This is a genomic window from Paenarthrobacter sp. JL.01a (genome assembly GCF_025452095.1).
Classification (GTDB): domain Bacteria; phylum Actinomycetota; class Actinomycetes; order Actinomycetales; family Micrococcaceae; genus Arthrobacter.
In genome coordinates this window covers 448,224-505,679 of sequence record NZ_CP104877.1, presented here as the reverse complement: position 1 = coordinate 505,679, position 57,456 = coordinate 448,224, and the positions used below count along the sequence as shown (strand labels likewise).

Genomic DNA, 57,456 nt, shown 5'->3' with positions numbered 1-57,456 from the left:
AGGTGAGGAAGTTGCGGCGCGAGGTCTTCTTGAGCCGGGCAGCGTAAGGCAGGATCCTGGCCCATGAGGCCGGATCCTGTTCCTTGTCCGGTTCCGGAAGGACGGGTGCCGGAGGGTTTTGATCCACCTCCGGCGGCGCCGTGAGCTTCCCTACTTGAACGTCCACGCAGCAAGCATAGGCTTCAACCCGGGCACCTCACATCCCCGCAGTTTGTGTACAGCTAATGCCCTTAAGATGCGCTCTTGAGGGCATTAGCTGTACAAAAACTCCCTAGTCGAGGCCGAGCTCGTCCTTGCCGAAAGCGAAGAGGTAGGGAACGCCGGTTTCGGCTTCGATCTTCTCTTTGGCTCCGGTGTCGCGGTCCACGATCACGGCGACGGCCACCACGTTGCCGCCCGCCTTCCGGACACCTTCGACGGCGGTCAGTGCGGACCCGCCCGTGGTGGACGTGTCTTCGAGGACCACTACGTTACGACCTTCAACCGAGGGGCCTTCCACCTGGCGGCCCATGCCGTAGGACTTCTGGGCCTTGCGGACAACGAAGGCATCCACGGCACGGCCAGCGTCGGCAGCAGCGTGCATCACAGCGGTACCGACGGGGTCGGCACCCATGGTGAGTCCGCCCGCGCACTCAACCCGGACACCGGCGTCGTCGATCATTGCCAACATGACCTGGCCCACCAGCTTGGAGGCCTCGTGGTGCAAGGTGATGCGGCGGAGATCGATGTAGTAGTCAGCTTCCTTGCCGCTGGAGAGGATCACCTTGCCGCGGACCACCGCCAGCTCTTTGATGAGTTCAAGAAGGCGGGCACGGGCAACTGAGGTGTCAGGCGAGGAAGTCATGGCTCCTAGTTTAGTGTGCCGGGATTGGTGTTCAGGAGTTCAGTGTGCAGGCGCCGCCGTAGTGGCCCGGATGACCAGGCGCGGATCCACGATCTGGTCCTGGGATCCGGCCTCTCCTTCCAGTTGTTGCAGCATCTCCTCCATGCATTTGCGCCCGAGTTCTTCGAAGTCCTGTTTGATGGTCGTCAGCGGCGGCATGAAGAAACCGGCTTCCGGCTGGTCGTCGTATCCCACCACGCTGATGTCGCCGGGCACGTGGCGTCCGGCTTCCTGGACCGCGCGGAGAACCCCGACGGCCATCTGGTCGTTTGCCACGAAGACGGCGGTCACGTCGTCGTGCTGGAGAAGCTCCAGACCGGCCCGGTAACCGGAGGCAGCATCCCAGGCGCCTTGGAGCAGAACGCCCGCGTCAAGCCCGGCCGTCTCCAGGGCCTCGCGCCAGCCTTCGATGCGTTCCGCGGCGTCGATCCAGTGCGTTGGGCCGGAGATATGCGCGATGCTGTGATGTCCCAGTCCTATCAGGTGCTCCACAGCCAGCCGCGCGCCCAATCGCTGGTTGAGCGATGCCCCCTTCAACGGGTTGCCCGCACCGGCGCCCACCGCCACGATGGGCACCGGAACTGAGACATCGCGCAAGGCTGCGAGGACATCGGGATGCGGGACCAGGATGACAATGCCATCCACTGATTGGCTGCTGAAATGCGCCATGGCGTCGTTGATGCTTTCGCTGGTCACTTCGCGCAGGCTCGCGATACTGACGAAATACCCTGCTTCCCTGCCCGCCTGCTCAACCCCAAGGAGTGTATTGGCCGGCCCGAACTGCCCTGTTTCGCAGGCCAGGACACCTATGGTGCGGGATCGCCGCGTCACCAGGCTTCGCGCGGCCGTGTTCCGGCGATACCCGAGCCGGGCTATCGCGGCCTCCACCCGTTCCCTGGTGTTGTGGCTGACGTTCGGGTGGTCGTTCAGGACTCTCGAAACCGTTTGGTGAGAGACGCCTGCCATCCTGGCGACATCCCCCATGACCGGCGGGCGTGGTGCAGAATCGGGCGCGGCCCCGGGCAAAACCCGGGGCCGCGCTGGGAGCGACTGATCGCCGCGTGGCATCGGAGGCTACTTCGCGTCTACGCCCACAGGCTCCGCTTTTGAAGCGGGGGCCGCTTCGGTAGCTGGAGGCGTGGTCTTCCACTTGAAGCGGCGTCCCATGCCGGATCCTCCGCCGGCACCGGTCCGGTTCTTGTTGAAGATGTCGAAGCCGACGGCCAACAGGAGCACCAGGCCCTTGATGAGCTGCTGGTAGTCAGTGCCGAGGCCGAGGATGGACATACCGTTGTTCAGGACACCCATGATCAGGCCACCGATCATGGCTCCCGCCACCGTACCGATACCGCCCTGGACAGCCGCGCCACCGATGAACGCTGCGGCAATCGAGTCCAGCTCGAACCCGGTACCACCGGCCGGCTGCGCCGAGTTCAGGCGTGCGGTGAACACCAGGCCGGCCAGTGCTGCGAGGACACCCATGTTCACGAAGAGCCGGAAAGTAACCTTCTTGGTCTTGATGCCGGACAGTTCGGCGGCGTGGAGGTTGCCACCGATGGCGTAGGTGTGGCGGCCAAAGATGCTGTTGTTCATCAAGGCCGAATACAGAATCACCAGGACTGCGAGCACGATCAGGACAATCGGGGTTCCGCGGTAGCTGGCCAGCAGGAAGGTGATGATGAGCATCAGGACGGCGATGAAACCGTTCTTGACGGCGAACCAGGCCATCGGCTCGTTCTCGAGGTTGAACTTGCGGCGGACCCGGCGTTCCTTCAGGGCCTGGAAAAGGATGGCTGCAGTGCCGCCAACACCCAGGATCACCGTCAGCCATTCAAGGACGGATGTGCCACCGGAGATGTCCGGAAGGAAGCCGCCGCCCAGGGCACGAAGTTCGTTCGGGAACGGGGTGATCTGCTGGTTCTTGAGGGTGATCAACGTCAAACCGCGGAAGATCAGCATGCCGGCCAGGGTGACGATGAAGGCGGGAATGCCCACGTAGGCGATCCAATAACCCTGCCATGCACCCACCAGGGCACCAACCAGGAGGCACGCCGGGATGGCGAGCCACCAGGCCCAACCCCAGTGCACGATCATGACACCTGCCACAGCGCCAATGAAGCCTGCGATGGAGCCCACGGAAAGGTCGATGTGGCCGGCGATGATGACCATCACCATGCCAATGGCGAGGATCAGGATGTAGCTGTTCTGGACCACCAGGTTGGTGACATTCTGCGGCTCAAGGAGGATACCGTCGGTGAGGACCTGGAAAAGGATGACGATCAGGATCAGGGCGACGAAGATGCCAACCTGGCGGAGGCGGCTTGTGAGGAAGCCAAAGGATTCTCGTAGGGCGGACATGGTGGCTATTCCTTCTCTTGAGTCATGTAGTGCATGAGGGTTTCCTGGGTTGCCTCGGCGATGGGGACTTCGCCGGTGATGCGGCCCGCGGAAAGAGTGTAGATCCTGTCGCAGATGCCCAGGAGCTCCGGCAATTCGGAGGAGATCACGATGACCGCCTTCCCGGATGCCGCCAGCTCGGCGATGATCGTGTAGATCTCGAACTTGGCGCCGACATCGATTCCGCGAGTGGGTTCGTCCAGGATCAGGACGTCGGGATCGGAGAACATCCACTTGCTGAGCACCACTTTTTGCTGGTTTCCACCGGACAGCTTGCCAGTGATGGCAGCAACCGAGGGAGCTTTGATGTTCATGCTCTTCCGGTAGTGGTTGGCTACCGTGGTTTCCTGGTTCCCGTCCACCCAGCCGCGCTTGGCCAACTTGCCCAGGGCGGCCATGGAGATGTTCCGCTTGATGTCCTCGATCAGGTTCAGGCCGTAGTGCTTCCGGTCCTCGGTGGCGTAGGCGATGCCGTGGTCGATCGCGTCGGAAACCGTGGAGGTGTTGATCTCCTTGCCGTACTTGTAGACCTTGCCGGAGACAGCACGCCCATAGGTCCTTCCGAAAACACTCATGGCCAGCTCGGTCCGGCCGGCGCCCATGAGTCCGGCCAGGCCGACGACCTCGCCCTTGTGGACCTTCAGGTTGGCATTGCTGACCACGGTCCGGGAGTGGTCCTGCGGGTGCTGGACCGTCCAGTCCTCGATGCGCAGCACTTCTTCGCCGATGTTGGGGGTCCGGTCCGGGTAGAGGCTTTCAAGGTCGCGGCCCACCATGCCGCGGATGATGCGTTCCTGCGTGATCTGGCCCTGGTCCAGGCGCAGTGTCTCGATGGACTTGCCATCGCGGATGATGGTGACGGCGTCGGCCACTTTGCGGATCTCGTTGAGCTTGTGGCTGATGATGATGCTGGTAACACCCTGGCCCTTCAGGTGCAGGATGAGGTCCAGCAGGTGGTCCGAGTCCTCGTCGTTCAGAGCTGCGGTGGGCTCATCCAGGATGAGCAGCTTGACCTCTTTGGACAGCGCTTTGGCGATCTCCACCAGCTGCTGCTTGCCAACGCTGATGTGTTGGATGGGCGTTACGGGATTCTCGCTCAGACCGACGCGGGCCAGCAGTTTGGCGGCTTCGAGGTTGGTCTTGCGCCAGTCCACCCAGCCGTTCCTGGCTTGCTCGTTGCCCAGGTAGATGTTTTCGGCGATCGACAGGTACGGGCTCAGGGCCAGTTCCTGGTGGATGATCACGATGCCGCGCTTCTCGCTGTCCGTGATGCTCGAAAATTCGCAGGGCTCATTCTCGAACAGGATGTCGCCGTCGAAGGTGTTGTGCGCGTAGACGCCCGACAACACCTTCATGAGGGTGGATTTCCCGGCGCCGTTCTCACCGCAAATGGCGTGAACCTCACCTCGGTTGACGTCCAGGGTGACGTCCTGAAGGGCTTTTACACCGGGGAAAGTCTTGGTGATTCCTCGCATTTGAAGAATGGGTACGTTCATCGTCAATTCCCGCTGACTGGTTGAAAACTTGGCCGGGCCGAGGACTCGACAGGCTCTGGGGATGCTGTGGCCCCGCCGTACTGCGCTGCAGGTAAGTGCACGGCGCAGCCCAGGACGGTGGGGCCACAGGTGGGAAGGTGGTTACTTGACGTCGGCTTCCTTGTAGTAGCCCGAGTCGATGAGTTCCTTCTTGTAGTTGTCCTTGGTGATGATGACGGACTTCAGCAAGTAGGCCGGAACAACCTTGACCTTGTTGTTGTAGGTCTTGGTGTCGTTGGTTTCAGGCTCGTTGCCCTTGAGCACTGCGTCTACCATTTTCACGGCCTGGGCGCCGAGCTGGCGGGTGTCCTTGAAGATGGTGGAGTACTGCTCGCCGGCGATGATGGACTTGACGGAACCCTTTTCGGCGTCCTGGCCGGTGACGACGGGGAGCTTGCCGGTGGAGTAACCGCCGGTGCTGGTCAGCGCGGAAATGATGCCGATGGACAGGCCGTCATACGGGGACAGCACGCCGTCGAGCTTGGTGCCGGAGCTGTAAGCGGAGGTGAGGATGTCTTCCATGCGCTTTTGGGCTACGGGAGCCTGCCAGCGGAGGATGGCTGCCTGCTCGAACTTGGTCTGGCCACTGGGGACCTTCAAGGTGCCCGCATCCATGTACGGCTTGAGGGTGTCCATGGCGCCGGTCCAGAAGAAGTTGGCGTTGTTGTCATCGGGGCTGCCCGCGAAAAGCTCGACGTTGAAGGGGCCCTTGCCGTCAACCTTCTTGCCGCTGGCGTCAATCAGTCCCAGGCCCGTCAGCAGTGAGGTAGCCTGCTGGACGCCAACGGTGTAGTTGTCGAACGTGGTGTAGTAGTCCACGTTCGGGGTGCCGTTGATGAGGCGGTCGTAGGCGATGACCTTGACGTTCTGTTCCTTGGCCTTGGCCAGGACATCCGTCAGCGTGGTGCCGTCAATGGCCGCGATGATGAGTGCCTTCGCACCCTTGGTCAGCATGTTTTCGATCTGGGAAACCTGCGTGGGGATGTCATCGTTGGCGAACTGCAGGTCTGTCTTGTAGCCAAGATCCTTCAAGGACTTCTCAACGTTGGCACCATCGGCGATCCATCGCTCCGACGTCTGCGTCGGCATCGAAATGCCTACCAGTGAATCACTGGGTTTGGCGCTGCTGGAGGACTCCGCCGCGCCTCCCCGGCTGCCGCAGCCGGTGGCTCCGACGGTCAAGGTAAGGACAACCGCTACGGCGCCCAGGAGTTTTTTCAATCTCACGATGCTCTCCTTCCGCGGCAGCAGTGCCGCGAACTCTGATGCAGCCGGAGCATCTGCGCGTCCGGCACGGTGAAGCTGGATATGGCCTGCGTGCTGGGGGCTGTACAGGCCATCGAAAAGGTATTGCGAATGCCATTGTGAACGCTAACAATGCAACGGGTCAAGTGCTGCACATCACAAAATGATTGCAGCTCATTGCTCCGGCCTAAGTACTTGATTTACAACGTTGTTAGCGTTCACAATGGCCCGCTGCGGTACCCGGCCACAGAAAAGCCCGGCATCGCCGTGAAGGCGATGCCGGGCTTCCACGCCGTAGGCCTGGAGGGAGCATCAGCTCTTGATGATAAAGGCACTGAGGGCGCCCACGAGCCCGAGTGACCCAGCAATTCCAAGGGCAATCTGCGTTCCGCTTCCATGGGGTTGAGACGTAATAAGAGCCGCCGCTGCCGCCGCGCCGACGGTTGCCCCAATCTGTCGCGTCGCATTCATGATGCCGCCGACAGAACCTGCTGCCGAAGACGAAATATGGCTGACAGCAAACGCCACCAACGCAGGCAGAGTCCACGACATCCCAAATCCGCACGCCAGCATAGCGACGGCCATGATCAGAGGCTGGTTGGTATTCATGATGCTGATCACCAATAGAAGCGTTCCAATCGTCAAGGCCATCATCCCCAAACGAATGGGAAAGCCGGGACCACGCTTGACGATGATCCGGCCTGTTATCAAGGGATTGAAGGCCATAACTATCGTCAACGGCAGCAATGCCACCCCCGCAGTAGTTGCAGATTGGTCCAAAGTCAGAGGGATGACGAAGAGAATAGTCGTGAGCGCGTAGTTGGCAAAAGCTCCCCAAGCAAAAGTCATCCACGCTACCCGGTTCCCGCGCAGCGCTTCTGGAACAATCGGCGCGTAGCTTCGCTTGTTTCTCCATACAGTCAAACCCAGAAGTAGCAATGAAACGGCACCAGCTATGGCCGCGTTGAGTCCGTGCAGAAGACCAGCCTCAGTGATCGTGTACGTTCCCACTGCCAGAAACAGCGCGAGCAGAAGGTGGGGAACCGGATCAAGTCCTCTTTCCTGCCGGGCATTCGACAGATTGGGACCGATGGTCATGGCCAAGACAACGACGGCGAGTGGAGCGTTGATAACAAAAACGGACCGCCAGCCAAAATTTTGGACCAGGAGGCCACCCAGGACAGGTCCTGTCGCCATAGCAGCGCCGCTTACGGCGGCCCAAATACTCAATGCCTGGGCGCGCCTTCTGGTGTCTTGGTGCAGTCGGGCAATAAGCGCCATGGACGAAGGAATGACTGCCGCGGCCGAGAATCCCAGAAGAGCCCGCAGGGCAACAACTGTCTCGATATTGGGGCTGAGTGCACATGCCAGGGACACGACGCCAAAGGCAAGCGTTCCCGACCTGAAGAGTCTCGCCGGTCCAAACCGGTCAGCTACAGAACCGGCCAATACCAAACTGGCGGCCAGCGCGATGGTGTAGCTCGTATTGGCCCAGCCCACGCCCACCACATTTGATCGCAACGAGTCGATCATGTCGGGTGCGGCCACAGCAAGGACGGTAATGTCCAGGAGGACCATGAAGTAGGCCAATGAGATGCCGAGAAGCGGAGCTGAAACAAGCCGTTGTTTTGCAATCGGCTGCTTGGTGGACACGGTCATGAATCTCCTCTTTTTAGTTCTGGTCTCTACTTCGATGTCGTGACGCGCATCACGCGGAGAAGTAATTCGCGGACTACGCGGGCCTACGTTTTGACGGGTGCAGACAACTCGCGCATGCTGAGACCACACGCCGGAGGTCTTCGACCGATCAACCGCTACCGCACAGTGCTCAAGGCATGCATGCGTCGATGATTGAACCTTCCGATATGAAAGGATCCTGAGATATTGGAATTTCGCCAGGTTCGTACTTTCAATGCAGCGGCCTATCATCGCAGCATCAAGGCCGCAGCCGCCGAACTTCACTTCGCTCAATCGACGGTCAGCGAACAAATCAGCGCCCTCGAAAAGACACTGGGCGTTCAGTTGTTTACCCGCAATCGACATGGATTGACGCTTACCGAGGCCGGTACACAATTGTTCCAACACTCTCAAAACCTCATTCTGTGGGTCGACGAAATTGAGCAAATCGTTACTGGCAAGCAGCCTGCTAAAACGCTCCAAATTGGATCGCTTGAAGCGCTAAGCGCCAACCTCCTGCCGTCTGTTCTTCGCGAGTTTCAGGAGAGGCATCCTGGGACCCGTATCGAGGTCAGAAACGGCAACCGCGGACAGCTCTATGGATTAGTGAGATCGGGCAGGCTGGATGCAAGCATCACCTTCGGTCGGCCACCCGAGAGATTTGACCTGCAGACCAAAGTCATCGCGGAGGACACACTCGTGGTCATCGTCCCCACGAGCCATCCCCTGGCCGACGCCGAAGGCGTGTCGCTGGAAACCCTGCAAAGTGAGCAGTTCATCGTTACGGAGCAGGGTTGCGGATTTCGAGAAATGTACGATGACCATTTGGGGCACCTTGCCGACACGCCTCAGCCAGGAATGGTCGTACAGAACATTGGCACGCTGGCCAGCTGCGTAAGCGAAGGACTCGGTTGCGCCCTGTTGCCCGAGATTGCGATTCGCAGCCTGGTTGCCGCCGATCAGGTCAAATCCGTCAAGGTACTCGATAGAGACTTCAGCTGCACCATCAACCTCAGCTGGCGGCATTCTTCGAAACCACAAGGACCTGACTCGCTGGACCCCTACGTTCGGGACCTTGCCACCCTTCTGCATCGCTTCATAAACAGGACCGCCCATGGCGTCCTTTCAAGGAGAAGTTGAATAAGTACATGTTGATTTCTTAAACAGCTTCAACTGGAAATCGATAATTGGGAAGAAATTTACCATCGGAACAAACGATGCATAATTCGGGAAAAGCGAAGCAAGACTACCTACAGCGAAGTTCCATGCAGGAATTCGGAGGGACGTGGCACAGAGCGACACCCAGCAATCGCACGCGCAGAAAAGCCCGGCACCGCCGTCGTGGCAGTGCCGGGCTTTCGGCCCCTAGGCCTGGAGCAGGGACCCCGCCAAGGATGCCTGCACGTCGCTGACGATGACCTCCACCGGAGAGGTAATGTCCGCGGCAGTTCCGGCTTCGTCCTCCTGCAGGGGTTCGAGGGTGGCCAGTTGGGAATCGAGCAAGGTAGCCGGCATGAAGTGCCCCGGCCGGGAGTTCATGCGCTCGTTGAGAACCTCCCGAGGGCCGTGCAGATGCACGAACACCACGGACGGGTCACCGCTGCGGATGATGTCCCGGTAAGCGCGTTTGAGCGCGCTGCACGCGATCACCAGGGAAGCGTCCGACGCCGGAAAGCGCCTGCCGATTTCGGCCAGCCATGGTGCCCGGTCGCCGTCGTTAAGCGGAGTGCCGGCGGCCATCTTGTCGATGTTCGACTGCGGGTGCAGCGCATCGCCGTCAAGAAATTCGGCGCCGAGCCGTTCGGCGAGAGCGGCGCCGACCGTGCTCTTGCCACAGCCGGCCACCCCCATGACCACGATGTGATGCGTTTTACCAGTCATGGACAGTGCCATCCACAAGCCGGTTGTAGGGCAGGTAGGCCTGCTGGTACGGGTAGGCCGCGGCAGCTTCCTCGTTGAATTCGACGCTGAGGCCCGGGTTGTCGCCCGGGTGCAGGTAGCCGTCGGTGAAGGTCATGGACTGCTCGAAGACCTCGTTGGTCTTGTCCGAGTGCTGCATGTACTCCTGGATGCCGTAGTTGTGGATCGCCAGGCCGACGTGCAGCTGGGCGGCGAAGCCCACCGGGGAGATGTCCGTGGGTCCGTGGAAGCCCGACTTGATCTGGTATTGCGCGGCGAAGTCCATGACCTTCTTCAACGGCGAGATGCCGCCGAAGTGCGTGGAGGCTGCACGGACGTAGTCGATCAGCTGTTCCTTGATGAGGGTCTGGAAATCGAACACGGTGTTGAAGATTTCACCGATGGCCAGAGGGGTGGTGGTGTGCTGGCGGACCAGACGCAGTCCCTCCTGGTTCTCGGCCGGCGTGCAGTCCTCGAGCCAGAAGAGGTCGTACGGCTCCAGGGCCTTGCCCAGCTTGGCGGCCTGGATGGGCGTCATGCGGTGGTGGCCGTCGTGCAGCAGCGGGATCTCGGGGCCGAACTCGTTGCGCACGGCTTCGAACACTGTGGGCAGGTGGCGGAGGTAGGCGCGGGTGTCCCAGTCCTCCTCGAGGGGGAACGCGCCACGGCCGGCGGGTTCGTAGTCGTACCGCTCCCCCGAGGCCTGGGCCTGCGCGGCAACACCGTACACCGCCTTGATGCCGGGAATCGCGGTTTGGATACGGATGGACTTGTAGCCCAGCTCCAGGTGCTCGCGTACCGAGTCAAAGAGGGACGGAATGTCAGAACCGGATGCGTGTCCGTAAGCGCGCAGCCCGTTCCTGGAAGCTCCACCCAGCAACTGGTACACCGGCAGCCCGGCGACCTTGCCCTTGATGTCCCACAACGCCATGTCGACGGCGGCAATCGCCGCCATCGTGACCGGACCACGGCGCCAGTAGGAGCTGCGGTAGAGGAACTGCCACGTGTCCTCAATCCGGTGCGGGTCCTTGCCGATCAGCAGCTGCGCCACGTGCTCCTTCAGGTAGGCGGCCACAGCCAGTTCCCGGCCATTGAGCGTAGCGTCGCCGATGCCCGTCACACCGTCTTCGGTGGTGATGCGGAGCGTGACGAAGTTGCGGGTAGGGCTGGTCACGAAGACTTCAGCGGCAATGATTTTCATGGGTGTGGCTTTCCTTCCAAGGGTTCAGGCGTGGGTGCTGGCAGCGGCAATGCCGTCCTGCTGCCGGTGAAGGTGGGTAACCAGGGCATTGTCCCCGGCAAGGTCAGGGCTGATAAGGGCCAGGAGAGCAGCGGTGCGGTGTTCGCCGTCGTGCGTTTTTGCGGTCCGGATGTCCTCGGCCAGAGGGTCCTGGAAGTCGTCCGTGGCGGACATATACGCAATCCAGGCTGCGATCATGCGGGCGGCGCCGTCTCCGGGACGGCCATCGGCGCGCTCAGCGGCCAGCACGGGCAGGGCGCGCATGCGCAGCTTGGTGGTTCCGTCCATGGCAATCTGGGTCAAATGGTGGGCAATCCGCGAATTGCCGAACCGATCCAGCAGGGCTTGCCGGTATCCCGGAATGTCCAGGCCTTCGTCCGGCAGGTGCCGGGCAGCCTCATCCCAAAAGGTCTCGACGGCGGACCGGCAGACGTCGTCGGACAGGGCTTCCGCCACGGTCGAGTGGCCCCTGACCAAGCCCGCGTACGCGAGGATCGAGTGCGCTCCGTTGAGCAGCCAGAGTTTGCGGTTCTCGTAGGGCTCGATGTCGTCCACGAAAACCGCGCCGGCATCTTCCCAGCGCGGACGCCCGCCCGGGAAGTCACCGCTGAGGACCCAGTTGCTGAAGGGCTCAGCCACGACGGCGGCATCGTCCCGGTAGCCGCACTGTTCGGCTACTTCCATCAGGTCGTCAGGCGTGGTCCGCGGCGTGATCCGGTCCACCGAGGTGCCAACGAAGCTCACCTGTGCACTGATCCATTCAGCCAGGGCCGGCTCCACCGCTTCGGCGATGGCCAGCACAGCCTTGCGGGCAACTGCGCCGTTGTCTGCCAGGTTGTCGCAACTGACGACGGCGATCGGACCGGCACCGGCGTCCTTGCGGGCGGCCAGCGCCGTGACCAAACGGGCCAGCGGGGTGTGCCCGCCCGTCGCCGCATAAGCGGCTTCCGTGATGGTCAGCGTGACGACCGCCGTCGCGGGTGCTGCCACGAGCTCGGCGAGCCGCTCGACGTTGGCACCATCCACCGCTTCCACAATGCTGCCGACGACTTCAAACGTATCTCCCGCGCCGGACCTCTCCACTACCGTGAACACCCCGTCCTGTTCGGCCAGGACCTCCGCGGCGTCGGGCCGGCGTCCGGTGAACGCCGCAATACCCCAGTCGGCCGCGTCTCCGGCATGCTGGGTGTACCAGGCCTGGTGGGAGCGGTGGAAAGCCCCGAGGCCCAAATGCACCATCCGGACAGGGGGCGCGGCCTGCCCCGGAAACGCGGCGGCCCGGGTGAGCCGGGGCCGTCCCTGGCCGGCACTCATAGCTTGAAAACCCTTCGCGGGGAAGAATCGACGACGTCGACAATCAGCTCATGCGCGCGGTCCTCGCTGATGCGGTGCTCGGCAACAAGCCGCGCCAGGAACGAGGCTTCGATCCTGCGGGAAGCATCGTGCCGGGCCGGGATGGAGCAGAAGGCCCGCGTGTCATCGATGAACCCGGAAGAACGGGAGAAGCCAGCGGTTTCCGTGACGGCCGAGCGGAAGCGCAGCATGGCGTCCGGCGCGTCCAGGAACCACCACGGGGCCCCGATGTAGACCGAGGGATAGAAACCCGCGAGCGGTGCGAGTTCACGGGAAAAGACAGTCTCGTCCAGGGTGAAGAGCACCAGGTGGAAGTCCTTGGCCGTGCCGAAGTCCTGCAGCAACGGCCGGACGGCCTCGGTGTAGTTGACGGCGAACGGAATGTCGTGGCCCGTGTCTGCTCCGAAGGCTTCGAAGGTGGGCTGGTGGTGGTTGCGGTAGGAGCCCGGATGGATGGTCATCACCAGGCCGTCTTCCACCGACATCCGGGCCATCTGGTACATCATGTGGGCCTCGAACGCGTCCCGGTCCTGGGCGTTTGCCTGTCCCGAAACTGCCTTCTCGAACAAGGCCGCGGCGTCGGCCTCGTCCAGCTTGAGGGTCGCGGGGGTCCTCACGCCGTGGTCCGCGGACACCGCCCCGTGGTCCACGAAGTAGCGGCGGCGGTTTTCCAGGGCGGTGAGGTACCCGCGGTAGCCCGTGCCGCCGTCGGACGCTTCTGCGGTGAGCCGCTCTACGTTGGCTTGCCACGCCGGGTGGGCGATGTTGATGTACGCGTCCGGGCGGAAGGTGGGCAGTACGCGGCCGTGGAATGACGGGTCGGCAGCGAGCGCCCGGTGGCTGTCCAGGCTGTCCAGGGGATCGTCGGTGGTGGCAAGGACCTCGATGTTGAAATCCTTGAACAGCTCACGGGGGCGGAAACCGGGTTCCGCGAGCTTCGCCGAAATAGCGTCGAAGCTCGCGTCAGCAGTTTCTGCCGACAACTCACCCTGCCACCCAAACACCGACTCGAACTGGGTCCGCAGCCAGTACCCGGACGCGGTGCCGTCGAACAACGGCCAGGCCTCGCAGAAGGACCGCCAGATGTTGCGCGCCCCTGCCTGGGGCTGGAGCTTGTCCAGCGGAACTCCGGAAGCGTGGATCAGCCTGGTGACGTAGTGGTCGGGGGTGACCAGCAAGGCGGCCGGATCCGGGAAGGGCGTGTTCTGCTCTATGACGGCCGCGTCCACATGGCCGTGCGGGGAAATGATGGGCAGGTCCTGGACCCGCTCCAACAAGGCACGCGCGATGCTGCGCGTCCCCGGATCCGCCGGGAGCAGGCGGTCGGGGTGGGTAGCAAGGGATTCGGACATGGATCAGCCTTTCGGGATGGAACCGGCGGAGAGATCGGCGCTGGCAGGAACCGTCAGTCCTGCCAGCTCGGCCACCCGGCGCAAGTACTGAAGGTTGCCTGCTGTACGCTCGGCCAACGGAAGGTCGGTGGAGAAGTCCTCCACGGTCACCCAGTCGTCGTAACCGACCTCGGCGAGCGCCTTGAAGTACGCCAGGACGCTCCCCTGGCCTTCAGCCAGCGGTGCCCACTCGTTGACCCACGCTGCGGCTCCGGACTCGTCCCGCTCCCCCGTCAGGACCCAGCGCGCATTCTTCACGTGGACGTGCGCCAGATATGGTCCCAGGAGTTCGAGGGCGGGCAGCGGAGACTCCCAGCCTTCGATCAACAGGTTGCCGAGGTCGTGGATGACGCCCACGTGCTGGGGATCCAGGCCCTCCAGAAGGCGGCGGGCAGCTGAGGCCGATGAGGTGACCGTCCCGTGGTGCAGCTCAACGAGTGCCTTGACTCCATGGTGGGCCGCTCGGGAGGCAACCCATTCGTAGTGTTCGCGGGTGGCAGCAAACAATTCGGGGTAGGACAGTCCGCTGGGTTCCCCGCCTCCCATGGTGGAGTTGCCCAACGGCAGGACGTTGACCCTGACCTGGCGGGCACCCAAGGCGGCGGTCGCAGCCAGGACGCGCTCGACGTCGTCGTGGTTGTCGCAGCGGGCGTACCCGCCAAGGCCTGAGTATTCCAAGCCGGCGTCGGCTGTGAGCCGGGCAATCCCAGGCAGTGAATCCTCAAGACCGGTCATCGGCCAGGTTGCCTTGTTTCCCGCCCAAAAGCCGGGCTCCGGCGATTCGGCCTGGTCGGTGACGCGCCATTCGATGCCGTGCCAACCCTGTGCGGCAAGCTCAGTGGCGGCTTCCTGCGGCGTCCAGTCGGGCGTCGAGGCCGTGAAGACCGAGAATTTCATGCGGAGACCTCCTCAAAGTTGCCGTTGCCGGTGCGCACCTCAACGTCGTTGTACTTGCCCGCAACCACGTCGGCTATGAGCACGGGGCTGCCAAGCGTGGCCGAAACGTACAGGGCCCGCACGGTCGCCAACGCCCGCACGGCGTCCTCGATGGTGACGCCTGCAGGCCGGCCGCTGCGGATGGCGTCCACGACGTCCCGGTATTGGCGGATGTGGCCGGCGGGATAGACGGTGGGGTCCAGGTTGGATTGCGGCGCCGGTTCAGCGAACTTGGCCAGTTCCTCCTCAGCCTGGTTGCTGGCACCGGGCATGCCCATCGGTCCGCTCTGCGTCTCTTCCTCGGAGGCTGCAGCGTGGAAGAACTGGAGGTTGTCACTGTCGATTACTGCTGAGCCCTTGCTTCCCATGACCTGCAGCCTGACGCTGAGCCCGGGATAGGCGGCGGTGGTGGCGTGGAGGACTGCCAGGGCACCTGATTCGAACGTCACGGTGGCCACGGCGGTGTCCTCCACCTCGACTCCTGTATGTGCCAGGAGGGCGGTCTTGGCACTGATTTCCACCGGGGTGCCAAGGAACCACAGAAGAAGGTCTACGGTGTGGACGCCTTGGTTCATCACCGCCCCGCCACCGTCCATGGCCCAGGTGCCGCGCCACGCTCCGGAGTCGTAGTAGCCCTGGCTGCGGTACCAGCTCACCGAGGCGATCGCCGAGGTCAGCTTGCCAAAGCGCCCGGCGCGCCGGGCCTCGTCCACCACAATGGACGCAGGATCGAAGCGGTGCTGGCTGATGACACTGGCCACCAGGCCCTTCGCTTCTGCCGCTTTGGCTGCCGCCATGATCTCGTCCGTGCGGTTCAGGTTCACGTCCAGCGGCTTTTCGATCACCACGTGCTTGCCCGCGTTGAGTACCTCCAGGGCCTGCTCGATGTGCAGTCCGCTGGGGGTGGCAATGACGACAAGGTCGACGTCGGCACCTGCGAACGCTTCTTCCAGGCTCCGGAAGGTGGCCGGCCGGGCGGCGCCCTGGGCTTCGATGTGCTGGGCCAGGGCATCTGCGGCTTCGGTGATCTCATCCACCAGCGCCGTGACCTGCAGGTCCTCGATCTCGGCAACAGAGGCCGCATGGGTGCGTCCGATGGTGCCGCATCCGGCGATGGCGACGTTGATGATGGGCTTGGACGTTTCGGTGCTCACTTGGTTTCCACTCCTGCTTCGTTTACGACTTTGGCAAAGGCACGGGCTGCCATCCCGAATGCGGTCGGCCCGGAGAATCCTCCCAGGCCATGGGCGCCCGCCAGATGCGGTTCAAGGCTTGCGAAGCCCACGAAACCGTCGGCTTTGAGCGCCTCAACCGTGCGGAGCAGATCGCCGTCGCCCTCACCGGCAGGAACCACGACGCCGTCGGCGAACCGAGCGTCCTTGACCTGCAGGTATTCGAGGTGGGGACGGAGTTTTGCGTAGCCCTCGTCGAAGGGCTTCACGCCCACCTGGACGAAGTTGGCCGGATCCCAGGCGACTTTCAGAGCCGGCGAGTTCACGGACTCGATGATGTCCAGCACGCGGTCGGGAGTGTCTCCGAAAATGTCCTTTTCGTTCTCGTGGAGCAGCACTACGCCGGACTGTTCGGCAACCTCGGCCAGGGCACGCATGCGCTCAATCACGTCGTCCCGGATACTGTCCACTGCCACGCCTTCGCCGTAGTAGAAGGAGAAGATGCGGATGTAACGGGCACCAAGGACCTGGGCGGCGTTGGCAGCCCTGCGGAGGCGCTCAACCTCGTGTTCCACCGGCAGCGTGACATCCACTTTGCCAATGGGCGAGGCGATGGCTGAAACGCCCATGTCCGCCGCGTCCAGCAGCTTCTTCAGTTCCGTCAGCTGCTCGGAGGTCAGGTCAACGATGTTGGTTCCCCAGGCACTGCGGACTTCGATGTGGTTCGCCCCCAGGGCCTGGAGGACTGCGATCTGCAGGACCGGGTCGTCGTCGATCTCGTCTCCGAAGCCCGAAAGCGTCCACTGGACTGTTGCTGGACCGGTCATTGCTACTTAACTCCTCCGGCGGTGAGACCGCCCACTAGGTAACGTTGGAAAATCAGGTAGAGAATCACGACGGGCGCCGCGCAAACCAGCGAAGCCGCCATCATCTGGCCGTACAGGGGAATTGCCCCACCTTCCTGCGAGGCTCCGAAGATCTGCAAGGCTACGGCTGCGGTCTGGCTCTCCGGCCGGGTCATCACCGAAGCAAAGAGGACATCGTTCCAGCCCAGGAGGAAAGCGAAAATGCCCGAGACCACGATGCCTGGCCAGCTGAGCGGAAGGATGATCCGGACCAGGACGCCCACGTTGCTGGCGCCGTCGATCCTTGCCGCCTCTTCCAGCTCACGCGGGAGGCCACGCAGATAGGTGACCATGACCCAGGTGGAGAAGGGCATCGCGAAGGTCAGGTAGGTGACGAAGAGACCCCACTGCGTTCCGATCACCTGGACGCCGAGGTAGCTGGCGGCCGAAGAGAAGAGCACGAACACCGGAAGGACCATCAGGGTACCCGGCACGGACTGCAGCGCCAGGAGCCCGCGAAGGATGGTCAGCCGCCCGCGGAATTGGTAGCGGACCAGGACGTAGGCGATGGATATGGACATGGCTGCCGACACCACGGCGGTGGCACCCGCTACCAAGACGCTGTTTGCAAGGCCCTTCGCCAGGCCAACGCTGGACCAGATTTTGGTGTAGTTCTCCAGCGAGAAGCTGGAGGGCCAAAACTCGCCGTTGGCCACGCCGATGTCGGAATTCACCGAGGCCAGAAAAATGTAGGCAACCGGGATCAGGACGATGGCGCTCAGGACCGTCAAGATGATGGCCAGCATCGGGCCCGGGAGGAGCCGCGTGACCTCGTGCTGCCGCTTTGAGCCGGGCCGGAACGTGGTTCCCGACGGGTCTGGGCGGGACGTGCCGCGGACCGAGGTGGTTGATGCGCTCACTTCTTGCCTCCCGGCGTATCGGCGTCGTCCAGCTTGACGGCGCGAAGGTAGATGAACAGCGGAATGGCGATCAACACCAGGGACACGAAGGCCATGGCGGCGCTGAGGCCGAAGCGGAAGCTCTGAAAGCTGGTGACGTAGGTGAGGATCGGAAGCACTTCGACGTCGGACGGGGCCGGAACGCCGAACAGCACGAACGGGAGGGTGAAGTTGTTGATGTGGTGAAGCATGCCGATCAGGAAAGCCAGCGACAACGGACCCTTGAGGTACGGGAAGATGACGTAGCGAAGCTTGTTCCACCACAGTGCCCCGTCCAGGGCCGAGGCCTCATGGACTTCGTGGTCCACCGACTGCAGGCCCGAAAGTGCCAGCAGGTAGATGAACGGCCAGGAAGCCCAGATCTGGACCAGGATCAGCGTCCAGTACGTTTGGGGTCCGTTCAGCCACAGTCCACCGTCCACTCCGAAGACACCCAGGGCCGAGTTGACGACTCCGTCAGGCTGGAACATGGTCCTCCATACGGTTGCCACCACGAAAGACGGCAGCACGTACGGGATCAGGAAAATCGAGCGGATCAGCGCCCGGCCCTTGAAAGCATTCTGCGTGGCAACAGCCGCTGCGATGCCCAATGGCAAGGTCACGACCATGGCGATCAGCGAGTAGCTCACACTCAGCCACACCGAGTGCAGCAGAGGCGAGTCAGTCAGGGCCTCCACGAAGTTCTCGACGCCGATGAACGGTGCGCTGACCCACTTGCGCAGCGAGTACTGGTCGAGGTTGAGCGTTGACATGTAGATGCCAAGGAACAGCGGGACCACGATGATGATGAACATCAGGAGTCCGCCGGGGATCAGCATCCACAGTGGACGGTTCCGCTCGCTCAAGCCCTTGCGGCGGACAGGTTTCCTGCCACCGCCGCCCGGCTGGAGGGTTCCTGTGCCCGCGGCCGGTGAGGCACCGGCGTCGAGCGCTGGCTCTGTCGACCCGGACCGGGCCAGCTGCCCGCGGGCAGCCGGACCGGACACGGGTTTCATTTCCCTGAAGGAATCAGTGGACATGGGAGACCCTGCCTAGGACTTCGCAGCCCGGTCGAGGGAAGCCTGGCCCTTGGACTGGGCGTCCTTCAGCCGTGATTCCAGGGCGCTCTCGTCAACCGATCCCTTGGCCAGGTCCGGGATGGACTGGACGGTCACGTTCAACAGGCCCAGCTGGATGTCGCCCCAGGCGCCGGTGAACGGAGTTGCCTTCGACTTGCCGGCAGCATCGGCGATCGGCTTCAGCTTCGGATCTGTCAGGGAGGCGAGCGCCTCGGCGTTTGCCGGAAGCTCACCGAAGATCTTCTGGTAGTTCAGCTGCTCGTCCTTGGACGTGATCAGCTCGATGTAGGCGAAGGCCAGATCCTTCTGCTGGGAGTAGTCCGCGACCACGACGTTGTCGCCGGAGAGGATGCTGGCGGCCTTGTCGCCGTCGCCCTTGGGGGAAGATTCACCCGGAGCCGTGGTGGGCATGAGGGCGTACTCGTACTTGCCGGCAATGGCTGACTTGTCCAGGGTGGGAATGGAGCTTGACGTGGTCATCATCAGGTATCCGGCCTTGCCGGAAGCGAAGGCTGCCACTGCGTTGCTGTTGCTCCAGCCGATCGCTGCAGGGTCCACCACCTTGTCCTTGGTGAGCCAGCCGAAGTAGGTGTCGTAGGCCTTCTTGACCGTGGGATCGTCCAGCTTCAGCTTGTTGCCGTCAACCAGCGGGTTGCCTGCCTGCACGGACATGGCCCAAATGAACTTCCAGGGATCGAAGTTGTCCTTGTAGCCCGTGGCAAGGCCGTAGGTACCCGTGCCGGCGTTGGTCATCTTCTTGGCCTGCTCGGCGAGCTCATCCCAGGTGGTGGCGGGCTTGTCGATGCCCGCGGCAGCCAGGATGTCCTTGTTGTAGGCCATGACGAACGGGCGGCTTACGAACGGGATGCCCGCCTGGTGCTCGGCGTCGGGGCCGGAGATTCCCAGCGCGGCCGGGTTGAACCGGTCCTTCCCGCCGATTTTCTTCCAATCGTCGTCGGAAAGGGTCACGAAGGCCTTGGTGGCGTAGGCGGTGGGCGTGAACGTAGTGCCCAGGCTGTAGACGTCCGGGCCCTGGCCGGAAACAACGGAAGTCTGGATGCGGGTCAGTTCATCGTTGGCTGAGGCGAAGGTCTCGAACTTCACTTCCGCCCCGGTCTTTGCCTTGAACTTGGCGGCAATGTCGCTCTGCCACTTCTTCTGCTCTTCCGGGTACTGGTTGTTGACGCCGGTCAGTACATTCAGTGTCTTGCCTGTTCCATCGACGGCACCCCCGGAGCTGGCTGATGTGCCGCTGTTGCCGCTCCCCCCACAGGCCGTCAATGCCAGTGCAGCAGTCAAAGCGACGGCGGCAAGCTTGGCAGATGGTGCAAACCTCATTGTTTCCTCCTTGGATACCCAGCCCGGTAGTGGTCTACGTCACAGGGGCTTTCGGCAACGAGTCTACGAGTCCGGCAACTGTGCGGCAAGCGGTTGCCAAAAGTTGCCATGAGATGGTGCAATCTTTTTATGGCTGAGACAAACGGGCGGGGATCCGCACCCACAATCAAGGACGTTGCCGCCTTGGCGGGAGTGGCCACATCCACTGTCTCCAGGGCCCTTTCCAACCCGGACCGCGTGAACAGGGCAACCCGTGAACGCATCGAGAAAGTGGCCGCCGAGCTCAACTACGTCCCCAGTTCGCAGGCCCGCAGCCTCAGCTCCGGCCGGACCAATGCCATTGCGCTCCTGGTCCCCGACGTCACCAACCCGTTCTACTTCGACATCATCAGGGGCACCCAGAACCAGCTGAAGGCAGCCGGCTATACCCAGTTGCTGGTGGACACCGAAGAGTCGGCCGAGATGGAGGCCGATGCCCTGCAGAAGATGCAACGAACGGCCGACGGCTTCATCCTCGCCGCTTCCCGCCTCACCGACACACAGATTCTCGAGGCGGCATCGTCGCAGGCAATCGTCACCATCAACCGCTCCTCGGCCAACGCTCCCACCGTGGTCATCGACACCCCGGGCGCCGTTGTCCAGGCACTGGAACACCTGACGTCGCTGGGCCACTCCAGGATCTGTTACGTCGGCGGGCCGGCTTCCTCCTGGTCGAACGCCAAACGCTGGAAGACCTTTGAGGAGGAAAGCCGCGACCGTGGACTAACGACCTCCCGCGTGGGTCCCTTCACGCCCAAGACCACATCCGGAGCAGCTGCCGCCGACGCCGCAGCACGAACCGGGGCAACGGCGTGCATCGTTTTCAACGACCTCCTGGCGATCGGCATGCTGCAGCGACTCCGCGAGCGCGGCATCCGCGTCCCCGAGGACATGAGCATCGTGGGGTGCGACGACATCTTCGGCGCCGACTTCTGCAACCCGCCCCTGACCACCATGGCCTCCCCGATCGAGCAGGCCGGACGGGTGGCGGTTTCCATGCTGCTGGCACAGCTGGACCCGCTGAACGCCGGGTCCAGCCGCCGCCTCGCCGTCATGCCCACCCACCTGACAGTGCGCGGTTCAACCGGCCCGGCACCCGAATAACGTCCCGAATAGCTGAATCACCACGCAATATGGTTGAGCGTTCGTGACGCGGCTGACTACTGTTGAACACATGCGCGAACTCCAAGCCAAGATCATTGAGGAAATGGGCGTCCAGCCCCGGATCGATCCTGCGGAGGAGATCCGCAAGCGGGTGGCCTTCCTGAAGGATTACTTGAAGGCGACAGGGACCAAAGGCTTCGTGCTGGGCATCTCGGGCGGTCTTGACTCCACGCTCGCGGGCCGACTGGCGCAGTTGGCGGTTGAGGAACTGGAGGCCGACGGCGTGGACGCCAACTTCGTGGCGGTCCGCCTCCCCTACGGCGTCCAGCACGACGAAGAGGACGCCCAGGCAGCCCTGGACTTCATCCGGGCCAAGACCGAATGGACCTTCAACATCTCCCGCGCCGTCGACGGCTTCGAAGACGAGTTCCTCAAGACCACCGGCGCCGAAATTTCAGACTTCCACAAGGGCAACACCAAGGCCCGCGCCCGCATGATCGCGCAGTACGCCCTGGCCGGGGAACACAACTACCTGGTGATCGGCACCGACCACGGCGCCGAGTCCGTCACCGGCTTCTTCACGAAATACGGCGACGGCGGTGCGGACATCCTCCCGCTGTTCGGCCTCGACAAGCGCCAAAACCGGCAAGTCCTGGCAAAGCTGGGCGCGCCCGAGCGCCTGTGGAAGAAGGTTCCGACAGCCGACCTCCTGGACGACAAGCCCGGCCGCACCGACGAAGACGAACTCGGCATCACCTACGACCAGATCGACGACTACCTTGAGGGCCGCGAGGTACCCGAAGGAGTCGCCGAGACCATCGAACAGAAGTTCCTGCGCACCCGCCACAAGCGCACGGTCCCGGTCACGATCTTCGATACGTGGTGGAAGTAGCGCCCACTCCTTAGGGCAACGCCTTTAACGACGGCGGGTGCGGACTTAGCGATAAGTCCGCACCCGCCGTCGTGCTTTAACCCTCACTCACATCCCCTTGACGCTTCGATATTCACCGATATATCGTTAAGTATCGCCGATACTCCATTGGTGAAAAATATCGAAAGGACGATGCTGTTATGAAAGGCATCCACAATCACGAAGAACACCCCTTCCCGGAACACAGCGAAGGACCCCACGCTCACGGCCGCTTCAACCGAGGCAAAGGCCGGCGTGGTCCCGGCGGACACGGCGGATTCGGACCGGGCCGCGGCCCAGGCTTCGGCCCGGGATTCGGCCCCGGCGGCTTTGGCCCTGGCGGATTCGGTCCCCGCGGCTTCGGCCCCGGCGGTCCGCGCCGCAACCGCGGCGATGTCCGCGCGGCGATCCTCTCGCTGCTCGCCGAAGCTCCATCAAACGGCTATGGACTGATCAAGACCATCGCGGAGAAGACCTCCGGCGCATGGCGGCCCAGCCCCGGATCCGTTTACCCCACCCTGCAGCAGCTGGTTGACGAAGAACTCATCACAGCCGTGGGAGAAGGACGTCGCACGGAATTCACACTGACCGACGACGGCCGCACCTACGTGGCTGAGCATGAAGAGGAACTCGCCAACGCCTGGAACACCGAGGCTGACGGAAACATGCAGGAATTCCACCAAAGCATCGGCAAGCTGATGGGCGTGATCCACCAGTTCCGTGGCGCGGCAACCGACGAACAACGCCGGGCCGCCATCGAGAAGCTCGACGAGACACGCCGCGCGCTCTACCTGATCCTGGCCGACTAATGGCTCCCGCCTTTCCCTTGACCTTGACGTAACGTCAACCTTTACTGTCGAAGAACAAGCAAAGGGACGGAGGACGGATGGACTGGTCAATCCAGGAAATCGCAAGGATCGCGGGAACCACCAGCCGCACACTGCGTCACTACGACGACATTGGGCTGCTCAAACCGAGCCGGACCGGCCACAACGGCTATCGCTACTATGACGGTCCGGCTTTGGTTCAGCTCCAGCGCATCCTCCTGCTCCGCGAACTGGGGCTCGGCCTCCCGGCCATTGGCGAGGTGCTCCACCGCGAGACCGACACCGTCAAAGCCCTGAAAAGCCACTTGGAGTGGCTTGCGCATGAACAGGACCGGCTGGCCCGGCAAATCGCCTCTGTTCGGCAAACAATCGACACAATGCAAGGGGATGGAAAGTACATGGCACAGGACATGTTCGATGGCTTCGACCATACGCAGTACAAGGACGAGGTCGAGGAGCGCTGGGGCAAGGACGCCTACGCCGCCGGCGACTCCTGGTGGCGCGGCATGAGCGCCGAAGAAAAGCAGCAATGGAAGGAACGCGTCCAGAAGCTGGGCGCCGACTGGACCGCGGCCGCAGAATCCGGCGCCGCCCCTGACAGCGCCGAGGCGCAGGACCTCGCGAAACGTCACGTCGAGTGGCTCCGCGGCATCCCGGGAACGCCGACGGCGGCACCTGGCGGGGACGTCAAAGGTTACGTCACGGGACTCGGCGACATGTACGTGGCGGACCCGCGCTTCGCCGCGAATTACGGCGGGGAATCAGGGGCCACCTTTGTGCGCGACGCCCTAAGGATCTACGCGGAAGGAAACCTCTAGGCAGTCAAGATGCGCTGGCCTTGGTTTGGCAATAGTCTGGCCAAATGGGTACAAGCACCGCTAAAACCGGCGAACAGGCTGACAGGCAAACACGCATTCTCGAAGCGGCCCTGGAACTTCTGTCCCGCCACGGAATCTCGGGCATCAATATGCGTGCAGTGGCCCGTGAAGCCGGCGTTGCACTGGGGCTCGTGAACTACTACTACGAAGACAAACCCAGCCTGATCCGCGCGGTGCTGCACCAAATCGAAGAGCATGACCTCCTGCTGGTGGAGCCGTCCCCCTCCATGGGTCCCGACGAACGACTCCGGGAATCCCTGCGGCGCGTCGCCGACCCCGGCCTCCTGACCACCCCGTACCTCTCCCTTCGCCTCCATTTGTGGGCCCTGGCTCAGGCAAATGAGGAATTCGCAGAAATCAATGCCGCAGCCTTTGACCGGTACCTTCAGGGACTCGCGGCGCTGATCGGGAATGCCGTCCCTGGGCTCTCGCCCGAAGAGTGCAAGGATCGGGCGGCCGACGTCGTGGTGGTGCAAAACGGCATGTGGCTCACCACCCTGCTGGGCATCGACAAGGCAGCCATCGAGAGGGGTATCGCCCGTACGGAACAGATTGCGTTTGGCCAGACACCGGAGATCTGAGGCTAGCTTAATCACCACTGCCTTCTGAAGCCCCGGCCCTCAGGCACCGGCTGAGCCTATGCTGGACACCATGGACAGTCCCTTGGCACATTCGCCGGTTCAACCCGTCAAGTCGCTGCTTTACTGGCGCAAAAGCAAGGTCAACGGAGCTGCGACCGTCCCGGTAATCCTGGCTCTCGATCCCTCCGGAATACTGAGCATGAAGGATGTCGGGCTGGAGCTGGTTTTCGCAGCGCCTGTGAGTCAGGTCGCAGTCCGCTTCACCAGCTGGGGAACAATGGTGGTTCAGGCCCAAGGCCGGCAGCACGACATCGTCGGCGTCGGCGCATCACTGTCCCCCAGCCCCTCCCCAGAGCAGTTGGATGAACTTGCCGCAGGGCGGTCAGGGAACGCTGGCAACGACGGAACAGCTACGCGGCTGGGTTCCTCAGGTGCAGCGCTCAGCGCGGTGGACGGCATCGGAACAGCTGCAGGAGCGGCCGGAGGTATCGCCATGGAGTACGCCTACTTCCGGGGTCTGGAAGCAGTCAAGGCGTGGCAGGAAACCCTGCCTTTGGCCGGGGCCTCCGTAGAGAAGAGTTCCATGAAGGCCATGAAGTACTTCACGGCTGCTGTCCTCGCGGCCTTGGTCATGGCGTTGGTTGTCGGCCTGCTCATCAAGTAGCGTCGGCCTATTTACTCCACCGTCACCATCACCGACGGCCAGCCCGAGGCACCATCCGGCACCGGATCGGCCCGCTTTTCCGTTTGGACTTCGCCGGTGCCATCAGTGGCCCTGGCCTTGACGTAGTGGATGCCGGGCGTGGCGTCCCACTCAAATGACCACTGGCGCCACGTGATGGTGGATGCTTCGTCGGAGAGCGTTGCTTCCATCCATTCGCCGTCGTCGATCTGGACTTCCACCTTGGTGATGCCCCGCGTTTGCGCCCAAGCGGTGCCACCGACGGCAACCTTCCCCGGAGGGAACTTCGCGAAGGATTTCGGCACATCCACACGCGCCATGGTCTTGATGGGGCCGCGTTCGGACCAGCCGCGTTCAGTCCAGTAGGCCTTTGCGTCCGCGAACCGGGTGACTTCCAGCTCCACCACCCACTTGGTAGCTGAGACGAACCCATAAAGCCCCGGGACCACCATCCGCACCGGGTAGCCGTGCTCCACCGGAAGTGGCTCGCCGTTCATGCCGATGGCCAACATGGCGTCCCGGTCATCCTGCAGGACCTCCAGAGGGGTGGAGGCACTGAAGCCGTCGATGGACTTGGAGAGCACCATGTCGGCCCCCTCCTTCGGCTTGGCCCTGGCAAGGACTTCCCGGATGGGCAGGCCCAGCCACTTGGCGTTGCCCGCCAATTTTCCGCCCACCGGGTTGGACACGCAGGTGAGGGTCACGTGCGACTCGATCAGCTCGGCGTCGAGAAGATCCTGGAAGTTCATGGTGACTTCCTGCTCAACCATGCCGTGCACGCGTAGTTCCCAGTCTTGGACATTGATCTCGGGGACGCTGAGGGCCGTGTCAATGCGGTAGAACTCGCTGTTCGGCGTCAGCCAGGGAAAGACGCCCGGGACCGGGGATTGAACACCTGCAGGCACAGGCGGCGCGGCCTTCATAGGTGACGGCAGCCGGAGCGCATCCCTGGCCTGAGCCACGTTGTTTCGCGCGGAACTCAGCAGCCTCCCGCCGGTTGCCGCGATTCCGGCAGCAACGGCGGTGATCCCGGCGGCAGCGAAAAAACGACGGCGGCTGGTACCAACAGTTCCGGCGCGGGCGCTCCCGAGGTGGTCGCCGGCGTCGGCCGCTTGATCGGCGGGAGCCTCAGGCCACGGCTTCAGCCCCCACAACGGAACCATCAGGCGGCGCAGTACGAACAAGCCGGCCAGGGTTCCCAGAATGGAAGGGATGGCGTTAAGGGGTCCCACGCCGGCACGGGTCAGGACGCAGGCCACAATCACCGCCCCCATGAAGAGCACCCCCAGCACGCCCAAAGCCCATTTGCGGTAGGCCACGATGCCCAGTACGCAGGCAAGAACGGCGATCGTCACGCCCATCCCGACAAACAGGGCAGCTTTGTCGTTGGTACCGAACGTCGCGATCGCAAAGTCCTTCAGCCACGGCGGCGTGAAGTCGATGAACGTCGATCCCAGCGCAAAAAAGGGCGTTGCCCTGGCGGTGAAGAACGCGCCGATCAGCTCCGCGACGGCGAGCACGACGCCTGCCGACACCACTCCTGCCAGCGCAGCCATGCTGTGGGTACCTCTTGTCCGGGATCCAAGCTTTTCCATGCAAATGATTCGGAGCCGCCGGGAGCAGGGATGGGTGCCACACCTCCGCCACATAAAACCGAGATTTGAACATCTGTTCATAATTTTCCTTGAACAGATGTTCAAGATGAACTACTCTGCTTCGTATGACCCAAGCCACATTTTCCGACTCCGCTGCCACGCTTTTCATCAACGGCTCCTGGGAGCCATCCGCGTCCGGCACGGTCCGCCACATCCACAACCCCGCCGACGGCGAGGTGGTCGCCACTGTGTCCGAGGCCGGCCCCGACGACGCAGAACGCGCCATCGCCGCAGCCCGCGCAGCCTTCGATTCCGGCGTATGGTCCTCCGTGCCGGCACCTGAGCGCGGCGCATTCCTGCTCAAGGTTGCCGCCGGCCTGCGCGAACGCCGCGAGAAGTTCGCCCGCGCAGAATCCCTCGACACCGGCAAGCGCATCGTCGAAAGCCGGATCGACATCGACGACATCGCCGCCTGCTTCGAATACTTCGGCAGGCTCGCAGGCCAGCAACCGGGCCGCGTCGTCGACGCCGGAAACCCTGACGTCGTCAGCCGGATCGTCTACGAACCCGTAGGTGTTTGCGGGCTCATCACCCCGTGGAACTACCCGCTGCTGCAGGCAGCCTGGAAGATCGCCCCCGCACTGGCCGCAGGTTGCTCCTTCGTCCTCAAGCCGGCGGAACTCACGCCCTCGACGGCCATCCTCGCCATGCAGCTGCTGAAGGATCTGGGCCTCCCCGACGGCGTCGCGAACCTTCTGACCGGACCCGGCCGGAAGGTGGGCGCACCGCTCACGGAACATCCCGACGTCGACCTCGTCTCCTTCACCGGTGGCCTGGAAACCGGCAAGAGCATCGCCGCGGCCGCCGCCGCCACGGTCAAGAAGGTAGCGCTCGAACTGGGCGGCAAGAACCCCAACGTCATCTTCGCGGACGCCGACTTCGATGCCGCCGTCGACAACGCCCTCAACGGCGCCTTCCTCCACTCCGGCCAGGTCTGCTCGGCAGGCGCCCGCCTCGTGGTGGAGGAGTCCATCGCCGAGCGCTTCGTTGACGAGCTGGTCCGCCGCGCCGAAGCCATCCGCCTGGGCGGCCCCTTCGATGAAGACGCCGAGACCGGCCCGCTGATCTCCGCAGAGCACCGCGCCAAGGTCCACGAGTACGTCCAGCGCGGCATCGCCGAAGGCGCGCGGCTGCGGACCGGCGGTTCGGCACCTGAAGGCGGAAAGTACGACGCCGGCTTCTACTACCAGCCGACCATCCTGGACCGCGTCACCCGCGGGATGTCCGTGGTCACCGACGAGGCCTTCGGTCCGGTGGTGACGGTGGAAACGTTCAGCACCGAGGACGAAGCCGTGGCCATTGCGAACGACACCATCTACGGCCTGGCCGGAGCTGTCTGGACCCAGGACGCGGGCAAGGCACAGCGCGTGGCGGGCCGGCTCCGCCACGGCACCATCTGGATCAACGACTACCACCCCTACCTCCCGCAGGCGGAGTGGGGCGGGTTCGGCGCATCGGGAGTGGGCCGGGAGCTCGGCCCCACCGGACTGGCCGAGTACCAGGAAGCCAAGCACATCTACCAGAACACCAACCCCCAGGTCACTGGCTGGTTCGCTGACCGCGGCAAGGAGAACTAGATGCACTTCGACAACATTGAGGACCTCGGCGAGCGCGTCTTCGACTACGTCGTCATCGGCGGCGGGTCAGCGGGCGCAGCTGTAGCCGCCCGGCTGAGCGAGGATCCGGACGCCACGGTCGCGCTCGTTGAAGCAGGCCCGGATGACCGCAACCTGCCCGAAATCCTGCAGTTGGACCGCTGGATGGAACTCCTGGAATCCGGCTACGACTGGGACTACCCGATCGAACCGCAGGAAAACGGCAACTCCTTCATGCGCCACGCCCGGGCAAAAGTCATGGGCGGCTGCTCCAGCCACAACTCCTGCATTGCCTTCTGGGCGCCCCGTGAGGACCTCGACGAGTGGGAATCAAAGTACGGTGCAGCAGGATGGAACGCCGATGCCGCCTGGCCGCTGTACAAGCGCCTTGAGACGAACGAGGACGCCGGACCGGACGCTCCTCACCACGGAGACTCGGGTCCCGTGCACCTCATGAACGTGCCCCCGGCCGACCCCGCCGGCGTCGCACTTCTGGACGCCTGCGAACAGTCGGGCATTCCGCGGGCGAAGTTCAACACCGGCACCACTGTGGTCAATGGCGCGAACTTCTTCCAGATCAACCGCCGCGCCGACGGAACCCGTTCCTCCAGCTCGGTGTCCTATATCCACCCCATCGTTGACCGCCCGAACTTCACGCTCCTGACGGGCCTGAGGGCCCGCCAACTGGTGTTCGACGCCGACAAGCGCTGCACCGGCGTCGACGTCGTCGATTCGGCGTTCGGCCGCACCCACCGCCTGTCCGCCCGCCACGAGGTCATCCTCTCCACGGGCGCCATCGATTCGCCGAAGCTGCTTATGCTTTCCGGCATCGGCCCGGCAGCGCACCTCGCGGAGCATGGCATCGAGGCACTTGTGGACTCCCCCGGCGTGGGTGAGAACCTGCAGGACCACCCTGAGGGTGTGGTGCAGTTCGAGGCGAAGCAGCCCATGGTCCAGTCCTCCACCCAGTGGTGGGAGATCGGCATCTTCACGCCCACCGAGGACGGACTGGACCGTCCGGACCTGATGATGCACTACGGTTCGGTTCCCTTCGACATGAACACGCTCCGGCACGGCTACCCCACCACCGAGAACGGCTTCAGTCTCACCCCGAATGTCACGCACGCACGCTCCCGCGGCACCGTGCGCCTGCGCAGCCGGGACTTCCGCGACAAGCCCATGGTGGACCCGCGCTACTTCACGGATCCGGAGGGCCACGACATGCGCGTCATGGTGGCAGGCATCCGCAAAGCCCGCGAGATCGCCGCGCAGCCAGCAATGGCCGAGTGGACGGGCCGCGAGCTCTCCCCCGGCGTCGAGGCTCAGACCGACGAGGAATTGCGGGAGTACATCCGCAAGACCCACAACACGGTCTACCACCCGGTGGGAACAGTCAGGTTGGGAGCTTACGACGACGAGATGTCGCCTTTGGATCCGGAGTTGCGGGTCAAGGGAGTCACCGGCCTGCGGGTCGCCGATGCGTCCGTCATGCCGGAGCATGTCACGGTCAACCCGAACATCACCGTCATGATGATTGGTGAGCGTTGCGCCGACCTCATCCGCGCCAGCCGTACGGAAGAAACCACGACGGCGGATGCGGACTTCAGCCTGTCGCTTGCCTGAGTCGTAACACCGGAATCTTTTGAACATTTGTTCATGCAAACTCTTGAACGACTGTTCAAACTGAACTAACCTGCTTTTCATGACCCACGCCACACCTACAGGGTGCTGGCCTGGCGGACCTGGCCCGGGCGCCGACTACATCGAGCGCCCGGCCAGCCACGCAACATCAACGGGGGAAACAGCCGGAGGCACACCGTGGTGCCCGGCCTTTTGATTCGACTGCGACCAATGGTGGCCGCAAGTCATCACCATTCGTGCATGTCTGAGTTAGGAGTTCGAATGTCAGAACCCAGCAAAACAGGACCCAGCAAGAGCGATACGAGCGGAATGGACGAGTTTGGCTATGCCCAAACCCTCGACCGCAGCATCGGTAAGTTTGCCAGCTTCGCGGCCGGCGTCAGCTACATCTCCATCCTCACCGGCGTTTTTCAACTGTTCTACTTCGGCTTCTCCACGGCCGGCCCTGCGTATGCGTGGTCCTGGCCCATTGTCTTTGTCGGCCAGCTGATGGTCGCGCTGTGTTTTGCGGAACTCGCAGGACGCTACCCGGTGGCCGGTTCGGTCTACAACTGGGCCAAGAGACTCTCCACGGGAACGTGGGCATGGCTGGCGGGATGGCTGTTGCTGCTGTCCTCCATCATGGCCCTGGGCTCCGTGGCCCTGGCCCTCCAGATCACCCTGCCGCAGATTTGGAGCGGCTTCCAAATGGTTGGCGATGGAACTGGTCCATACGACTTCGCCGTCAACGGCGTCATCCTGGCCAGCATCATGATCGCCATCTCCACTCTCATCAACGCGTTCGGCGTGAAGCTCATGACCATGATCAACAGCGTGGGCGTGTTCGTGGAACTCGTTGCCGCCGTCCTGCTGATCGTCGCCCTCCTCTGGCACGCAGTGCGCGGACCGGAAGTCCTCCTGGACACTGCGGGCTTCGGCGAAGGACACCCGCTCGGCTTCTTCGGGGTCTTCCTTATCGCCGCCATGGCGTCCGGTTACGTCATGTACGGGTTCGACACCGCAAGCTCACTGGGGGAAGAAACCAAGGACCCCAAGCGCACAGCTCCCAAGGCGATCCTGCGTGCGGTGACAGCATCCTTCCTGCTGGGCGGCCTGCTCCTGCTGGGCGGAATCCTGGCGGCTCCGGACCTGTCCGATCCCAAAATCGGAGCTGCCGACGGCGGCCTCCAGTACATCGTGCTCTCCGTACTCGGCGGACCCTTCGGCAAGGCCTTCCTGGCCTGCATCGTGGTGGCCGTCGTCGTCTGCACCCTGGCCGTCCACGCGGCCGCCATCCGCATGATGTTTGCCATGGCGAGGGACAACAACCTTCCTTTCAGCCGCCAGCTCAGCAAAGTGCACCCCACCCGGAAAACCCCCACGGTGGCCGCAATCGTCATCGGCGTCGTCGCTGTCATTCCACTCATCGTCAACATCTCCCAGCCTGCAATCTTCACCATCCTCTCCAGCATCAGCATCGTGTTGATCTACCTCTCCTACCTGCTGGTCACGGTACCGATGCTGCGGCGCCGGTTCCTCAAGAAGTGGCCCCTGAAGGACGACGGCTCCGAAGCCGGATTCAGCCTTGGCAAGTGGGGCCTGCCCATCAACATCCTTGCGGTCCTCTGGGGCGGAGCCATGACACTGAACCTGGTGTGGCCACGGCCGGAGATCTACAACTCCGTCCCGCCGTTCGAGTGGTACCTGCAGTGGGGTGGCGTGATCTTTGTTGCCGCCGTCGTGGTGGGTGGCACGCTGCTCTACCGCCTGCGCATCAGGCACAACACAGGAGTGCTCGCCGAACACGCTGCAGCACCGGCTCCGTCCGCCACCGCGGAACCGGCCGACCCCAGCCCCTCGGAACCAGGGCCATCCGGTTCCGCCCTGTCTGCGGCCCGAATTTCCTAGCGAAGGCCCTTCGGGTACAGGCACAACCATTGAGGGTATCCTCCCGCCAACGCACTACCGGCGCGGGGATGCCCTCAGCCATTTAAGGAAAAGATCGTGCGGCGTCGACGGTAAGGCATGGCAGAACCAGCGCGGCCCATCGCTCCCGTACAGGCTCCGGCTGGTCCAGGGGCGCCGCCGAAATGAGCATGTAGATATCAGTGACGCTGAGATCCCGACGGACCTGTCCGGCTGCTATGCCCATGTCGATGAGCTCCGACAACGCCGCCGCCGCGCGTGTTTCGTCAATGTCCGCGGCCGCACCGAGGGCAGGAGCCGCAGATTTCGCGGCGGCATTCAGTGCAGAAATCCGAATGACCTCGCGCAGGAACGAGACCAAAACCGTCAAAGGAGATCCACGCCCTTCCCTGGCATGGTCCCGGGCCGACTCAGCCTCAACAGTTATTCGCTCGACATACTCAGCCAGCACGGCACCCACGAGATCTGTCTTCGTCGGAAAATGCCGGTACAAAGTACCGACGGCAACACCGGCAGTACCTGCGATAACCTCCATCCCCACGTCAGGTCCGTGTTCCGCGATTTCCGTCCGGGCCGCTTCAAGGATCTTCGCCCGGTTCCGGATCGCATCGGCGCGCATGGGGCGCTGGTTAGTCACCAAAAAATTTCTCCTGCCACGACTTGCACGAAAGTGAATGCGGGTTCATTATTTAAGTGAACCATGATTCATCTTACGGCAGGAGAACAGCCATGACCACCAAAACCGCGCTCGTCACCGGAGCTTCGTCCGGAATCGGGGAAGCTACCGCCCGAAAACTCCAAGCCCTGGGTTTTACCGTTTACGGCGCTGCACGGCGCACCGATCGCCTCCAGAGCCTGGCCGCCGACGGCAACCGTACGCTGGCCATGGACGTCACCGATGACGCCTCCATGCGGGCCGGCATCGACCACATCATCGCCGACGCCGGACGGATCGATGTCCTGGTGAACAACGCCGGCTACGGCTCCTACGGTGCCTTGGAAGACGTCGACATCGATGAAGGTCGCCGCCAGTTCGAGGTGAACGTTTTCGGAGCCATGCGACTGGCCCAGCTGGCCCTGCCCCACATGCGCGCCCAACGCTCGGGGACCATTGTGAACATCACGTCCATGGGCGGAAAGATCTACACGCCATTGGGTGGCTGGTACCACGGCACCAAATTCGCCCTCGAAGCACTGAGCGACTGCCTTCGACTGGAGGTCAAGCCCTTCGGCATCGACGTCGTCGTCATCGAGCCCGGCGGCATCGCGACGGAATGGGGCGGGATCGCCGCGGACTTCGTGGAAGAGACCTCCGGAAACGGCGCCTATTCCGCCCAGGCACACGCGGTTGCCAAGTCGCTGAGGTCGGAGGCGAACGCCAACCGCAACTCTCCGCCGTCGGTGGTCGCCGATGCCGTTGCCAATGCAGTGACGGCGTCGAAGCCGAAGACAAGGTACGCCGTCGGGTTCGGAGCCAAGCCGCTCATCGCCGCCCGGGGGCTGCTGACCGACCGTCAATTCGATGCGGTCATCAGCCGGGCCGTCGGCGTGCCCACCTCTTAGACGAACGCCGACTTTCCCGTCACGGCGCGAGCCACGATCATCGAATTGATCTCGTAGCTGCCCTCATAGGTGTAGAGGATTTCGGCGTCTCCGAAGAGCTTGCCCATCTCATAATCTGTGGTGATCCCGTTTCCCCCAAGGAGGGAGCGGCCCATCGCCACGGAGGAGCGCGCCAAGCGGGTGGTGGTGGCCTTGCACATGGCGGCCTGGACCATCTCAAGCTTGCCTGCCTGCTGGATGCGCCCCAATTCAACCATCATCGACAAGGACGCATTGGCGTTGCCCAGGATGTCGGCGAGCTGCTGCTGCACCAGCTGGAACCGCGCGAGTTCCTTACCGAACTGCTTCCGCTCCAAGGCGTAGGCCCGGGCTATATCAAAGGCAGCCAACTGGATGCCGGCAGCCTGCCAGCCCACCCAGGCACGGGAATCCCGCAGAAGGTCATTGGCGCGGGAGAACTCGCTTGCGCCGGGCAGCAGGTTCGACGCCGGGATGCGGACCTCGTCCAGGACGATGTCCGCGTTCTGCATGATGCGCAGGCCGATCTTGTTTGAGATCTTCGTGGCGGAGTAGCCGGGGCGGTCGGATTCCACGATGAAGCCCTTGATGTGGCCATCGGAGAGATCCCGGGCCCACACCAGGGCGAAGTCGGCAATTGTGGCGGCCCCTATCCAGCGCTTGGCACCGTTGATGACCCATTCGCCGCCGTCGCGCCGCGCCGTCGTCGAAAGTCCTCCCGCGATGTCCGAACCGTGGTCCGGTTCGGTCAACGCGAACGCTCCCAGCTGCGTGAACGCCTCCAGGCCGGGCAGCCAGGTGCGCTTTTGTTCCGGGGAGCCGAGCTCGTGGATCATGCCGACGATGAGTTCATTGTGGATACCCACCAAGGCCGAAAGCGAGACGTCGGCCCGGGCCACCTCGGTGTACATCAGGCCCTTGAACAGCTGGGAAGAGCCGTCGGTTTGCAGCCCACCCAGCCCGTACCCGGCCATTTCAGCGAGCAACCCAAAGGGAAATTCCTCCCGGTTCCAGTATTCGATGCTGGCTCCGCGGATCCGCTCCTGCAGGAAGTCCCTGGTGCGCAGATACCGCTCGCGCTCACCCTCGGGCAGCAGATCAATCACGTGCATGAGGTCCGCCTCCGGGTAAGGAGGGAGGACGCGTTCCGACGCTGGACCGCTGGTAACGGTGGCGGCAGCTTTTTGATCGAGCATTGGACCCCTTCGTCATGTCCCGGGAGGCTCTTCCAAACCCTTGGATGTCCTAGTATATTGCAAGGTGATGTGGATCACTAGGCGGGATGCCAAGGCAACGATGCCGGGCAACCCGAAGGCGAAAGGCGGACTATGACAGTCACAGAGGACTTCCGTGCGGCCCGTGACCGGCTGCTGGAACTGCGCGAAGACTACGCAACGGCCCACAAGGAATTCCAATGGCCACGGTTCGAGGAGTTCAACTTCGCCCTCGACTGGTTCGACCAGCTGGCCGCCGATCCTGGCAGGGGCGGGCAGCCCGCCCTCGTAATCGTCGAACAGGACGGCAGCTCCACGCGGCGCACGTTCAAGGAACTCTCTGAGCGGTCCTCCCAGCTCGGCAACTGGTTGCGGGAACAGGGCGTCAAACGCGGCGACCACATGATCATCATGCTCGGCAACCAGGTGGAGCTCTGGGAGCTCATGCTGGCCGGCATCAAGCTGGGCATCGTCATGATCCCCACCACCACCCTCATGGGCGCCCGGGATCTGCAGGACCGGGTTGAGCGCGGCGGCGCGGCTTGGGTGGCCGTCGGCAGTGCAAACATCGGCAAGTTTGCCGCCGTCGAGGGTGACTACCAACTCATTGAGGTGGGTGCGGAACGCACCAGACCGGATGCCAAACACTACACAGATTCTTACGACGCCGGCACGGACTTCACGCCCGACGCCCCCACGCGCGCGGATGAGACGCTCCTGCTCTACTTCACCTCCGGTACCACCTCCCGTGCCAAGCTGGTGGAGCACACTCACACGTCCTACCCCGTGGGCCACCTGTCCACCATGTACTGGATCGGTCTGGAACCGGGCGATGTCCACCTGAATGTGGCCTCCCCGGGTTGGGCCAAGCATGCGTGGTCCAACGTCTTCACGCCGTGGATCGCCGAGGCAACCGTCTTCATTTACAACTACGACCGCTTCGACGCAGCCGCCCTCATGGCACAGATGGGCCGCGAAGGCGTCACCAGCTTCTGCGCCCCGCCCACCGTGTGGCGCATGCTCATCCAGGCTGACCTGAAGCAGCTGACAAGCCCTCCCCGGAAAGTGGTTTCGGCAGGAGAGCCGCTGAACGCGGAGGTCATCGGCCAAGTGGAGGAAGCCTGGGGCGTGACAATCCGGGACGGCTTCGGCCAGACCGAGTCCACGGTCCAGATAGCCAACACGCCCGCGCAGCCGGTGAAAATCGGCTCGATGGGGCGCCCACTCCCCGGGTACGACGTCGTCCTGGTGGACCCGCTCACCGGTGAAGAAGCCGACGACGGCGAACTCTGCTTGCGCTTGGACCCCCGGCCCGTGGGGCTCATGAAGAGCTACTTTGGCGACGAGGCGAAAACCGCCGATGCCTTCCGGAATGGCTACTACCACACAGGCGACATGGCCAGCCGGGACCCCGACGGCGTGATCACTTACGTTGGCCGTGACGACGACGTTTTCAAGTCCTCGGATTACCGCTTGTCGCCTTTCGAGCTCGAAAGCGTACTGATCGAGCACCCCGCAGTGGCGGAGGCCGCCGTCGTACCGTCCCCTGACGCGGTGAAGCTGTCGGTTCCGAAGGCCTTCGTGGTGCTGGCCGCCGGCTACGAAGCCGGTCCTGCGGTGGCGGAAGACATCCTGCGATACTGCCGCGAACACCTGGCACCGTTCAAGCGGATCCGGAGGCTCGAATTCGGCGAGCTGCCCAAGACCATTTCGGGCAAGATCCGACGGGTTGAGCTCCGGGGATCTGAAGTCCAGCGGCATGGAGACGGTCCACTGCCTTCGGGTTTGGGCGTGGAATATACCGAAGAAGAGTTCCCGAATCTGAAAGACTAGGCACGTCGAGCAGCCGGCACCCCACCACTAGGAGGCCCATGGGCACCCCACTCCCCCGCGATCCCATCGCCGACGCCCAGCGCAATTGGGAGCGGCACGGATGGGGAGACGCCGCGGCGCCCATGGCCGCCATCACGGCAATCATGCGCACACAGCAGATCCTGCTGGCCCGCATCGAAACGGTGCTCAAGCCCTTCGGCCTCACCTTCGCCCGCTACGAACTCCTGGCCCTGCTGAGCTTCGCCCGCAGCGGCGCGCTGCCCATGAACAAAGCCAGTGCGCTCCTGCAGGTGCATCCCACCTCAGTGACCAACGCCGTCGACCGCTTGGAAAGAGCCGCCCTCGTGGCCCGCTCCCCGCACCCTACCGATGGCCGCACCACCCTGATCGAGCTCACGCCCGAGGGCCGCACCGTGGCAAAAAAGGCGACGGCGGCGCTGAACACCGAGGTTTTCGGCAAGTCGGGTTTCAAGGACGACGACGTCGATCACCTCATCCGCGTATTGGGTGCCTTCCGCAGGGATGCCGGGGACTTCGAGGACTGAGACGTTGGGCGATCGTTTTACGTTCTGGAGGGGCGGTCCCCGGGAAGGGGCGGGGCCTTTGACAGGTAGCTATGCCCGGTGGGGGTCCTGATTTCGAGGGTGTGTACGTCAGCGTGTACAGCTCGGGTGGCCCACCCCGGCTGTTCCTTGGTGTGGTTGCATGCCTCACACAGTCCTGCACCATTTGCGGAGTTGGTTTTGCCCCCCGGAACGCCAGGGCACAATGTGGTCGATATGCCGGATGGGCGCGTCGCAATAGGGCGTCCGGCAGGTATGGTCCCGGGTCTCGATGAAGTGACGGAGCCGCCCGGTAAAGAGCCGGGCCTTGGAATCAGTGGCCAGGAGCTCCCCGGTGGCAGGTGCGGTGTAGAGGCGGCGAAGCCAGACCGGGAACTCTTCATTCTGGTTCGAAGCAACATGGCCCTGCTTCCCGGCGAACATTGTCCTGGCCCATTCGCTTGGGACGATGCCATAGCCCTTGAGACGCGCGGGTTCGCTATCGCCCTGGAACAAGGAACGATCCGTCATGACGAGGTCCAGGTTGATCCCCGTGTACCCGCCCGGTGTTCCCGTGACGCGTTCAACGAGCGTGTCAGCCATGATCTGACCGCGAGTGGGGACAACCCCGCCAGACTCCACCGTCCCGGTGGAACGGGCCGAATCTGCCGCGCGGTTCAGCCCGGCGTACACCGCCACTCCTTGGGCGACAGGTAGCAGGGCGGTCAGGTAGGTCATTGTGTCCGGCGCCGGTCGCAGGCTGACGGTCCGCTCGGAGGCAGCGCGACTGGCACGTCCAACGACCGACCGCGGATCCCGACGGTACGCGGCAGCTTTTGCCGCCGCGATGACTGCCCTATCTCCTTTGCCTTCAAAGGTCCAGATGTCCGGCGCGAGTTCCTCATCCACCGCGGCCCGATCCTCCACACTGAGGCAGGCTGTCTCCTTGACGAGCAGCGTGGCCCGCCATTCGTTCAGCTGGCCGGAGTTCAACGCTGCCAAGGTTCGCGGCATCTCCATGACCAGGGCTTTCGCCAAACCAAGCAGTCGTGATCCACGGTTGGGCGATTCACGACGCGCCAACGCAACCTGTGCACCGACGCCCTTGCCACGCTCCGATGCAGGGATACCGGCTTCGCCTTGTTCGGCGCGCTGGGCAAGATCGAAAGCGACAGCAACCCGCGCCTGTAAACCGCAGATGGCCGACTTCATCTCCTCCAAAACACGCAGCCGCTCGATGAGGTCCGCGCTGACGGTGCTGGCTGAACCACTACTGGAGTGAACGGAATCCGTGGCAACCGGAGGGCGCCCAAGCGCCACTTCTGCCCCCGTTTGCCTCTCCGCCAATAGCTCCATGACCTAACTCTGGCAGGAGGCACTGACAATATAACGCCCGTGGACCGATGGCTGCCTCGGCGGCGGTCGGAGTACGCTGCTAGGCTCCGAATGCAGATAACTGAGGAGGAAACACGTGGGCTTTGCCGAAGAACTAAAGCACGAGTGCATCAACAACTGGGATGCCGCGGTCAACCATCTGTTCGTGACCCAGTTGTTGGACGGGTGCCTTTCCGATGACCACCTGCGCCATTACCTCGTCCAGGATTATCAGTTCTGCGATGCCTTCACAGCGCTTCTTGGACAAGCGGTCGCGTCCGCTCCGTCGCTGTCCTCGCGGTTGGTGTTCGCGCGGGTCCTGGGCGCCTTCGCTTCGGATGAAAACACCTACTTCCAGGACTGCTTCGACGAACTGGACATTCCTGAGGCCGACCGGACTCAGCCGGCGCTCGGAAGTGTGACTCGCGACTTCGACGCCCTCATGCGCAGTGCCTTGGCCAGCCGCTCCTACCCCGACGTCCTGGCTGTCCTCCTCGTTGCCGAGTGGCTCTACGGAGACTGGGCGGCACGGGCAGGCGATCCTGGAACATGGCCGGCCGCGCCGAAACACTCGGAATGGATCCGTCTCCACAACAATCCCGAATACAACGCCTGGGTGACGTGGCTCCGGGAGGAGTTCAACGCCGTCGAGCCCGGATCGCCGGAAGTCCGAGCCCGCATCACGGAGACGTTCCGCGAGGCTGTCCGGCTGGAACGTGCGTTCTTTGATGCCGCCCTGGACCCGTCGGCCATCCCGGCCTCCGAGCGGCGGGATCTCGGCACCCGATAAAGCCGAAAGTTCACCCCTCCAATCCAACCGCTTTACTTTGACGTGAAGATTTCCTTGGCAATGGTGATTGCGGACATAGCCTTGGGCCATCCGGCGTAGAAGGCCAGGTGAACGATCGCTTCTTTGAGTTCAACCTCTGTCAGGCCGTTGGTCCGTGCTCGTGCGAGGTGACCGCGGAGTTGGTCGGTACTCCCGCTGGTGAGGAGGCTCGCGACGGTGATGAGGCTGCGATCGCGGGCGGAGAGTTCTTCGCGCTCCCAGACATCGCCGAAGAGAACGCTGTCTGTAAGTTCGACGAGCTTCGGAGCGAACTCACCGATGAGTTGCTCGGCCCGGGTCTGACGTGGATTGCTCATGAGCAGTCCTTTCACATGGAATTGATGTGCCGTTCCAACTGCTATTCTCTTGGTGCTTAGCTGTAACGACGGTTGCCGAGCCAGCTGACCATGGCGGGGTCGCGGTGGTCGAAGAAGAGGCTGGCGCCGGTGTCCAGGGCGGCGATCCGGGTCATTTGCTCCTCGGTGAGGGTGAAGCCGAAAACGTCCAGGTTCTGGGCCATGCGCTCGGGCCGGACAGATTTGGGGATCACGACTACGTCGCGCTGGATGAGCCAGCGGAGCACGACCTGGGCGACGGACTTGCCGTGGGCGTCGCCGATGGCGCTGAGGACCGGGTCGGTGAAGAGGTTGTTTTTCCCTTCGGCGAACGGTCCCCAGGATTCGATCTGCACGCCGCGTTCACGCATGAGTTCCTGGTCGGCGCTGCGCTGGTGCAACGGGTGGGTTTCGATCTGGTTTACGGCCGGGACGATTTCGGTGTGGTCGATGAGGTCCACGAGACGATCCGGGTGGAAGTTCGAAACGCCGATGGCCCGGGTAAGGCCTTCCTTATTCAGATCCTGCATGGCGCGCCATTCGCTGTAGTAGTCCCCGAGTGGCTGGTGGATCAGGTAGAGATCAAGGTAGTCCAGGCCGAGTCGGTTCAGGGAGTTCTGGAAGGACTGCTTGGTGTCGTTGTAGACGTTGCCGGTGGGGGCGTGCTGGATCCAGAGCTTGGTGGTGACGAACAGTTCTTCGCGGTTGATGCCGCTGGCTTTGATGGCGGCCCCCACGGCTGTCTCGTTGCCGTAGGAAGCGGCAGTGTCCAAGTGGCGGTAGCCAGTGGCGAGGGCTGCTTCGACGGCGGCTTGGGTTTCCTCTTCGGGGATCTGGAAGACACCGAAGCCGAGGATCGGCATCCTAATGCCGTTGTTGAGGGTGACGTTCTTCATGAATTCTTTCCTTGGCGTTGTTCTGCTGTGGCTTGTGAGTGGGTCTTGGAGTAGGCGGCGTGGTAGTCCTGGTCGCTTACGGGTTCGAGCCAGGTTGCGGTGTGTCCTTTGTCATGTTCGACCAGGGCCAGATGGCACATCAGCGAGTCCGGGGCAGCGCCGTGCCAATGTTCTTCTCCTGCGGGGGTGTGCACGGTGTCTCCGGCACGCATGAGGATGACTGCCCCGTCCCGCGTAGCAACCAGTCCTGTTCCGTCGGTGCAGTGCAGCGTTTGGCCCAGCGGGTGGGAGTGCCAGTGGGTCCGTGCCCCGGCGGTGAACCGGACCATCGCGAACCCAAGCCGGGAGGGGCTCTCAGCTGAGTGCAATGGGTTGAGGTACACGTCGCCGGAGAACTTTTCAGCCGGTCCCTTTGTCGTTGGGCCTGGAACAACGAGGCGCATGCCTGTTCCTTTCATTCCGATGTGGTTTGGTTATGCGGTTATCCGCCGGCGGTAGACACGGACATGGTGCCCCTTTGGAAATGGAGAAGAAGAACTTCTTCAAGAAAATCAGGCCTCACTTCGGCGCGGGAGTGTCTGTTGTGCGGTGTACTGGCAGTACCTGTTAGACGACCCCACCCGGCCGTAGCCTTGAAGCCATGGACAACACGAACGACGTCCGCGAGTTCCTCATGAGCCGACGGTCACGAATCACCCCGGCGCAGGCAGGGCTGCCTGTCTATGGTGGAACTCGGCGGGTAGCGGGCCTCAAGCGCGAGGAAGTCGCAATGCTGACCGGCGTCAGCACCGAGTACTATGCACGCTTGGAACGCGGTAACCTCCGGGGTGTCTCCGATTCCGTTTTGGACTCCCTTGCCGGGGCCTTGCAGCTCGACGAGGCAGAACGGGCCCACCTGTTTGACCTGGCAAAAGCCGCCGCACCTGCCCCCGCGTCCGGGCCACGGCGTGCCCGGGCTGACGTGCGCCCCAGCATCGAAAGAGTATTGGCCGGAATGACCGGAACACCGGCCTATGTTCGAAATTCCCGCACTGATGTGCTCGCCGCCAACAGCCTGTGTTTCGCCCTCTACGCCGGGATTCTCAGTCCCGAGACGCTTCCGGTGAACCTTGCACGCTTCATGTTCCTGGATCCGCGGTCCAAGGACTTCTTCGTCGGCTGGGATAAGCTCGCCGATGACTTCGCCGCGGCCATGCGCACTGAGTCCGGCAGTAATCCACGAGACCGTGCCCTCAACAGCCTTATAGGCGACTTGGCCGCCGGCAGCACCGAATTCTCCACCCGGTGGGCACGTCACAACGTCCGCTTCCACCGCACAGCACGCAAATCTTTGCGGAACCCACTCGTCGGTGAGATCGAGCTCACCGGCGACGCCCTGGAACTCCCCGGCGAAGGCCTGACACTGATCGCCTACTCCGCCGAACCTGGCAGCCACGCCCAGGACCAGTTGGACTTCCTCGCGAGTTGGGCCACGAGCGACAAAAGCACTGAGATCCACGCACCCGCCAGCCCGCCCGCAGCGGAACGACAGTCACCTTGAGGACCGAATGAAAAACCTTCTCTTGCCCGGATCTGCGCTGCTCTGGGGCCTGCAGCTGGCCTTTCTGAGTCCTGCTCTGGCGCTGATTCTCGTCAACCTCTACGGTGCCACCACAGCTGACCTCGGATGGGTCCTCGGGATCTATAACGCAGGCGGGTTCCTCGCGGCGTTGCTGATACCGGCACGCGCCGACAAGACAAAGGACTACCTGGTACCAATGCTGGTGTGCGGCGGCCTGACGATACTGCTGGCGGGCGTCCTCTCGGCAGTTACGGCCCTGCCCATGGCCACCGTCGCCCTCGTGGTGCTGGGAGGTCCAGCAGGGGTCGGCAGCACGCTGCTGTTCGCGCATCTCCGCCACTCCGGTGGCCGGCCCTCCGATGTCATCAATGCCCGCGCCATCGTTTCCGTGGCATGGGTTGCCGGTCCCCCGCTGGCGACCTTCATCATCGGCTCACTTGGCACCCGTGCCATCCTCTTGGCCGTCGCCGCGATTGCCGTCTTGAACATCATCACCACAGCGCTCTTGATACGGCAACGCACAGCAACCAGCACCAACGCTGACACAGACCCTCAAACCACACCGCAGTCTTCCGCCCCCGGGGAAACTCCGGTGGGGCTCCGGATGGTTGTACCAGTTACTTTCGCGTTCGTCCTCCTGCAGGCCACAAACGCCACGGCCATGACAATCATGACTCTCTTCGTTCCCCAAACCCTGGGGCTGGATGTCATCTGGGCAGGCATCGCCCTCGGAGTTGCCGCAGCACTCGAAATCCCGGCTTTACTGCTATGCGGCCGACTAAGCGAACGGTTTTCCGCGCTCGGCCTGATCACCACCAGCTGCATCGCCGGGATAGCCTACTTTTCAGCATTGATGCTGGTTACTGACCCCATCGGTCTCTTGGCCATCCAAATTTTCAATGCTTGGTCATTCGCAGGCATCGCCGGGATTGGCATGACTCTTTTTCAAGACATGATCCCCAGACCAGGGTTGTCCACCGGGCTCTACATGAACACCAGAAGACTCGGGGCGATCGTTTCAGGACCCATTATCGCGATCGGGTCAATGACAATCTTGGGCCAACGAGGGATCTTCTTTGCCTGTGCCGCCCTCACGCTTGCAGGCCTGGCACTAATTGCTCTCGCGAACCGTGCAAGCAAGAAAATCCAGAAGCGTACCCGTGAGGGCCTGACAGTGAGCTAGGCCCCAATGCCTAACCCTCGGCACTACCGGTGCTTGAACTCCGGCTGGCGCTTCTCGCTGAACGCGGCCATGCCTTCCTTCTGGTCCTCTGTGGCGAAGAGCGAGTGGAAGATACGGCGTTCAAAGAGCACACCCTGCGCCAGGCCGGTTTCGAAGGCAGCGTTGACGGCTTCCTTGGCCATCATCGCCACGGGCTTGGACTTGGAGGCAATAACTTCGGCGGCTTTGATGGCTTCGTCGATGACCTCTGCCGCGGGCACAACCCGGGAGACCAGACCGGCGCGCTCGGCCTCTTCGGCATCCATAAAACGGCCGGTGAGCACCATGTCCATGGCCTTGGATTTACCCACAGCCCGGGTGAGGCGCTGCGAGCCGCCCATGCCGGGGATGACGCCCAGGTTGATTTCTGGCTGGCCGAATTTTGCGTTGTCCCCGGCAATGATGAAGTCGGCCATCATCGCCAGCTCACACCCACCGCCCAGGGCAAATCCTGACACCGCGGCGATCACGGGGATCCGTAGACGGGTCAGGTCCTCCCAGTGCCGGAACCAGTCCGCCGCGTACATCTCCATGTAGCTGTTGGACGACATTTCCTTGATGTCCGCACCGGCCGCGAATGCCTTGGCAGAGCCGGTGATCACCACGGCTCCAACTTCCGGATCGGTATCCATGGCCCGCACGGCGTCAACGAGTTCGTTCATCAGGGCAGTATTGAGCGCATTCAACGCCGACGGCCGGTTCAGGGTCACCAAGCCAACCCGCCCACGCCGTTCCACCAGAATGTTGTTGTACTGCTCCGTCATGTTCTCCCTCTCCACCAAGCTCGTCATCAGTTCAGTTACAACCTCTCACAGCGATTTATCGCGGATGTCCGTGATGATGCCGGAGAAGTCCCGTCCGGCACCTTCGCCGGCGGCAAAAGCATCGTAGATCCTGGACGCCAATGGCCCCATCTCCGCAGCGACGCCCGCGCTCTCCAGCGCATTCACGGCCAACCGCAGGTCCTTGGCCATCAAGGCTCCTGCAAAGCCGGGCTGGTAGTCACGGTTCGCCGGGCTGGTGGGGACCGGCCCGGGAACAGGACAGTTGGTGGTCAGCGCCCAGCACTGGCCGGAAGCATTGGACGCGACGTCGAACAGCGCCTGATGCGTCAGCCCCAGCTTCTCGCCGAGAACGAAGGCCTCCGCAACGGCGATCATGGAAACACCCAGGATCATGTTGTTGCAGACCTTCGCCGCCTGCCCGGCACCGTGGTCGCCGCAGTGGACAATCCGCTTGCCCATCAGCTCAAGGATCGGCTGGACGGTCTCGAAGTCTTCCGGCAGCGCACCCACCATGAACGTGAGCGTGCCCGCTTCGGCCCCCACCACGCCGCCGGAAACCGGCGCGTCCACGGACCGGTGGCCGGCTTCCAACGCAATCTCCGCCGCTTGACGGGCCTCGTCCACATTGATCGTGGAGCAGTCCAGGAACAAGGTGTCCGGCTTGGCTACGGCGAGCAAGCCCGGCCCGTCCACGCCCCGGTACGCGTCCAGCACATGCTTGCCGCTGGGCAGCATGGTCAGCACGACGGCGGCCTCCGCGGCAGCCTCGTGCGCCGATGACGCCATGGGAATCCCGTGGGCTTTGGCGGCCTCCACGGCTGCAGGAACGGGATCGTAGCCGATCACCTCGTGGCCGGCCTTGATCAGGTTGGCGGCCATGGGCCCACCCATATGGCCCAGGCCGAGGAAAGCGATGAGCCCCGTTGCCGATGCTGCGTTCTCTGTCATGTCGTCTCCTTCAACTCGACTCGGTTTGCCGAAAGGCCCAGTTCGCGCTCGCCCAGCGGCGCAAAGTAGCCCTCGACGTCGGACTCCGTCACCTCGGCGAGCGTGGCGGGCTTCCACTGCGGGTTGCGGTCCTTGTCCACCACCTGCGCGCGGATCCCCTCGCGGAAGTCGGGCCCGGACAAGCATCGGAGCCCCACCCGGTATTCCTGGTCCAGCGCTTCCTCGAGGGACAACCCCCTGACCCGCCGCAGGGACTCCAAGGTGACCTTGACCGACGTAGGCGATTTCGCTTCGATCGTCTCTGCCGCCGCGACCGCCTCAGCGCCAGCGGCACGCAAGCTCCGCACAATCTCTTCCGCGTCATTGCCCGCGTAGCAGTCGTCGATCCACTCCCGCTGCGCCGCCAAAGCCGAGTCCGGTGCGGCTTGGGCAAAACGCTCGACGGCGGCCTCCGCCGTCGAGCTTTCCAGCGCTTCCGCCAGCGCGGGGAGGCTTTCGGACGGGACGTAGTAGTCCGCGAGCCCGAGGTAGAGGGCGTCCGCACCACCGAGGTGTGCGCCCGTCAGCGCGGCGTGGGTGCCGGCCTCCCCGGGTGCGCGGGACAGCAACAGCGTGCCACCGACGTCGGGTACGAAACCGATGGTCGTTTCGGGCATCCCGCTGCGGGTCCGTTCAGTGACTACCCGGTGGGAACCGTGCGCGGAAATGCCCACTCCACCGCCCAGCACCAGGCCGTCCATGAAAGCGACGTAGGGCTTGGGATAGTTGGCGATCAAGGCGTTGAGCCGGTACTCGTCCGCCCAGAAATCCGCGGTCTCCGAGCCACCGTGGAGCATGTCCTTGTAGATGGCCACGATATCGCCACCGGCACACAGGCCCCGGTCCCCGGCGCCCCGCACCAGCACGGTGTCCACGGACTCGTCGTCCGCCCAGGCAAGCAACTGTTCGAGCATGGCCGTGACCATCCCCGCGTTCAGGGCGTTAACCGCCTTCGGTCGATTGAGCGTCACGATACCCAGGTGGCCGCGGCGCTCGAAAAGAACGTCTGCTGTGTCCAAAGCCCCCATCAGCTGCCCGCCGGCATCACGAAGCTGGCGCCCTGGCGGATGCCGGAGGGCCACCGCGAGGTGACGGTCTTGGTCTTGGTGTAGAAGCGGAAAGCATCGGCACCGTGCTGGTTGAGATCACCGAAACCGGAGGCCTTCCAGCCGCCGAAGGTGTAATACGCGATCGGCACGGGAATCGGGACGTTGATGCCCACCATGCCCACTTCGACGCGGCTGGCGAAGTCGCGGGCAGAGTCACCGTCGCGGGTGAAAATTGCGACGCCGTTGCCAAACTCGTGCTCGCTGCAGAGCCTGAGCGCTTCGTCGTAGTCGGCCGCGCGCAGGACACTGAGGACGGGACCGAAGATCTCTTCCTTGTAGATCTTCATGTCCTTGGTGACGTTGTCGAAGAGCGTGGGACCCACCCAGAAGCCGCCGTCGTAGCCCTCCACGGTCAGCCCGCGGCCGTCAGTGACCAGCGTTGCGCCCTCGTCCACGCCGGACTGGATGTAGCCCTCGATGCGCTCCTTCGCGGACTGCGCCACGACAGGACCGAAATCCGAGTCCGTGTCGAGACTGTGACCGACTTTGAGTTCCTTGACTCGCTCTGTCAGCTTGGCCACCAAGGCGTCTGCGGTTTCCTGGCCCACCGGCACAGCCACTGAGATAGCCATGCAGCGTTCGCCTGCGGAACCGTACCCGGCACCAATCAGGGCGTCGGCGGCCATGTCCAGATCGGCGTCGGGCATGATCACCATGTGGTTCTTGGCACTGCCAAAGCACTGGGCACGCTTGCCGTGCGCCGCTGCGGTGGCGTAGATGTACTGGGCGATAGGAGTTGAACCGACGAAGCCGATCGCCTTGACGCGCGGGTCCTCCAGCAGGGCATCCACGGCTTCTTTGTCGCCGTTGACGACGTTGAAGACGCCGTTGGGCACGCCTGCTTCGCTGTAGAGCTCGGCGAGCCGGAGCGGGACGGAAGGGTCGCGTTCTGACGGCTTGAGGATGAACGCGTTCCCGGCGGCGAGCGCAGGGCCTGATTTCCAGAGCGGGATCATGGCCGGGAAGTTGAACGGGGTGATGCCCGCGACCACACCCAAAGGCTGGCGGAGGGAATGAACATCTATGCCGGCACCGGCGTTGTCCGAGAACTCGCCTTTGAGCAGGTGCGGCGCTCCTGCGGAGAACTCGACCACCTCAATGCCGCGCTGGATGTCGCCCTTGGCATCGGCGAAGGTCTTGCCGTGCTCGGAAGATAACAGCTTGGCAAGTTCATCCATGTTCTCGTTGACCAGGTCCACGAACTTGAGAAGGATCCGTCCCCGGCGCTGCGGGTTCATGGCCGCCCATTCGAGCTGCCCCTTCTCGGCGTTGGCGACGGCGTTGCGGACCTCGTCCGCGCTGGCCAAGGGAAGCCTGGCCTGGACTTCGCCCGTGCAGGGATCATAGACGTCGCTGAAGCGGCCGGATGTACCCTCAACCCTTTGGCCGTCTACGTAGTGTGAAAGCTCGCGCACCATGGTGGAAATGCTCCTTTGCATCGTGAATGACTGACCTTCCCGGAGTCCTGGGAATCGGCGGGAACACGTAAGGAACTGTGATCCAGGTCATCTCTAGACCCGAATATACTCGGACTTCCTACTAATTTCCAGAGGGGCGTTTTCCGGGGCGGACATCCCCGGACACCCCGCCTGTCCGGGCAGGCCAGTGCCCGGTGACCTGATGAAAGTCGATTGCGCGCAAGAGCGGTGTCATGTCATAGGCCCTGATATTCAGGCTCAGCCTGACGCCGTTTACCCACTTGACCGTCAAGTACGGCTGCCCCTTCAATGTCTGGAAGCTGTAGCGCGCAATGTCGCTGTAGCAAAGAAGGTGTTCTTTGCCGAACACGCTGCGGAAGGCCACCTCAAAGTCGCGGGGGGCCACATAGAAGTTGCGATACGTGAGCACGAAGACCACGCCAGCCACCACGATCGCTACGGAGGCGATGCGGAAGGGCAGCGGATCCCGCGCATGGTCGGAGGTGAAGGCGACAAGCCCCATGAGCAAGCCCACCGCAATGAAAAGCCAGCCCACCCCGGGCACGACCTTCGGCATCCGAACCCGTTCCGGGTACTCCTTGGACCTGTTGGGGTGCTTGCGGGCCCACCAGGCGACCGCCGCGATGAACATGGCCGCGAACGCCATGATGAGGACTTTCAGGATGGACTCCGTCGACATGAACCCAGCCTATAGTTGGTCCAGAGGGGCGTCAGTGAACCTCTCTCATCCCCTTGTACGCTTCCAACGCCTCGGCACGGGTGGTCTTGAGGTCAACGATCTCCTCCGGGTAATCGGGAGTTCCGAACTCAGGAATCCAGTGGGCGATGTACTTCCCCTGCGGATCGAACTTCACGCGCTGGGCCTCCGGGTTGAAGATCCTGAAGAACGGCGAGGCATCGGCCCCGGACCCGGCCACCCACTGCCAGTTGGCCGGATTTGATGCCGGATCAGCGTCCACGAGCGTGTCCCAAAACCATTGCTCGCCCAGCTGCCAATGAATGCCAAGGTTCTTTACCAGGAAACTGGCGGCAACCATTCGCACACGGTTGTGCATCCAACCTGAATGCCACAGCTGGCGCTGGCCTGCGTCCACCATGGGGAACCCGGTGTTGCCCTTCTGCCAGGCACGCAGTTCTTCGGGGGCGGATTCGTGGCCCGGATGCTGGCCATTGTTCCCGTTGCTGCCGGGCCAAGCCCACGGAAAGCGGTCAAACTCCGTCCGAAGATTCGCGGTGGCCAGGTTCGGGTTATGGAAGTACTGATGCCAGCAGAACTCCCGCCAACCCAGCTCCGAGGCGAAGATGCTGGAACTTTCGGATTGCCTGGAACCCAAGGCATGCCACACCTCGAACGGGCTCAGCTCTCCCCACCGAAGATAGGGCGAAAGCCGGCTGCTGCCCTCGGTGTCCGGCCGATTCCTGCCCTCGCTGTAATTGGACAGTCCGTCCGCCACGAACTTCGCCAGCACCTTGTGGCCTGCCGCGGAGCCTGGTGTCCAGCTCTCCGCCAGTCCCCCGGACCAGTCCGGCTTGCTGGGCAGCAGATCCCAGGAGTCCAGCTCATCGTAGGCCGGCAGCTTACCGGTGAAGCCATGCCCCTTTTCCGGTACGGCCAGGGGTTCCCGGAATTCCTGCGCTGACACTGCCCGCCAGAACGGCGTGAAAACCTTGTACTGGCCGCCGGTCTTGGTGGTGACTTCCCAAGGCTCGTGCAGCAGGGACGCCTGGAAACTGGAAACATGCAAACCCGCCTCGCCCGCCCAGGCCTTGATCCCGGCGTCGACCGTCCGCTCAGCCGCACCGTACCGCCGGTTCCAGTACAGCGCGCCCGCTCCTAGCGTCGTCGTAGTCTTCCGGACAACGGAGGCGGCATCGCCGCGCCGCAACAGCAGGGGGATACCGAGCGCGGCGAGGTCTTCGCGGAGTGCGGCCAGGGAATGGTGCAGCCACCAGCGGGAAGCTCCGCCGTGGGGGCGGATCCCGGGCGATTCCTCGTCCAGGACGTACAGGGCGACGGCGGCGCCGTCATCCACGGCGGCACGCAAAGCCGGATTGTCGGCAACCCGCAGATCGTCCCGGAACCACACAACGGACGGCTTCACGTAACCCCTCTCAGACGACGACCCCGGAAAACAGGAACAGCCCATGCCCCTCTTCAAATCCTAGGGGCATGGGCTGTAAAGCTGTTATTGCCTGTGGTCAGGCGATGGCAGCGACTGCTTCCTCGTCATCGCCCAAGAGCTCCGCGGCGGTGGCGTTGGCGGATCCGGTCCACATGGGGACGTTGTTGACAACGTAGTCCCTGGCGGCCGGTCCCACCATGGACATGCCGGGATAGATCCGCAGGCCGTTTTCCTTGGTGGGCTTCAGACCGTGCAAGGTCAGGGCAGTTTTGAAAGCGGAATCGGGGACGGGGACTTTGCGGCCAAGAACGCACCAACTGATGTACAAGCCGTAGAGAGTGTCAAAGTCCAGGCCCTTCTCAGTGTCGTCCTCGAACACCACGGAGTCACGCAGAAAAGAGCTGATTTGGGTGTCGGTCATTTTTTGGGGCCTCTTCTTACAGAAGTCAGGGCCGCCGGGCTGCATCAGCGAATGTCCTATTTACTCACTATAGACCCCTTTGGGGTTCCCGGAAGAGGAAACGAGGTTAACTCTCAAAGGCCGCCGGTTGCCTTGCCGGCTCTGGCGTCCGTATCTCCGCGGGCGTACCGTCGTATCCATCCCCACTGGTGGACGGACGCCCGGCGTCCGGCACGGCTCAGGCTCAGGGATAAGGAGCATCACGTGGCTGGATGGAATGCTGACACGGCAGCCGGCCCCCTCGGCTCAGGCACGGTCACTTTGGTTGAAGGCTCATCCTTCTGTATTTCCGCGGCAAACGGGGACATCCACTCCGACGTACCTCAGGGCGTCTTCCACCTGGATACCCGGATCTTGTCCACGTGGGAACTCACCGTCAATGGACAAGTAATCGAGCCCCTGGCAGCAGAGACAAGGGAGCCCTACCGCGCCTTCTTTGTGGGCCGGGTACCCCGCCCCGACGGCCACGCGGACAGCCCTTTACTGGTGGAGAGGCTGCGGGAAGTGGGAAATGGGATCCGCGAAGAAATTACCGTGCGGAATTACTCAAACCAAGTGGCTCAATGCCGCATCCTGCTCTCCGCGGACTCGGATTTTGCCGACCTTTTTGAAGTCAAAGAAGCACGGATTACCCGCCAATGGACCGAAACACACCTGCCCGACGGTGACTCCATTGAAATCCGGGGAAAATGGGAGGACATCCGGAAAAGCGTCGTCATTCGTGCCGACGGTGCCGGCGCCGGGGCAAAAGCATTGGGTTTTACGGCGAAAATTCCTGCCTACGGAAGCTGGAGTACCCGCGCCAGCGTGGTGCCGAAACCGCAAGGCACCGGAGCCGGGGCCACCTTCACACACCAGGACCAGGGCGGACTCTCGCCCAGCGACCAGCGCCGGCAGGACTGGGTGGACCGGATCCCTGTTGTGCAACTGAGCAACCGCTCGATCGAAGACACCCTGCGCCGCAGCTACGAGGACCTGGGCGCTCTCCGGATTCAGGACCCGGACCACCCCGAGCGGGTGGTTGTAGCCGCCGGCGCCCCGTGGTTTATGACCTTGTTCGGCCGGGATTCCCTGTGGGCCTCCGAAATGGCACTCCCCGTGGACCCTTCCCTGGCGTTGGGCACCCTTCGCACCTTGGCCGACCGCCAAGGCACGGTGGTGGATGAGGCCACCGAGGAAGAACCCGGCAAGATCCTGCACGAAGTCCGGTTGGGGGTCTCCGGAGGCCTGGCGCTGGGCGGCAAGTCAGCGTACTACGGCAGCGTGGACGCCACGCCACTGTTTGTGGTGGTGCTGGGCTCGGTCAGCCGCTGGGGCTTCGGCAAGGACGCCATTGCGTCCCTGCTCCCCCACGCCGACCGCGCCCTGCAGTGGATCCAGGACTACGGGGACCGCGACGGCGACGGCTTCGTGGAGTACGGCCGGCCCAACGAACACGGGCTCATCAACCAAGGCTGGAAGGACTCCTGGGACGGCATCAACTTCGCTGACGGCACGCTAGCCCAACCACCGCTGGCGCTCTGCGAAGTCCAGGCCTACGTGCACGGCGCCTATGTGGCGCGCGCCTGGATGGCGTACGACGACGGCGACCTCGCCTTGGCGGAAAGCCTGCGGCAACGCGCGGAGGACTTGAAGAGAAAATTCAACGAGCAGTTCTGGTTGCCGGACAAGGGCTACTATGCGGTGGCCCTCGACCGGGACAAGAGGCCGGTGGACGCGTGCGCCTCCAACATGGGCCACTGTTTGTGGTTTGGTTTGATCGACGAGGAAAAGGCGCCTGCTGTGGTGGAGCGGCTGATGTCCCCTGAAATGTTCAGTGGCTGGGGTGTCCGCACCCTGGCCAAGGACATGGGCGCCTATAACCCCGCGAGCTACCACAACGGTTCTGTGTGGCCGCACGACAACGCCCTCATTGTTTCGGGACTGCTGCGGTACGGCTTCGTGGAGGAAGCACAGCGGATTGCCACGGCGATGCTTGAAGCGGCGGAGATCTCCGGCGACCGCTTGCCCGAGCTTTTTTGCGGTTTTGACCGCTCGCAGTTCCGCGAGCCTGTGCCCTATCCAACGGCCTGTTCGCCCCAGGCATGGGCCGCCACCACACCCATCCACCTTGTCATGAGCCTGATGCGCTATGACACCCACATCTCGTTGGGCGGCATCTGGCTCGATCCCGTGCTGCCGGCGTCGTTCGGGGATTTGCACATCCGGAACGCGCCCATGGGCAATGCCCGGATCACGATTGACGCCTCCGGTACCGAAGCCTCGGTCCAAGGCATCCCCGAGGGCCTGACAGTCCACCACGGGCAACGTCCGTGGATGTCGGAGTTGGTCGAGCGGGCGCATCACAGCAAGGAGCCCGGAAAAGCGCCGTCGTGAGGACCCTTTCCCGGGCTATCTGCCGTTGGGAGCCGGCAGTTACTGGATGGCGGCCTTGAGTTCCTTTGCTGCCAGCTCCGGATCCGAGGCACCGTAAATCGCACTGCCTGCTACAGCTACGTCGGCTCCGGCCAACTGCACCGCGGGAATGGTGGATGCGTTGACGCCACCGGCAACGGAGAACGGCACGCGGGCTTCTTCCCCGGCGTTGAGGAGTCCGCGAAGGTCGTATCCCGGCTGTGCTTGCTCGTCCAGGCCGGCATGGAATTCGATGAACTTGGCCCCCAGCGCCCTGGCTTCCTTGGCACGGTAAACCTTGTCGGCCACGCCGATCAGGTCCACCACGATGCCCTTGTTGTGGGATTGTGCAGCCTTGACCGCACCGGCAATCGTGGAGTCGTCAGCAGTTCCCAGGACAGAGACCAGATCGGCGCCGGCCTTGAAGGCGATGTCCGCTTCGAGTTCACCGGCGTCCATGGTCTTCATGTCCGCGAACACGATCTTGCCGGGGTGGGCTTCCTTGATGGCAGTGACGGCGGCCAGGCCCTCAGCCTTGATCAGGGGCGTCCCCAGCTCGATGATGTCCACGTGCTCGGCCACCTTGCCGGCCAGTTCCAGGGCATCGTCGATGGTCAGGAGATCCAGTGCAACCTGCAGTTTCATGGTGTTCTACTTTCTTTTGTGGTGTGGCTTGGGGGAAAGATCAAGGGCGCTTACTCGAGGTTGGCATGACGCAACCAAAGCTTCTCGGCCGGCTCGGCCGTGGCTTCCCAGAGGGTTTGGAAAACCGACTCGGTCACCAGGAAAAGGGACTGTTCAAAGAGGCTGCCGGAGTATTGCCGCGAGACAGCCGAACCGTGGTCGGTCTTTTGCGCAGCCGGAATAACCACAAGCGCATCGGCCAGCCCTGCCAGGGCGGACGAGGGGTTGGTGGTCACTGCAGCTACCCCGGCCCCGGCCGCGAGTGCGGTCTCGGCTGCTTTGACCACCCCGGACGTGGTCCCGGAACCCGAGGCCACCAGCAGCAGGTCACCTTCTGTGATGGCGGGGGTTGTGGTGTCGCCTGCCACGTGGACCGTCAAGCCCAGGTGCATCAGCCGCATCGCCGCCATGCGAAGCACAAGCCCACTCCGGCCCGCGCCTGCCAGGAAGACCCGTTCGGCTCCGCTGACTTTGTCCGCAAGTCGTGCGAGCTGTCCGAAGTCCAGGCCGGAAGCGATGCGGGCAAGCTCATCGAGGATCAGGGACGAGTTGCCGGCGACGCTGTCACTCGAGGTTGCCGTTTGTTCTGCGATGACGTGCACGTCTCACTCCTTTGCGGTAGGCGATGCTGGACACTGAGGCGATACAACAATTCTTCCGACTGGGAAGGGTAGGGGTAACGCCGAAAAGGAGCAGTCTTAACCACCCCTTTGGGTAGGCATGGATGCCACCCGCCCTCTAGGCTGGATACATGTCGCAGCTCTCCACCATTCCCTGGCAGCTTCTGGACGCCATAGCCGGGCTCTCCCAAGCACCACTGTCACGAATAGCCGACAGCCTGCGGACTGCTCTTTCGCCATACGCCAGCACCAGCGCACTGGTGATCTTCACCGAAGACTGCACGGGCCGGCCTCAAAAGAAGGCCGGCGACGAAGAAATCGTCAGCAGGGTCTCCATCCCCGAAATGGACGATGTCCGGGCGGTCATGGACGGGAAGGGGCCGTGGCGTACGCGCTCCGTGATCGCCGGACAGGAACGCGACATCCTGGCCCTCACCTACCCGCCCAGCAACGCCCTCTTGGTTTTAACGGATCCCCAGCCCACGCTGGACGACGAAGCGCTGCGGGTCCTCACCTACCTTTGGGAACTCACAGCGGCCCGAATCCAAGAGAAGGTCAGTGACGCACCGCCGTCGTATCTTTTGGAATCCCGGGCCGCGTCAGCGGAACGGATCCGCGTGACGGCCGAATTGGTGGACCAGCACTCCACCACCCTCGAAACAGTGCTTGCAGCATTGCGGTCCAACTCCATGGATGACCACGCAGCCCGGTCCTTCGTGACGGACCTGACCGTCAAGGCGCTGATCAGCCTCCGGACCCTGAACGACCGCACAAGCGATCTGGTGGAAGAACCTGTCAGCTCGGCCTTCGAAAGGCTTCGCGAAGACCTCCGTCCGCTGATGCACTTCAGCAACATCGATATCCAGTTCATCGAACCACCCGCCAACGGGCGTGCGCTCCCTGGGGAAGTCGCCCATGCAGCCAGGGCGGTGGTTCGCGGCCTGGTCCTGGCGATCGCCGAACAACCTGACGTTCACCGTGTCCGGGCCCAATGGGACTGCGACGGGGAGAACCTGCTGATCAACGTGCGGGATGACGGACGCGGCGAATTGTCAGCCGAGGCTCCCAACATGGAACGGCTCCGCCAGAAGGTGCAGGCCCTCAACGGCAAGATGAGCGTGGATGTCATGCAGGGGTGGGGAGCCGACATCTCCGTGGTGCTGCCGCTGGATCCGCCAGCTGCGCCTGCGGGAGACGTTGCAGAGTGGGGCCTGGCCGCAAGGGAACTGGAAGTCCTTCAGTTCCTGGCCGCAGGGCAACGGAACCGTGCCATCGCTGCGGAACTGAGCATCAGCGAAAACACGGTGAAATTCCATCTCCGGAACCTCTTCCGGAAGTTAAACGTCCGGTCCCGCACTGAGGCCATTGCTCTGGCCCACAGTGCGGGACTCCGGTAACCCAACCGAGGGCTTTAGGCGTCGATCACCATGTCCGTGGTTGCCGTGGAGCAGCACGGCAGGAACTTGCCGGCGTCGATTTCCCTTTTCCGGATACCGCCTTGGTGGTTCATCTCAACCTCGCCTGACAGCTTGACCACCTTGCAGGACCCGCACATCCCTTCCTTGCAGTTGGCACCGATCCGGACGCCGGCCCGCTGGGCCACCTCCAGGATGTGCTCGCTGGGGTCGATCCGCACATTAACGCCGGTGCGCAGGAAGGAAAGGGTGAGGCTGCCTGTTCCCACGGTGTCGAAACTCGAGGCATCAGGAGTTGCGGCCTCTGGCTCCGGCGAGGCGACCGGGCCGGCGTCGGCAGCGGAACCTGACGGTTCGGCGTCGAGCGCTTCGAGCGGCAGTCCTGTGGCTTCCAAGGTTCCGTCGGCGTCGTAGCCGGGCTCGTACAGCCCGAAAGCCGCGGGCTGGCTTTCGAAGTAGTCCTCCGCCGAGTCGGCGATTTCCTCGGCAATTTCCTCTGCGATGTCTGCGGCCAGGGCCACTTCGGCTGCGTATTCGAGGAGAGTCTGGCGGTCACCCGTGAAGAACTCCATGTAGATGGAGGTGTCGTCCACTCCCACCTTTTTCAGGAGCTCCGCGGCCGTGTTCAGGTAGCCCTCGGGACCGCAGGCGTACACCTGTCGTCCGTTGGCGTCGGGGGCCACTTCATCGATCATGGCTGAGGTCAGGCGGCCGCTGAGACCTTCCCAATCTTCGGGCTTGTTGCGGTCACCCAGGGAGTAGAACACCCGGATCCGCGAATCCACGGAGGCGATGTAGGCCAGCTCGCGGTGGAAGGCGAAGCCGCCTGCCTCCGCCCCGTGGTAGAGGACTACGACGTCGGCATGCCCGGGCAGTGAGTGGATGGTCCGCACCATGGACATGATGGGCGTAATGCCCGCGCCGGCAGCCAGCAGGAGGTACCGCGCGCGCCGGTCGGCGTCGGGCAGGTGGAAGGCTCCCACCGGCCCGAGCATCTCCAGGACCGTACCGGGCTTGACGTTCTCATGTACCCACGGCGACACCAGGCCGCCGGCGTCGCGCTTGACGCTGATGCTGAAGGTCCAGGGTTCAGTGGGCGAGCTGGACAGCGAGTAGCTGCGGTCCACCGGGTCCTGGTCCTCGCCGTTCACTGGGAAGGCGATGTTGACGTACTGCCCTGCACGGAACGCAAGGGGAGCTCCGTCGCAGCGGCGGAACACGAACGTCATGAGCCCGCCTGCTTCGGGTACGGTTTCCACGCACTCGGCCATGAACTCCTGCGGGTGCCACGGGCCCAGGGCGCGGGCAGCGCGGGCGGGTGCCTCGGTGCTGCCCATGACCCGGTTCCATGGCATCTCAAGGCCGCGGATCCGCTGTGGCTCCTGAATGGCCGTTTCAGTGAGGAGTTCAATCATGCCAAGTGCTCCTGCACGCGCTGCACGTACCAGTTGATGAAGGCCTCAACCTGGTATTCGCTCTTCATGTAGGGGCCGGGCTCGTAGGCAGGGCTGCCCGCGCCGGTCTGGCACAGTTCGACGAATGCCTTGTCCTGGATGTTGGTCTGCTTCCAGGTGTAGGTGAGCTTGTCGAGGTCGTAGTCCACGCCTTCAACTGCGTCATCGGCAACGAGCCAGGTGGTGCGGACCAGGGACTGGTGTTCGTTGATGGGGAAGACGCCGAAGGTGATGACGTGGTCTCCCAGGAAGTGGAACCAGCTGTTGGGCTGCAGGTGCATCGAGCAACGGCCGAGGCGGAAGTCGGGCAGGTCGCCCAGCAGCTTCTTGGAAAGGCGGCGGCCATCGGCGGAGAACGATTCGCCCTCGCCGTCCAGGGATTCGCGCGAGATACGGATTCCGGCGATGCGGGTATCGAGCTCCTCGACCACCTCGTAAGGAAGGCCGTAGCGGCGGCAGCGCTCTTCCAGGGAGGACTGGGCTTCCTTGTTGCGGTCCCACACCTCTTCAAGGTGGGTCGGGATGAGTCCCTCGGTCAGGCCCCAGGTGGGGAAGAGGGAACAAGCGAGCTCCGGGTGCCCGTCACAGTGGTAGCACTCACGGTTGTTCTCCATGACGAGCTTCCAGTTGCCCTCTTCGATGATGTTTTGCTGGTAGGCAATCTTCGTCTTGGCGAGATCGTGGGGTGCCAGGTAGGGCTCGAAGATCTTGGAGGTCTCGTCGAAGTCGGTGGGTGGCTCGTCCGCGATGCAGACAAAGATGAGGCCGGCAACCTCACGGCTGTGGGCGCGCTTGAGGGCGAAGCAGTTCTTGTCGAACTTGGCTTCTCCCGGGGCGGAAGCGTGGATCAGGTT

52 protein-coding genes and 1 pseudogene (2 of these 53 running past the window's edge) are annotated in these 57,456 nt (G+C 63.2%); 18 read left to right on the top strand and 35 right to left on the bottom strand.

Annotation, left to right across the window (positions count from 1 at the left end; all coding sequences use genetic code 11):
• The 7 genes from N5P29_RS02510 to N5P29_RS02480 all read right to left on the bottom strand — a co-directional run.
• Positions 1–166, bottom strand: partial view of a thioesterase domain-containing protein gene (locus N5P29_RS02510; RefSeq protein ID WP_262277112.1) — the start only. Its footprint begins 959 nt before the window's first position; 166 of the gene's 1,125 nt are visible here — the first part of the coding sequence; it begins with the start codon at positions 164–166; its stop codon lies off the left edge, out of view.
• 105 nt (positions 167–271) lie between these two features.
• The gene (gene pyrE, locus N5P29_RS02505) at positions 272–844 is read right to left on the bottom strand and encodes an orotate phosphoribosyltransferase (protein WP_262277111.1); all 573 of its coding nucleotides are present in this window, start codon (positions 842–844) and stop codon (positions 272–274) included.
• Between the two features lie 39 nt (positions 845–883).
• Positions 884–1,867 (bottom strand): LacI family DNA-binding transcriptional regulator, encoded by a 984-nt coding sequence (locus N5P29_RS02500; protein WP_262278491.1) that lies wholly within the window; start codon positions 1,865–1,867, stop codon positions 884–886.
• A 90-nt stretch (positions 1,868–1,957) separates the two neighbouring features.
• Positions 1,958–3,241, bottom strand: a complete 1,284-nt coding sequence (gene mmsB, locus N5P29_RS02495) for a multiple monosaccharide ABC transporter permease (RefSeq protein WP_262277110.1) — start codon at positions 3,239–3,241, stop codon at positions 1,958–1,960.
• A 5-nt stretch (positions 3,242–3,246) separates the two neighbouring features.
• Positions 3,247–4,776: a multiple monosaccharide ABC transporter ATP-binding protein gene (gene mmsA / locus N5P29_RS02490; protein ID WP_144661872.1), complete on the bottom strand. Its 1,530-nt coding sequence runs from the start codon at positions 4,774–4,776 to the stop codon at positions 3,247–3,249.
• Between the two features lie 141 nt (positions 4,777–4,917).
• Complete coding sequence (gene chvE / locus N5P29_RS02485; protein ID WP_262277109.1) at positions 4,918–6,042, bottom strand: multiple monosaccharide ABC transporter substrate-binding protein; 1,125 nt, start codon at positions 6,040–6,042, stop codon at positions 4,918–4,920.
• Positions 6,043–6,372: 330 nt separating this feature from the next.
• Positions 6,373–7,719 (bottom strand): MFS transporter, encoded by a 1,347-nt coding sequence (locus N5P29_RS02480; protein ID WP_262277108.1) that lies wholly within the window; start codon positions 7,717–7,719, stop codon positions 6,373–6,375.
• A gap of 225 nt (positions 7,720–7,944) precedes the next feature.
• Here N5P29_RS02480 and N5P29_RS02475 point away from each other — a divergent pair, with 225 nt between their 5' ends.
• Positions 7,945–8,877, top strand: coding sequence for a LysR family transcriptional regulator (locus N5P29_RS02475; protein ID WP_262277107.1), 933 nt, complete (start codon positions 7,945–7,947; stop codon positions 8,875–8,877).
• Positions 8,878–9,102: 225 nt separating this feature from the next.
• Here N5P29_RS02475 and N5P29_RS02470 read toward each other — a convergent pair whose 3' ends face one another.
• The 10 genes from N5P29_RS02470 to N5P29_RS02425 are packed head-to-tail and all read right to left on the bottom strand — an operon-like array spanning position 9,103 to position 19,928.
• Positions 9,103–9,618: a gluconokinase gene (locus N5P29_RS02470; protein WP_262277106.1), complete on the bottom strand. Its 516-nt coding sequence runs from the start codon at positions 9,616–9,618 to the stop codon at positions 9,103–9,105.
• Entirely contained in the window at positions 9,608–10,837 is a 1,230-nt protein-coding gene (gene manD / locus N5P29_RS02465) for a D-mannonate dehydratase ManD (protein ID WP_262277105.1), read from the bottom strand. The genes N5P29_RS02470 and manD overlap by 11 nt, the downstream gene beginning before the upstream one ends.
• Positions 10,838–10,861: 24 nt before the next feature.
• Positions 10,862–12,190 carry a mannitol dehydrogenase family protein gene (locus N5P29_RS02460; protein WP_262277104.1) on the bottom strand — a complete coding sequence of 443 codons (1,329 nt, stop codon included), beginning with the start codon at positions 12,188–12,190 and terminating at the stop codon, positions 10,862–10,864.
• Positions 12,187–13,581: a glucuronate isomerase gene (gene uxaC / locus N5P29_RS02455; RefSeq protein ID WP_262277103.1), complete on the bottom strand. Its 1,395-nt coding sequence runs from the start codon at positions 13,579–13,581 to the stop codon at positions 12,187–12,189. The genes N5P29_RS02460 and uxaC overlap by 4 nt, the downstream gene beginning before the upstream one ends.
• Positions 13,582–13,584: 3 nt before the next feature.
• Positions 13,585–14,517 carry a sugar phosphate isomerase/epimerase family protein gene (locus N5P29_RS02450; RefSeq protein ID WP_262277102.1) on the bottom strand — a complete coding sequence of 311 codons (933 nt, stop codon included), beginning with the start codon at positions 14,515–14,517 and terminating at the stop codon, positions 13,585–13,587.
• Entirely contained in the window at positions 14,514–15,710 is a 1,197-nt protein-coding gene (locus N5P29_RS02445; protein WP_262277101.1) for a Gfo/Idh/MocA family protein, read from the bottom strand. Before N5P29_RS02445 ends, N5P29_RS02450 begins: the two co-directional genes overlap by 4 nt.
• Positions 15,707–16,555: a sugar phosphate isomerase/epimerase family protein gene (locus N5P29_RS02440; RefSeq protein ID WP_262277100.1), complete on the bottom strand. Its 849-nt coding sequence runs from the start codon at positions 16,553–16,555 to the stop codon at positions 15,707–15,709. The genes N5P29_RS02445 and N5P29_RS02440 overlap by 4 nt, the downstream gene beginning before the upstream one ends.
• A 2-nt stretch (positions 16,556–16,557) precedes the next feature.
• Positions 16,558–17,493, bottom strand: a complete 936-nt coding sequence (locus tag N5P29_RS02435; RefSeq protein WP_262277099.1) for a carbohydrate ABC transporter permease — start codon at positions 17,491–17,493, stop codon at positions 16,558–16,560.
• Positions 17,490–18,551: a carbohydrate ABC transporter permease gene (locus N5P29_RS02430; RefSeq protein WP_262277098.1), complete on the bottom strand. Its 1,062-nt coding sequence runs from the start codon at positions 18,549–18,551 to the stop codon at positions 17,490–17,492. The genes N5P29_RS02435 and N5P29_RS02430 overlap by 4 nt, the downstream gene beginning before the upstream one ends.
• 12 nt (positions 18,552–18,563) lie before the next feature.
• On the bottom strand, positions 18,564–19,928 hold the full coding sequence (locus tag N5P29_RS02425; RefSeq protein ID WP_262277097.1) for an ABC transporter substrate-binding protein: 1,365 nt from the start codon (positions 19,926–19,928) through the stop codon (positions 18,564–18,566).
• Between the two features lie 129 nt (positions 19,929–20,057).
• On the opposite strand from N5P29_RS02425, the gene N5P29_RS02420 reads away from it, so the two are divergent.
• The 6 genes from N5P29_RS02420 (at position 20,058) to N5P29_RS02395 (ending at position 24,931) form a co-directional block, all read left to right on the top strand.
• A complete protein-coding gene (locus N5P29_RS02420; RefSeq protein ID WP_262277096.1) occupies positions 20,058–21,071 on the top strand; it encodes a LacI family DNA-binding transcriptional regulator in 1,014 nt (337 codons plus the stop codon).
• A 70-nt stretch (positions 21,072–21,141) separates the two neighbouring features.
• The gene (nadE, locus tag N5P29_RS02415; RefSeq protein WP_262277095.1) at positions 21,142–21,963 is read left to right on the top strand and encodes an NAD(+) synthase; all 822 of its coding nucleotides are present in this window, start codon (positions 21,142–21,144) and stop codon (positions 21,961–21,963) included.
• Positions 21,964–22,142: 179 nt separating this feature from the next.
• The gene (locus N5P29_RS02410; RefSeq protein ID WP_262277094.1) at positions 22,143–22,790 is read left to right on the top strand and encodes a PadR family transcriptional regulator; all 648 of its coding nucleotides are present in this window, start codon (positions 22,143–22,145) and stop codon (positions 22,788–22,790) included.
• A gap of 77 nt (positions 22,791–22,867) precedes the next feature.
• Complete coding sequence (locus N5P29_RS02405; protein WP_262277093.1) at positions 22,868–23,626, top strand: MerR family transcriptional regulator; 759 nt, start codon at positions 22,868–22,870, stop codon at positions 23,624–23,626.
• A 44-nt stretch (positions 23,627–23,670) separates the two neighbouring features.
• Complete coding sequence (locus tag N5P29_RS02400) at positions 23,671–24,267, top strand: TetR/AcrR family transcriptional regulator (RefSeq protein ID WP_262277092.1); 597 nt, start codon at positions 23,671–23,673, stop codon at positions 24,265–24,267.
• 70 nt (positions 24,268–24,337) lie between these two features.
• Entirely contained in the window at positions 24,338–24,931 is a 594-nt protein-coding gene (locus tag N5P29_RS02395; protein WP_262277091.1) for a hypothetical protein, read from the top strand.
• An 11-nt stretch (positions 24,932–24,942) separates the two neighbouring features.
• On the opposite strand, the gene N5P29_RS02390 is transcribed toward N5P29_RS02395, so the two are convergent.
• Positions 24,943–26,505 carry a molybdopterin-dependent oxidoreductase gene (locus N5P29_RS02390; RefSeq protein WP_410007891.1) on the bottom strand — a complete coding sequence of 521 codons (1,563 nt, stop codon included), beginning with the start codon at positions 26,503–26,505 and terminating at the stop codon, positions 24,943–24,945.
• 164 nt (positions 26,506–26,669) lie between these two features.
• Between N5P29_RS02390 and N5P29_RS02385 the strand changes: the two genes are divergently transcribed.
• From N5P29_RS02385 to N5P29_RS02375, 3 genes are all read left to right on the top strand, one after another.
• Positions 26,670–28,181, top strand: coding sequence for an aldehyde dehydrogenase family protein (locus N5P29_RS02385; protein ID WP_262277089.1), 1,512 nt, complete (start codon positions 26,670–26,672; stop codon positions 28,179–28,181).
• Complete coding sequence (locus N5P29_RS02380; protein ID WP_262277088.1) at positions 28,182–29,822, top strand: GMC family oxidoreductase; 1,641 nt, start codon at positions 28,182–28,184, stop codon at positions 29,820–29,822. It begins immediately after the preceding gene.
• Between the two features lie 279 nt (positions 29,823–30,101).
• A complete protein-coding gene (locus N5P29_RS02375) occupies positions 30,102–31,727 on the top strand; it encodes an APC family permease (RefSeq protein WP_262277087.1) in 1,626 nt (541 codons plus the stop codon).
• Positions 31,728–31,809: 82 nt separating this feature from the next.
• On the opposite strand, the gene N5P29_RS02370 is transcribed toward N5P29_RS02375, so the two are convergent.
• A complete protein-coding gene (locus tag N5P29_RS02370) occupies positions 31,810–32,382 on the bottom strand; it encodes a TetR/AcrR family transcriptional regulator (protein WP_262277086.1) in 573 nt (190 codons plus the stop codon).
• Between the two features lie 92 nt (positions 32,383–32,474).
• On the opposite strand from N5P29_RS02370, the gene N5P29_RS02365 reads away from it, so the two are divergent.
• Positions 32,475–33,308 (top strand): oxidoreductase, encoded by an 834-nt coding sequence (locus N5P29_RS02365; protein ID WP_262277085.1) that lies wholly within the window; start codon positions 32,475–32,477, stop codon positions 33,306–33,308.
• Here N5P29_RS02365 and N5P29_RS02360 read toward each other — a convergent pair.
• A complete protein-coding gene (locus tag N5P29_RS02360) occupies positions 33,305–34,522 on the bottom strand; it encodes an acyl-CoA dehydrogenase family protein (RefSeq protein WP_262277084.1) in 1,218 nt (405 codons plus the stop codon). The two genes, N5P29_RS02365 and N5P29_RS02360, sit on opposite strands and share 4 nt — an antisense overlap.
• 132 nt (positions 34,523–34,654) lie before the next feature.
• Between N5P29_RS02360 and N5P29_RS02355 the strand changes: the two genes are divergently transcribed.
• Entirely contained in the window at positions 34,655–36,373 is a 1,719-nt protein-coding gene (locus N5P29_RS02355) for an AMP-binding protein (protein WP_262277083.1), read from the top strand.
• A 38-nt stretch (positions 36,374–36,411) separates the two neighbouring features.
• Entirely contained in the window at positions 36,412–36,918 is a 507-nt protein-coding gene (locus N5P29_RS02350; RefSeq protein ID WP_262277082.1) for a MarR family winged helix-turn-helix transcriptional regulator, read from the top strand.
• Positions 36,919–36,935: 17 nt separating this feature from the next.
• Here the strand turns inward: N5P29_RS02350 and N5P29_RS02345 are convergent.
• Positions 36,936–38,271: pseudogene (locus N5P29_RS02345) on the bottom strand (HNH endonuclease).
• Between the two features lie 115 nt (positions 38,272–38,386).
• Between N5P29_RS02345 and N5P29_RS02340 the strand changes: the two are divergent.
• Complete coding sequence (locus N5P29_RS02340; RefSeq protein ID WP_262277081.1) at positions 38,387–39,079, top strand: TenA family protein; 693 nt, start codon at positions 38,387–38,389, stop codon at positions 39,077–39,079.
• Positions 39,080–39,111: 32 nt separating this feature from the next.
• On the opposite strand, the gene N5P29_RS02335 is transcribed toward N5P29_RS02340, so the two are convergent.
• From N5P29_RS02335 to N5P29_RS02325, 3 genes are read right to left on the bottom strand one after another with little or no spacing between them, the layout of a single operon-like run.
• Positions 39,112–39,435 carry a carboxymuconolactone decarboxylase family protein gene (locus N5P29_RS02335; protein ID WP_262277080.1) on the bottom strand — a complete coding sequence of 108 codons (324 nt, stop codon included), beginning with the start codon at positions 39,433–39,435 and terminating at the stop codon, positions 39,112–39,114.
• Positions 39,436–39,491: 56 nt separating this feature from the next.
• The gene (locus N5P29_RS02330; RefSeq protein WP_262277079.1) at positions 39,492–40,349 is read right to left on the bottom strand and encodes an aldo/keto reductase; all 858 of its coding nucleotides are present in this window, start codon (positions 40,347–40,349) and stop codon (positions 39,492–39,494) included.
• Positions 40,346–40,792, bottom strand: coding sequence for a (R)-mandelonitrile lyase (locus tag N5P29_RS02325; protein WP_262277078.1), 447 nt, complete (start codon positions 40,790–40,792; stop codon positions 40,346–40,348). The genes N5P29_RS02330 and N5P29_RS02325 overlap by 4 nt, the downstream gene beginning before the upstream one ends.
• A 197-nt stretch (positions 40,793–40,989) precedes the next feature.
• Here N5P29_RS02325 and N5P29_RS02320 point away from each other — a divergent pair, with 197 nt between their 5' ends.
• Entirely contained in the window at positions 40,990–41,889 is a 900-nt protein-coding gene (locus N5P29_RS02320) for a helix-turn-helix transcriptional regulator (protein ID WP_262277077.1), read from the top strand.
• A 7-nt stretch (positions 41,890–41,896) separates the two neighbouring features.
• Complete coding sequence (locus N5P29_RS02315) at positions 41,897–43,093, top strand: MFS transporter (protein ID WP_262277076.1); 1,197 nt, start codon at positions 41,897–41,899, stop codon at positions 43,091–43,093.
• A gap of 23 nt (positions 43,094–43,116) precedes the next feature.
• Here the strand turns inward: N5P29_RS02315 and N5P29_RS02310 are convergent, their stop codons facing one another.
• The 7 genes from N5P29_RS02310 to N5P29_RS02280 all read right to left on the bottom strand — a co-directional run bounded on the left by N5P29_RS02310 (position 43,117) and on the right by N5P29_RS02280 (position 49,996).
• Positions 43,117–43,896 (bottom strand): enoyl-CoA hydratase, encoded by a 780-nt coding sequence (locus tag N5P29_RS02310; RefSeq protein ID WP_262277075.1) that lies wholly within the window; start codon positions 43,894–43,896, stop codon positions 43,117–43,119.
• 45 nt (positions 43,897–43,941) lie between these two features.
• A complete protein-coding gene (gene mmsB, locus N5P29_RS02305; RefSeq protein ID WP_262277074.1) occupies positions 43,942–44,865 on the bottom strand; it encodes a 3-hydroxyisobutyrate dehydrogenase in 924 nt (307 codons plus the stop codon).
• Positions 44,862–45,932, bottom strand: coding sequence for an enoyl-CoA hydratase/isomerase family protein (locus N5P29_RS02300; protein ID WP_262277073.1), 1,071 nt, complete (start codon positions 45,930–45,932; stop codon positions 44,862–44,864). The genes mmsB (N5P29_RS02305) and N5P29_RS02300 overlap by 4 nt, the downstream gene beginning before the upstream one ends.
• The gene (locus N5P29_RS02295) at positions 45,932–47,431 is read right to left on the bottom strand and encodes a CoA-acylating methylmalonate-semialdehyde dehydrogenase (protein WP_262277072.1); all 1,500 of its coding nucleotides are present in this window, start codon (positions 47,429–47,431) and stop codon (positions 45,932–45,934) included. The genes N5P29_RS02300 and N5P29_RS02295 overlap by 1 nt, the downstream gene beginning before the upstream one ends.
• A 121-nt stretch (positions 47,432–47,552) precedes the next feature.
• Positions 47,553–48,131, bottom strand: a complete 579-nt coding sequence (locus N5P29_RS02290; RefSeq protein ID WP_262277071.1) for a hypothetical protein — start codon at positions 48,129–48,131, stop codon at positions 47,553–47,555.
• A gap of 31 nt (positions 48,132–48,162) precedes the next feature.
• Positions 48,163–49,554 (bottom strand): cryptochrome/photolyase family protein, encoded by a 1,392-nt coding sequence (locus N5P29_RS02285; protein ID WP_262277070.1) that lies wholly within the window; start codon positions 49,552–49,554, stop codon positions 48,163–48,165.
• A gap of 97 nt (positions 49,555–49,651) precedes the next feature.
• Positions 49,652–49,996, bottom strand: coding sequence for a hypothetical protein (locus tag N5P29_RS02280; protein ID WP_262277069.1), 345 nt, complete (start codon positions 49,994–49,996; stop codon positions 49,652–49,654).
• Positions 49,997–50,239: 243 nt separating this feature from the next.
• Between N5P29_RS02280 and N5P29_RS02275 the strand changes: the two genes are divergently transcribed.
• The gene (locus N5P29_RS02275) at positions 50,240–52,411 is read left to right on the top strand and encodes an amylo-alpha-1,6-glucosidase (RefSeq protein WP_262277068.1); all 2,172 of its coding nucleotides are present in this window, start codon (positions 50,240–50,242) and stop codon (positions 52,409–52,411) included.
• A 39-nt stretch (positions 52,412–52,450) separates the two neighbouring features.
• On the opposite strand, the gene hxlA is transcribed toward N5P29_RS02275, so the two are convergent.
• Positions 52,451–53,074, bottom strand: a complete 624-nt coding sequence (gene hxlA, locus N5P29_RS02270; RefSeq protein WP_262277067.1) for a 3-hexulose-6-phosphate synthase — start codon at positions 53,072–53,074, stop codon at positions 52,451–52,453.
• A 50-nt stretch (positions 53,075–53,124) separates the two neighbouring features.
• The gene (hxlB, locus tag N5P29_RS02265) at positions 53,125–53,715 is read right to left on the bottom strand and encodes a 6-phospho-3-hexuloisomerase (RefSeq protein WP_262277066.1); all 591 of its coding nucleotides are present in this window, start codon (positions 53,713–53,715) and stop codon (positions 53,125–53,127) included.
• Between the two features lie 149 nt (positions 53,716–53,864).
• Between hxlB and N5P29_RS02260 the strand changes: the two genes are divergently transcribed.
• Positions 53,865–55,130 carry a helix-turn-helix transcriptional regulator gene (locus tag N5P29_RS02260; protein WP_262277065.1) on the top strand — a complete coding sequence of 422 codons (1,266 nt, stop codon included), beginning with the start codon at positions 53,865–53,867 and terminating at the stop codon, positions 55,128–55,130.
• Between the two features lie 14 nt (positions 55,131–55,144).
• On the opposite strand, the gene N5P29_RS02255 is transcribed toward N5P29_RS02260, so the two are convergent.
• A complete protein-coding gene (locus tag N5P29_RS02255) occupies positions 55,145–56,563 on the bottom strand; it encodes a ferredoxin reductase (protein WP_262277064.1) in 1,419 nt (472 codons plus the stop codon).
• Positions 56,560–57,456, bottom strand: the 3' portion of a protein-coding gene (locus tag N5P29_RS02250; protein WP_262277063.1) for an aromatic ring-hydroxylating oxygenase subunit alpha. Its footprint extends 408 nt past the window's final position; 897 of the gene's 1,305 nt are visible here — the last part of the coding sequence; its start codon lies off the right edge, out of view; its stop codon occupies positions 56,560–56,562. The genes N5P29_RS02255 and N5P29_RS02250 overlap by 4 nt, the downstream gene beginning before the upstream one ends.

Coding starts and splice junctions, on each gene's coding strand:
- pyrE (WP_262277111.1), bottom strand. CDS start 844: ATGACTTCCTCGCCTGACACCTCAGTTGCCCGTGCCCGCCTTCTTGAA.
- N5P29_RS02500 (WP_262278491.1), bottom strand. CDS start 1,867: ATGGGGGATGTCGCCAGGATGGCAGGCGTCTCTCACCAAACGGTTTCG.
- mmsB (WP_262277110.1), bottom strand. CDS start 3,241: ATGTCCGCCCTACGAGAATCCTTTGGCTTCCTCACAAGCCGCCTCCGC.
- mmsA (WP_144661872.1), bottom strand. CDS start 4,776: ATGAACGTACCCATTCTTCAAATGCGAGGAATCACCAAGACTTTCCCC.
- N5P29_RS02480 (WP_262277108.1), bottom strand. CDS start 7,719: ATGACCGTGTCCACCAAGCAGCCGATTGCAAAACAACGGCTTGTTTCA.
- N5P29_RS02470 (WP_262277106.1), bottom strand. CDS start 9,618: ATGACTGGTAAAACGCATCACATCGTGGTCATGGGGGTGGCCGGCTGT.
- manD (WP_262277105.1), bottom strand. CDS start 10,837: ATGAAAATCATTGCCGCTGAAGTCTTCGTGACCAGCCCTACCCGCAAC.
- N5P29_RS02460 (WP_262277104.1), bottom strand. CDS start 12,190: ATGAGTGCCGGCCAGGGACGGCCCCGGCTCACCCGGGCCGCCGCGTTT.
- uxaC (WP_262277103.1), bottom strand. CDS start 13,581: ATGTCCGAATCCCTTGCTACCCACCCCGACCGCCTGCTCCCGGCGGAT.
- N5P29_RS02450 (WP_262277102.1), bottom strand. CDS start 14,517: ATGAAATTCTCGGTCTTCACGGCCTCGACGCCCGACTGGACGCCGCAG.
- N5P29_RS02440 (WP_262277100.1), bottom strand. CDS start 16,555: ATGACCGGTCCAGCAACAGTCCAGTGGACGCTTTCGGGCTTCGGAGAC.
- N5P29_RS02430 (WP_262277098.1), bottom strand. CDS start 18,551: ATGTCCACTGATTCCTTCAGGGAAATGAAACCCGTGTCCGGTCCGGCT.
- N5P29_RS02425 (WP_262277097.1), bottom strand. CDS start 19,928: ATGAGGTTTGCACCATCTGCCAAGCTTGCCGCCGTCGCTTTGACTGCT.
- N5P29_RS02420 (WP_262277096.1), top strand. CDS start 20,058: ATGGCTGAGACAAACGGGCGGGGATCCGCACCCACAATCAAGGACGTT.
- nadE (WP_262277095.1), top strand. CDS start 21,142: ATGCGCGAACTCCAAGCCAAGATCATTGAGGAAATGGGCGTCCAGCCC.
- N5P29_RS02410 (WP_262277094.1), top strand. CDS start 22,143: ATGAAAGGCATCCACAATCACGAAGAACACCCCTTCCCGGAACACAGC.
- N5P29_RS02405 (WP_262277093.1), top strand. CDS start 22,868: ATGGACTGGTCAATCCAGGAAATCGCAAGGATCGCGGGAACCACCAGC.
- N5P29_RS02400 (WP_262277092.1), top strand. CDS start 23,671: ATGGGTACAAGCACCGCTAAAACCGGCGAACAGGCTGACAGGCAAACA.
- N5P29_RS02395 (WP_262277091.1), top strand. CDS start 24,338: ATGGACAGTCCCTTGGCACATTCGCCGGTTCAACCCGTCAAGTCGCTG.
- N5P29_RS02390 (WP_410007891.1), bottom strand. CDS start 26,505: ATGGCTGCGCTGGCAGGAGTGGTGTCGGCAGGCGTCGTGCTCGCCGTC.
- N5P29_RS02385 (WP_262277089.1), top strand. CDS start 26,670: ATGACCCAAGCCACATTTTCCGACTCCGCTGCCACGCTTTTCATCAAC.
- N5P29_RS02380 (WP_262277088.1), top strand. CDS start 28,182: ATGCACTTCGACAACATTGAGGACCTCGGCGAGCGCGTCTTCGACTAC.
- N5P29_RS02375 (WP_262277087.1), top strand. CDS start 30,102: ATGTCAGAACCCAGCAAAACAGGACCCAGCAAGAGCGATACGAGCGGA.
- N5P29_RS02365 (WP_262277085.1), top strand. CDS start 32,475: ATGACCACCAAAACCGCGCTCGTCACCGGAGCTTCGTCCGGAATCGGG.
- N5P29_RS02360 (WP_262277084.1), bottom strand. CDS start 34,522: ATGCTCGATCAAAAAGCTGCCGCCACCGTTACCAGCGGTCCAGCGTCG.
- N5P29_RS02355 (WP_262277083.1), top strand. CDS start 34,655: ATGACAGTCACAGAGGACTTCCGTGCGGCCCGTGACCGGCTGCTGGAA.
- N5P29_RS02350 (WP_262277082.1), top strand. CDS start 36,412: ATGGGCACCCCACTCCCCCGCGATCCCATCGCCGACGCCCAGCGCAAT.
- N5P29_RS02335 (WP_262277080.1), bottom strand. CDS start 39,435: ATGAGCAATCCACGTCAGACCCGGGCCGAGCAACTCATCGGTGAGTTC.
- N5P29_RS02330 (WP_262277079.1), bottom strand. CDS start 40,349: ATGAAGAACGTCACCCTCAACAACGGCATTAGGATGCCGATCCTCGGC.
- N5P29_RS02325 (WP_262277078.1), bottom strand. CDS start 40,792: ATGCGCCTCGTTGTTCCAGGCCCAACGACAAAGGGACCGGCTGAAAAG.
- N5P29_RS02320 (WP_262277077.1), top strand. CDS start 40,990: ATGGACAACACGAACGACGTCCGCGAGTTCCTCATGAGCCGACGGTCA.
- N5P29_RS02315 (WP_262277076.1), top strand. CDS start 41,897: ATGAAAAACCTTCTCTTGCCCGGATCTGCGCTGCTCTGGGGCCTGCAG.
- N5P29_RS02310 (WP_262277075.1), bottom strand. CDS start 43,896: ATGACGGAGCAGTACAACAACATTCTGGTGGAACGGCGTGGGCGGGTT.
- mmsB (WP_262277074.1), bottom strand. CDS start 44,865: ATGACAGAGAACGCAGCATCGGCAACGGGGCTCATCGCTTTCCTCGGC.
- N5P29_RS02300 (WP_262277073.1), bottom strand. CDS start 45,932: ATGGGGGCTTTGGACACAGCAGACGTTCTTTTCGAGCGCCGCGGCCAC.
- N5P29_RS02295 (WP_262277072.1), bottom strand. CDS start 47,431: ATGGTGCGCGAGCTTTCACACTACGTAGACGGCCAAAGGGTTGAGGGT.
- N5P29_RS02290 (WP_262277071.1), bottom strand. CDS start 48,131: ATGTCGACGGAGTCCATCCTGAAAGTCCTCATCATGGCGTTCGCGGCC.
- N5P29_RS02280 (WP_262277069.1), bottom strand. CDS start 49,996: ATGACCGACACCCAAATCAGCTCTTTTCTGCGTGACTCCGTGGTGTTC.
- hxlA (WP_262277067.1), bottom strand. CDS start 53,074: ATGAAACTGCAGGTTGCACTGGATCTCCTGACCATCGACGATGCCCTG.
- N5P29_RS02260 (WP_262277065.1), top strand. CDS start 53,865: ATGTCGCAGCTCTCCACCATTCCCTGGCAGCTTCTGGACGCCATAGCC.
- N5P29_RS02255 (WP_262277064.1), bottom strand. CDS start 56,563: ATGATTGAACTCCTCACTGAAACGGCCATTCAGGAGCCACAGCGGATC.